Origin of the sequence: Tenacibaculum sp. Bg11-29 (assembly GCF_002836595.1) — a bacterium.
In the GTDB taxonomy this organism is placed as follows: Bacteria; Bacteroidota; Bacteroidia; order Flavobacteriales; family Flavobacteriaceae; genus Polaribacter.
The window spans coordinates 3,132,088-3,189,758 of record NZ_PJBB01000003.1 but is presented as its reverse complement, the minus strand read 5'-3'; the positions used below and the strand labels follow the sequence as shown (position 1 = coordinate 3,189,758).

General features: G+C 29.1%; 58 protein-coding genes (2 of these 58 only partly in view). 33 read left to right on the top strand and 25 right to left on the bottom strand.

What is annotated here, in order from left to right; all coding sequences use genetic code 11:
- Positions 1-668, top strand: the 3' portion of a protein-coding gene (locus tag CXF68_RS14565) for an NAD-dependent epimerase/dehydratase family protein (protein ID WP_101045859.1). 265 nt of this gene lie to the left of the window's left edge; the window shows 668 of its 933 coding nt (coding positions 266-933); its start codon lies beyond the left edge, outside the window; its stop codon occupies positions 666-668.
- A 34-nt stretch (positions 669-702) separates the two neighbouring features.
- A complete protein-coding gene (locus CXF68_RS14560; RefSeq protein WP_101045858.1) occupies positions 703-1,545 on the top strand; it encodes a YitT family protein in 843 nt (280 codons plus the stop codon).
- 88 nt (positions 1,546-1,633) lie between these two features.
- Here the strand turns inward: CXF68_RS14560 and CXF68_RS14555 are convergent, their stop codons facing one another.
- The 9 genes from CXF68_RS14555 to CXF68_RS14515 form a co-directional block, all read right to left on the bottom strand.
- A complete protein-coding gene (locus CXF68_RS14555; protein WP_101045857.1) occupies positions 1,634-2,245 on the bottom strand; it encodes a DEAD/DEAH box helicase in 612 nt (203 codons plus the stop codon).
- A 116-nt stretch (positions 2,246-2,361) separates the two neighbouring features.
- Positions 2,362-3,483, bottom strand: coding sequence for an ABC transporter permease (locus CXF68_RS14550; protein WP_101045856.1), 1,122 nt, complete (start codon positions 3,481-3,483; stop codon positions 2,362-2,364).
- Positions 3,483-4,589, bottom strand: coding sequence for an ABC transporter permease (locus tag CXF68_RS14545; protein WP_101045855.1), 1,107 nt, complete (start codon positions 4,587-4,589; stop codon positions 3,483-3,485). Before CXF68_RS14545 ends, CXF68_RS14550 begins: the two co-directional genes overlap by 1 nt.
- Positions 4,586-5,314: an ABC transporter ATP-binding protein gene (locus tag CXF68_RS14540; protein WP_101045854.1), complete on the bottom strand. Its 729-nt coding sequence runs from the start codon at positions 5,312-5,314 to the stop codon at positions 4,586-4,588. The genes CXF68_RS14545 and CXF68_RS14540 overlap by 4 nt, the downstream gene beginning before the upstream one ends.
- Positions 5,314-6,216 carry an ABC transporter ATP-binding protein gene (locus CXF68_RS14535; protein WP_101045853.1) on the bottom strand — a complete coding sequence of 301 codons (903 nt, stop codon included), beginning with the start codon at positions 6,214-6,216 and terminating at the stop codon, positions 5,314-5,316. The genes CXF68_RS14540 and CXF68_RS14535 overlap by 1 nt, the downstream gene beginning before the upstream one ends.
- Positions 6,217-6,651: a hypothetical protein gene (locus CXF68_RS14530; RefSeq protein ID WP_157821944.1), complete on the bottom strand. Its 435-nt coding sequence runs from the start codon at positions 6,649-6,651 to the stop codon at positions 6,217-6,219.
- A gap of 25 nt (positions 6,652-6,676) precedes the next feature.
- Positions 6,677-7,573 (bottom strand): HlyD family secretion protein, encoded by an 897-nt coding sequence (locus CXF68_RS14525; protein ID WP_101045851.1) that lies wholly within the window; start codon positions 7,571-7,573, stop codon positions 6,677-6,679.
- Between the two features lie 16 nt (positions 7,574-7,589).
- On the bottom strand, positions 7,590-8,840 hold the full coding sequence (locus CXF68_RS14520; protein ID WP_101045850.1) for a TolC family protein: 1,251 nt from the start codon (positions 8,838-8,840) through the stop codon (positions 7,590-7,592).
- A 1-nt stretch (position 8,841) separates the two neighbouring features.
- Positions 8,842-9,450 carry a TetR/AcrR family transcriptional regulator gene (locus tag CXF68_RS14515; RefSeq protein ID WP_101045849.1) on the bottom strand — a complete coding sequence of 203 codons (609 nt, stop codon included), beginning with the start codon at positions 9,448-9,450 and terminating at the stop codon, positions 8,842-8,844.
- A 305-nt stretch (positions 9,451-9,755) separates the two neighbouring features.
- Here CXF68_RS14515 and CXF68_RS14510 point away from each other — a divergent pair, with 305 nt between their 5' ends.
- The 9 genes from CXF68_RS14510 (at position 9,756) to CXF68_RS14470 (ending at position 17,802) form a co-directional block, all read left to right on the top strand.
- Positions 9,756-10,061, top strand: coding sequence for a helix-turn-helix transcriptional regulator (locus CXF68_RS14510; protein ID WP_101045848.1), 306 nt, complete (start codon positions 9,756-9,758; stop codon positions 10,059-10,061).
- 105 nt (positions 10,062-10,166) lie between these two features.
- The gene (locus CXF68_RS14505; RefSeq protein ID WP_101045847.1) at positions 10,167-10,403 is read left to right on the top strand and encodes a thioredoxin family protein; all 237 of its coding nucleotides are present in this window, start codon (positions 10,167-10,169) and stop codon (positions 10,401-10,403) included.
- A gap of 11 nt (positions 10,404-10,414) precedes the next feature.
- A complete protein-coding gene (locus CXF68_RS14500) occupies positions 10,415-10,822 on the top strand; it encodes an OsmC family protein (RefSeq protein ID WP_101045846.1) in 408 nt (135 codons plus the stop codon).
- The gene (locus CXF68_RS14495) at positions 10,815-11,792 is read left to right on the top strand and encodes a permease (RefSeq protein ID WP_101045845.1); all 978 of its coding nucleotides are present in this window, start codon (positions 10,815-10,817) and stop codon (positions 11,790-11,792) included. Before CXF68_RS14500 ends, CXF68_RS14495 begins: the two co-directional genes overlap by 8 nt.
- Before the next feature lie 11 nt (positions 11,793-11,803).
- Positions 11,804-12,286, top strand: coding sequence for a nitrophenyl compound nitroreductase subunit ArsF family protein (locus tag CXF68_RS14490; RefSeq protein WP_198553827.1), 483 nt, complete (start codon positions 11,804-11,806; stop codon positions 12,284-12,286).
- Complete coding sequence (locus CXF68_RS14485; RefSeq protein ID WP_101045844.1) at positions 12,287-12,997, top strand: aromatic aminobenezylarsenical efflux permease ArsG family transporter; 711 nt, start codon at positions 12,287-12,289, stop codon at positions 12,995-12,997.
- A gap of 196 nt (positions 12,998-13,193) precedes the next feature.
- Entirely contained in the window at positions 13,194-15,221 is a 2,028-nt protein-coding gene (locus CXF68_RS14480; RefSeq protein WP_101045843.1) for an ATP-dependent endonuclease, read from the top strand.
- A complete protein-coding gene (locus tag CXF68_RS14475; RefSeq protein ID WP_101045842.1) occupies positions 15,211-16,956 on the top strand; it encodes a UvrD-helicase domain-containing protein in 1,746 nt (581 codons plus the stop codon). Before CXF68_RS14480 ends, CXF68_RS14475 begins: the two co-directional genes overlap by 11 nt.
- A 207-nt stretch (positions 16,957-17,163) precedes the next feature.
- The gene (locus tag CXF68_RS14470; protein ID WP_101045841.1) at positions 17,164-17,802 is read left to right on the top strand and encodes a hypothetical protein; all 639 of its coding nucleotides are present in this window, start codon (positions 17,164-17,166) and stop codon (positions 17,800-17,802) included.
- A gap of 583 nt (positions 17,803-18,385) precedes the next feature.
- Here CXF68_RS14470 and CXF68_RS14460 read toward each other — a convergent pair.
- From CXF68_RS14460 to CXF68_RS14430, 8 genes are read right to left on the bottom strand one after another with little or no spacing between them, the layout of a single operon-like run.
- The gene (locus CXF68_RS14460; RefSeq protein ID WP_101045840.1) at positions 18,386-18,856 is read right to left on the bottom strand and encodes an OsmC family protein; all 471 of its coding nucleotides are present in this window, start codon (positions 18,854-18,856) and stop codon (positions 18,386-18,388) included.
- Between the two features lie 58 nt (positions 18,857-18,914).
- Positions 18,915-19,817, bottom strand: a complete 903-nt coding sequence (locus CXF68_RS14455) for a PhzF family isomerase (protein WP_101045839.1) — start codon at positions 19,815-19,817, stop codon at positions 18,915-18,917.
- A 2-nt stretch (positions 19,818-19,819) separates the two neighbouring features.
- A complete protein-coding gene (locus tag CXF68_RS14450; RefSeq protein WP_101045838.1) occupies positions 19,820-20,782 on the bottom strand; it encodes a quinone oxidoreductase in 963 nt (320 codons plus the stop codon).
- Positions 20,783-20,818: 36 nt separating this feature from the next.
- Complete coding sequence (locus CXF68_RS14445; RefSeq protein ID WP_232771667.1) at positions 20,819-21,199, bottom strand: nuclear transport factor 2 family protein; 381 nt, start codon at positions 21,197-21,199, stop codon at positions 20,819-20,821.
- 58 nt (positions 21,200-21,257) lie between these two features.
- Positions 21,258-21,734 carry a GNAT family N-acetyltransferase gene (locus tag CXF68_RS14440; RefSeq protein WP_101045837.1) on the bottom strand — a complete coding sequence of 159 codons (477 nt, stop codon included), beginning with the start codon at positions 21,732-21,734 and terminating at the stop codon, positions 21,258-21,260.
- An 8-nt stretch (positions 21,735-21,742) separates the two neighbouring features.
- On the bottom strand, positions 21,743-21,886 hold the full coding sequence (locus CXF68_RS20630; protein ID WP_157821943.1) for a hypothetical protein: 144 nt from the start codon (positions 21,884-21,886) through the stop codon (positions 21,743-21,745).
- A 17-nt stretch (positions 21,887-21,903) separates the two neighbouring features.
- A complete protein-coding gene (locus tag CXF68_RS14435; RefSeq protein ID WP_101045836.1) occupies positions 21,904-22,293 on the bottom strand; it encodes a RidA family protein in 390 nt (129 codons plus the stop codon).
- Positions 22,290-22,892 (bottom strand): CGNR zinc finger domain-containing protein, encoded by a 603-nt coding sequence (locus CXF68_RS14430; protein ID WP_101045835.1) that lies wholly within the window; start codon positions 22,890-22,892, stop codon positions 22,290-22,292. Before CXF68_RS14430 ends, CXF68_RS14435 begins: the two co-directional genes overlap by 4 nt.
- Positions 22,893-22,984: 92 nt before the next feature.
- Between CXF68_RS14430 and CXF68_RS14425 the strand changes: the two genes are divergently transcribed.
- Both CXF68_RS14425 and CXF68_RS14420 read left to right on the top strand, forming a co-directional pair.
- A complete protein-coding gene (locus CXF68_RS14425; RefSeq protein ID WP_101045834.1) occupies positions 22,985-23,212 on the top strand; it encodes a hypothetical protein in 228 nt (75 codons plus the stop codon).
- Between the two features lie 132 nt (positions 23,213-23,344).
- Entirely contained in the window at positions 23,345-24,235 is an 891-nt protein-coding gene (locus CXF68_RS14420; protein WP_101045833.1) for a DMT family transporter, read from the top strand.
- 151 nt (positions 24,236-24,386) lie between these two features.
- On the opposite strand, the gene CXF68_RS14415 is transcribed toward CXF68_RS14420, so the two are convergent.
- Both CXF68_RS14415 and CXF68_RS14410 read right to left on the bottom strand, forming a co-directional pair.
- Positions 24,387-25,091 (bottom strand): LytTR family DNA-binding domain-containing protein, encoded by a 705-nt coding sequence (locus CXF68_RS14415; RefSeq protein ID WP_101045832.1) that lies wholly within the window; start codon positions 25,089-25,091, stop codon positions 24,387-24,389.
- Positions 25,091-25,882: a sensor histidine kinase gene (locus CXF68_RS14410; RefSeq protein ID WP_101045830.1), complete on the bottom strand. Its 792-nt coding sequence runs from the start codon at positions 25,880-25,882 to the stop codon at positions 25,091-25,093. Before CXF68_RS14410 ends, CXF68_RS14415 begins: the two co-directional genes overlap by 1 nt.
- A gap of 204 nt (positions 25,883-26,086) precedes the next feature.
- On the opposite strand from CXF68_RS14410, the gene CXF68_RS14405 reads away from it, so the two are divergent.
- Both CXF68_RS14405 and CXF68_RS14400 read left to right on the top strand, forming a co-directional pair.
- Positions 26,087-26,980: an ABC transporter ATP-binding protein gene (locus CXF68_RS14405; protein WP_101045828.1), complete on the top strand. Its 894-nt coding sequence runs from the start codon at positions 26,087-26,089 to the stop codon at positions 26,978-26,980.
- The gene (locus CXF68_RS14400; RefSeq protein WP_101045826.1) at positions 26,980-30,282 is read left to right on the top strand and encodes a M1 family aminopeptidase; all 3,303 of its coding nucleotides are present in this window, start codon (positions 26,980-26,982) and stop codon (positions 30,280-30,282) included. The genes CXF68_RS14405 and CXF68_RS14400 overlap by 1 nt, the downstream gene beginning before the upstream one ends.
- A gap of 113 nt (positions 30,283-30,395) precedes the next feature.
- Here the strand turns inward: CXF68_RS14400 and CXF68_RS14395 are convergent, their stop codons facing one another.
- Together CXF68_RS14395 and CXF68_RS14390 are read right to left on the bottom strand one after the other, a co-directional pair.
- Positions 30,396-31,097, bottom strand: a complete 702-nt coding sequence (locus tag CXF68_RS14395; protein ID WP_101045824.1) for a LytTR family DNA-binding domain-containing protein — start codon at positions 31,095-31,097, stop codon at positions 30,396-30,398.
- Entirely contained in the window at positions 31,090-32,220 is a 1,131-nt protein-coding gene (locus CXF68_RS14390) for a sensor histidine kinase (protein WP_101045822.1), read from the bottom strand. Before CXF68_RS14390 ends, CXF68_RS14395 begins: the two co-directional genes overlap by 8 nt.
- Positions 32,221-32,435: 215 nt before the next feature.
- Between CXF68_RS14390 and CXF68_RS14385 the strand changes: the two genes are divergently transcribed.
- The 12 genes from CXF68_RS14385 to CXF68_RS14335 all read left to right on the top strand — a co-directional run bounded on the left by CXF68_RS14385 (position 32,436) and on the right by CXF68_RS14335 (position 45,628).
- A complete protein-coding gene (locus tag CXF68_RS14385) occupies positions 32,436-33,323 on the top strand; it encodes an ABC transporter ATP-binding protein (protein ID WP_101045820.1) in 888 nt (295 codons plus the stop codon).
- A 3-nt stretch (positions 33,324-33,326) separates the two neighbouring features.
- Entirely contained in the window at positions 33,327-36,887 is a 3,561-nt protein-coding gene (locus tag CXF68_RS14380) for a M1 family aminopeptidase (RefSeq protein ID WP_101045818.1), read from the top strand.
- A 203-nt stretch (positions 36,888-37,090) separates the two neighbouring features.
- The gene (locus CXF68_RS14375) at positions 37,091-38,218 is read left to right on the top strand and encodes a methionine aminotransferase (RefSeq protein ID WP_101045816.1); all 1,128 of its coding nucleotides are present in this window, start codon (positions 37,091-37,093) and stop codon (positions 38,216-38,218) included.
- Between the two features lie 131 nt (positions 38,219-38,349).
- Entirely contained in the window at positions 38,350-38,490 is a 141-nt protein-coding gene (locus CXF68_RS20880) for a hypothetical protein (protein ID WP_198553826.1), read from the top strand.
- A 195-nt stretch (positions 38,491-38,685) separates the two neighbouring features.
- Positions 38,686-39,090: a MerC domain-containing protein gene (locus tag CXF68_RS14370; protein ID WP_101045814.1), complete on the top strand. Its 405-nt coding sequence runs from the start codon at positions 38,686-38,688 to the stop codon at positions 39,088-39,090.
- Positions 39,080-39,745 (top strand): GTP cyclohydrolase I FolE, encoded by a 666-nt coding sequence (folE, locus tag CXF68_RS14365; RefSeq protein ID WP_101045813.1) that lies wholly within the window; start codon positions 39,080-39,082, stop codon positions 39,743-39,745. The genes CXF68_RS14370 and folE overlap by 11 nt, the downstream gene beginning before the upstream one ends.
- A 2-nt stretch (positions 39,746-39,747) precedes the next feature.
- On the top strand, positions 39,748-40,221 hold the full coding sequence (locus CXF68_RS14360) for a hypothetical protein (RefSeq protein WP_101045811.1): 474 nt from the start codon (positions 39,748-39,750) through the stop codon (positions 40,219-40,221).
- Positions 40,221-40,718 carry a hypothetical protein gene (locus tag CXF68_RS14355; RefSeq protein WP_101045809.1) on the top strand — a complete coding sequence of 166 codons (498 nt, stop codon included), beginning with the start codon at positions 40,221-40,223 and terminating at the stop codon, positions 40,716-40,718. The genes CXF68_RS14360 and CXF68_RS14355 overlap by 1 nt, the downstream gene beginning before the upstream one ends.
- A gap of 27 nt (positions 40,719-40,745) precedes the next feature.
- A complete protein-coding gene (locus CXF68_RS14350) occupies positions 40,746-41,945 on the top strand; it encodes a GTP-binding protein (RefSeq protein WP_101045807.1) in 1,200 nt (399 codons plus the stop codon).
- A 329-nt stretch (positions 41,946-42,274) separates the two neighbouring features.
- Complete coding sequence (locus tag CXF68_RS14345; RefSeq protein ID WP_101045805.1) at positions 42,275-43,375, top strand: hypothetical protein; 1,101 nt, start codon at positions 42,275-42,277, stop codon at positions 43,373-43,375.
- Positions 43,376-43,387: 12 nt separating this feature from the next.
- Entirely contained in the window at positions 43,388-44,518 is a 1,131-nt protein-coding gene (locus tag CXF68_RS14340) for a hypothetical protein (RefSeq protein WP_157821942.1), read from the top strand.
- Between the two features lie 9 nt (positions 44,519-44,527).
- Positions 44,528-45,628, top strand: coding sequence for a hypothetical protein (locus CXF68_RS14335; RefSeq protein WP_101045801.1), 1,101 nt, complete (start codon positions 44,528-44,530; stop codon positions 45,626-45,628).
- 954 nt (positions 45,629-46,582) lie between these two features.
- Here CXF68_RS14335 and CXF68_RS14330 read toward each other — a convergent pair.
- On the bottom strand, positions 46,583-47,062 hold the full coding sequence (locus CXF68_RS14330; RefSeq protein ID WP_101045799.1) for a MarR family winged helix-turn-helix transcriptional regulator: 480 nt from the start codon (positions 47,060-47,062) through the stop codon (positions 46,583-46,585).
- Between the two features lie 110 nt (positions 47,063-47,172).
- Between CXF68_RS14330 and CXF68_RS14325 the strand changes: the two genes are divergently transcribed.
- From CXF68_RS14325 to CXF68_RS14305, 5 genes are read left to right on the top strand one after another with little or no spacing between them, the layout of a single operon-like run.
- On the top strand, positions 47,173-47,805 hold the full coding sequence (locus tag CXF68_RS14325) for a hypothetical protein (RefSeq protein ID WP_101045797.1): 633 nt from the start codon (positions 47,173-47,175) through the stop codon (positions 47,803-47,805).
- 36 nt (positions 47,806-47,841) lie between these two features.
- A complete protein-coding gene (locus CXF68_RS14320) occupies positions 47,842-48,231 on the top strand; it encodes a DoxX protein (protein ID WP_101045795.1) in 390 nt (129 codons plus the stop codon).
- Positions 48,232-48,243: 12 nt separating this feature from the next.
- Positions 48,244-48,987 carry a DUF481 domain-containing protein gene (locus CXF68_RS14315; protein ID WP_101045793.1) on the top strand — a complete coding sequence of 248 codons (744 nt, stop codon included), beginning with the start codon at positions 48,244-48,246 and terminating at the stop codon, positions 48,985-48,987.
- 14 nt (positions 48,988-49,001) lie between these two features.
- Complete coding sequence (locus CXF68_RS14310; protein ID WP_101045791.1) at positions 49,002-49,511, top strand: hypothetical protein; 510 nt, start codon at positions 49,002-49,004, stop codon at positions 49,509-49,511.
- Between the two features lie 2 nt (positions 49,512-49,513).
- Positions 49,514-49,975, top strand: a complete 462-nt coding sequence (locus CXF68_RS14305) for a cupin domain-containing protein (protein WP_101045789.1) — start codon at positions 49,514-49,516, stop codon at positions 49,973-49,975.
- 1,093 nt (positions 49,976-51,068) lie between these two features.
- Here the strand turns inward: CXF68_RS14305 and CXF68_RS14300 are convergent.
- Both CXF68_RS14300 and CXF68_RS14295 read right to left on the bottom strand, forming a co-directional pair.
- Positions 51,069-51,782, bottom strand: coding sequence for a LytTR family DNA-binding domain-containing protein (locus CXF68_RS14300; protein WP_101045787.1), 714 nt, complete (start codon positions 51,780-51,782; stop codon positions 51,069-51,071).
- On the bottom strand, positions 51,779-52,795 hold the full coding sequence (locus CXF68_RS14295; RefSeq protein ID WP_232771666.1) for a sensor histidine kinase: 1,017 nt from the start codon (positions 52,793-52,795) through the stop codon (positions 51,779-51,781). The genes CXF68_RS14300 and CXF68_RS14295 overlap by 4 nt, the downstream gene beginning before the upstream one ends.
- Before the next feature lie 201 nt (positions 52,796-52,996).
- Here CXF68_RS14295 and CXF68_RS14290 point away from each other — a divergent pair, with 201 nt between their 5' ends.
- Positions 52,997-55,336: an outer membrane beta-barrel family protein gene (locus CXF68_RS14290; RefSeq protein ID WP_101045785.1), complete on the top strand. Its 2,340-nt coding sequence runs from the start codon at positions 52,997-52,999 to the stop codon at positions 55,334-55,336.
- A gap of 339 nt (positions 55,337-55,675) precedes the next feature.
- On the opposite strand, the gene CXF68_RS14285 is transcribed toward CXF68_RS14290, so the two are convergent.
- A protein-coding gene (locus CXF68_RS14285) for a TonB-dependent receptor (RefSeq protein ID WP_101045783.1) crosses the window boundary here: on the bottom strand, positions 55,676-57,671 show its 3' portion. Its footprint extends 2 nt past the window's final position; 1,996 of the gene's 1,998 nt are visible here — the last part of the coding sequence; only part of the start codon is in view: it crosses the right edge, with 1 base visible at position 57,671; it ends in the stop codon at positions 55,676-55,678.

The following is a 57,671-nucleotide window of genomic DNA, read 5'->3' as shown; positions in this document are numbered from 1 at the left end:
ATTTAAAATCGCTGTTTAATGTTTTACAGGTTTCTGTAAATCAAAAAATAGAAAAAGTGTTTTTCCCTAGCTCAATAGCTGTTTACGGACCAACAGCTCCAAAAATAGATACAAAACAAGATGCTTATTTAGATCCAACAACTGTTTATGGTATTAGTAAAGCTGCCGGAGAACATTGGGCACAGTATTACTTTTTAAGATATGGATTAGATGTACGTTCTATAAGATACCCAGGGGTTGTTGGATACCAATCTTTACCTGGTGGCGGAACTACTGATTATGCTGTAGATATTTATCATAAAGCAATTAATAATGAAGATTTTACTTGTTATTTAAGAGAAGATGCATGCTTACCAATGATTTATATTGAGGATGCAATTAGAGCAACTCTTGAAATTATGGAAGCACCTAAATCGCAAATAAAAGTTAGAACTTCATATAATCTTGCTGGTGTTAGTTTTACACCAAAAGAAATAACAGCTTCTATATTAAAATGGTATCCTGATTTTAAAGTTGTGTATACTCCTGATTTTAGACAAAATATTGCCGATTCATGGCCAGCATCAATAAACGATAATCCTGCTAGAAAAGATTGGAACTGGAAGCCTAATTACGATTTAGAGGCAATGACCAAAGAAATGATCACACAATTACAAAAACAAGAGTAAGTTTTTTAAATACTTATAAAAAAAGCTAATTATAATGGAAAACAAAAGGATAAGTGCTGAGCTTAAAAATTATGGACTAGTGTTTATTGGTGCTATTGTAGTTGCTTTAGCCTTTGGGTTATTTATAGTACCCTATAAGATTGTACCTGGAGGGGTTTTTGGTTTAGGAATTGTTATTAGTGAGCTCTTAGGTTTTTCATCTATAGGTATTATAGCACTATGCATTAATATTCCTTTATTGTTATTGGGAACTTGTTTCTTAGGAAAAAAAACTGGACTTAAAACAGCTTTTTTCATGATTTCATCTTCTTTTTTATTAGATTTTTTGTTAATAATAACTAAAAGTAGAATTATAGTTAATGACGTATTATTATCATCAATTTTTGGCGGTATTTTAGTAGGTGTTACAATTTTTTTAGTTAAAAAAGCAGGCGCAACAACAGGTGGACAAGATATTATTGCTAGAATTTTATCTCCAAAAATAAATGTTGATTTTAATCAATTGATACTTATTATTGATGCAATAATTATAATCTTTGGAATTTTTACTTTTGGAGATTATACAATGGCTACCTATTGTTTAATTACAATTATAGCCACAAGTAAAACAATTGAACATTTTATGAAACAAGATGTTCAGAATAAAACAGTGTTAGTTTTTTCTAAAAAGAATCATATAGTTCAAAGAAACATCACAAATAATAAAACTATTTCTAAAAATTTAATTAAAATAATTCATAAAGATTCTGATGAAAAAATGATTCTAATTACAAAAAACAATAAAAACTTATCTGTAATTGAAGCTGTTATTTATAATTCAGATCCTGAAGCTCAAATAATAACACTCGAATCTAATTTCAGCTTAGGAAATATATAATTAAACTATTTACAAACTTAAAAAAAGGTACTGTATAATAACTATACGGTACCTTTTTTTATGTTTTAATTGATCAGTATATTTTTAATTAAACAGCAACTGTTTTAGCATATTTCATAAAATAGTCTTCAAAACGTTTTAAAGCTGGGTACATTTTATCAGAATAAAGTACAAACTGACACTTATTAAGACTTTGTGTTGCAGCCATTAATGCAGTGTAAGAAGCGTTGTTTGTTAAAAACTGAGCATCATCAATACTAAATATCTTTAATTGTGAGGTACTTATACCTTCTAACAAAAGTAATTTATTTAATATTTTAGGTGTAGCAATAAGCACATCAACTCCTTCAAATATTTCTGATTTAAGTACATCAATATGAAGTTTTTCATCGGCTAAATAAACACGTAACTCATGATATCTAGTATACTTAAAAAAAGCATCGTTTAATGCTATTGCCTTATCATTATCTCCTGCTAAAACAATGGCTCTTGGTGCATTACCAACAACCTCAAATTTTAATTTATGCAAGGTAGTAAGTATAAGCGCCGTTGTTTTTCCGCTACCTTCAGGTGCTGTACAATAGGTATTGGCACCACTCTTTATTACAGGAATGCTTGCTTTCTGAAAAGGAGTAGGTATTGTTATTTCTAGAGATTCTAATTTCTCTTTAATATCGGCATGTAATTTTTTAAAAGGCATAGATAGGGTACTAAACAAATGATTATTTACAGAAATGTAAGGCGGCAAATATACAATTAAATTGATGTAATTATTTTTTTATAGTTTTTTTTGAAAGTAATAAGATAGCTGTATAACTACGATGTTTTTTTATAGCTCCAAACAGCTAAACCATTCATGAAAACAGCAAATAAGAGTGTTTTTAGTAACTGTGGATAAACGTCTACAATGCCAGCACCTTTTAGCATAACCATACGCATAACTTCTACAAAATACTTTATTGGGTTAAAAGCGGTGAGTACTTGTGCCCACTCAGGCATGCTTTCAATAGGAGTGAACAAACCACTCATTAAAATAAAAATAACAGTAAAAAACCAAGCAATAAACATAGCTTGCTGTTGTGTGTCTGTAAAATTAGAAATAAACAAACCGATTCCTAAAATAACCAGAATATAAATAGATGTGTAAAAATACAATAGCGATAAACTACCAATCATTGGAACCTTAAATATCACTTTAGCTAAGATTAATCCAACAGTTAGTAAGCCCATTCCGATTACCCAAAACGGAAATAATTTACCAATAATAAACTGACTTTTCTTTATTGGAGTTACATTAATTTGCTCTAGTGTTCCAATTTCTTTTTCACGAACAATGTTCATTCCTGAAAGAAATAATGTAATCATCGTAACCAGTAATACTAAAATACCAGGTACCATAAAGGTTTTATAATTTAGGGTTTTATTATACCAAAAAAGCGGAATGGTTTCAATATTTATTGGTTGCATTTGTTTGTTTGAAGGTTGTAATACATCAACTTTTAAATTTTGATTAAAGCGTTGAATTACCTGTGTTACATATACATTTTCAACCCCAGCTGCTGCACCATCAATGGCATTAATGGTAACACCCAAACTATTGTTTTTATCTTTTTGTAAATCGCGTTCAAAATATTGCGGAATTTCTAATACAACATCTACGTTTCCTTTTAACATGGCTGAACTTGCTACTGCTTCCGAAGGAAAACTTGTTAATACATTAAAATACGTTGACGCATTAAATTTTTCTAGTAATGCTCTTGATGTTGATGTACGGTCGTTATCGATATAACCAAACTTAATATTTTTAATTTCAAAAGTAGCTGCGTTAGATAAAATGACAAGTTGGAGTAGTGGCAGCACAAAAATAATAGGCAACATTCCTTTGTTCCTGAAAATTTGCTTGAACTCTTTTTGTATGATGTATAAAATTGTTTTCATTATTCGAGTCTGATTTTATATTTCTTTACACTTAAAGCCATAAAAAAGAGTGTCATTCCTATTAAAATTAAGGTCTCCTTCCATATAAACTGTAACCCAACTCCTTTAAGCATAATTCCTTTAATGATAATAATAAACCATTTTGCAGGAATTATATTACTAATAAGCTGTAATGGTAAAGGCATGCTTGATATTGGAAAAATGAATCCAGATAATAATATTACAGGTAGCATTAATCCCATTAAAGAAATCATCATTGCTGTTTGTTGTGTTTTAGATATAGTTGATATTAAAATACCTAAAGCCAATGCTGTTATTATAAAAAGAACACTTTCAAAGCCTAATAAGAATAAACTTCCTTGAACGGGCATTTTAAAAATAAACATACTTAATGCAACAATAACTACAGCATTAATAATAGACAGAAATATATAAGGAAATACCTTACCTATAATTACTTGAATAGGTTTAATTGGTGATACTAAAAGTATTTCCATGGTTCCTAATTCTTTTTCTCTAGTGATAGAAATAGAAGTCATCATTGCCGAAACCAACATTAATATTATAGTCATAACACCAGGAACAAACATGTACACACTTTTTAGCTCAGGGTTATAAACCATTCTTGTTTGCGGTGTAATTTGATATGAAACCTTGTTACCTTTATTTAACTCCTTTTGATATTGTTTAAGAATAGCATTTACATAATTACTTATCGCATTTGCGGTATTTGGGTCTGTCGCATCAGTAATAATTTGAATCGTTGCTTTGTGCTCTTTAATTAGATTTTCACCAAAACCTTTTTCAAAATTTAAAACAGCTTTTACTTTTCCTTTTTTAAAAATGGATTCAATAGCTGACTCTTTTTCAATAATTTGTTTAATGCTAAAATATTTTGAGGCTCCTATTTTAGTAATAATCTCTTTGGTATTAACATCTTTAGAATGGTCTAAAACAGCAATGTTTACATTATTAATTTCATTAGTTATGGCAAAACCAAATAATAAAATTTGAGCAATTGGCATTCCGAAGAGTATAAACAACGAGCGTTTATCTCTAAAAATATGGTAGAATTCTTTTTTTACAAAACCTATAAAACGCTTCATCCTCTTGCTAGTTTTAAGAATACATCATTCATATTTGTTACTTTAAACTGTTCTTTAAGTTTTTTGGGTGTATTTAAAGCTTCTATTTTACCATTTACCATTATAGAAACACGATCACAATATTCTGCTTCATCCATGTAGTGTGTGGTTACGAAGACGGTAGTTCCTCGGTTTGCAGCCTTATAAATGAGTTCCCAAAACTGTCGTCTGGTAATCGGATCTACGCCTCCGGTTGGTTCATCTAAAAACACAATTTTAGGATCGTGAATTAAAGACACCGAGAATGACAATTTTTGTTTCCATCCCAATGGTAAAGTCCCTACTAATTTGTTGGCTACTTTTTCTAATCCTAATTCTTCAATTAAAGCATTCGATTTTTCTTTGATTCGTTTTCTTGACAAGCCATAAATACCACCAAAAAAAGTAATATTTTCTTTCACTGTTAAATCGTCGTACAAGGCAAATTTTTGGCTCATATATCCGATATTTTTTTTAATAGCTTCAGCTTGTGTAAAAACATCAAACCCTGCTACTTTAGCTTTCCCAGAAGTAGGAGTAGAGATGCCAATCAGCATTTTCATTGCCGTTGTTTTCCCTGCGCCATTTGCTCCTAAAAAACCAAATATTTCGCCTTTTTCAACTTCAAAAGTAATTGCGTTTACAGCTGTGAAATCACCAAATACTTTGGTTAATTCTGCTACTTGTATAACTTTGTTATTGTCCATTATTTTGCTAGTTCCATAAAAGTATCTTCAATAGTAGCTGTAGTTATTTCAATTTTTATATTGAATAAATTTTTGCTTTCTAAATAGGTTTTCAATTCTTTCGGATTAAAGTCCGTTCTGCTATCGGTGTAATGTACAAACTCACCAAAAGGATATACACTGTGGTTATGCACATACTCTTTTAAACTATTAATTAAATGATACATGTTATTAGCCGACACATTGTAAATTGGTTTTGGATAATGCTTTACAATAGCGTTGGGAGTATCAATCTCTAAAATTTTTCCATTTTGAATAAGTGCAATTCTATCACACAAAGCAGCTTCATCCATATAAGGTGTTGATACTAATATGGTAATTCCTTTTTGTTGCAAGCGCTTTAACATGTCCCAAAACTCTTTTCTCGAAACAGGATCTACACCAGTAGTAGGCTCATCTAAAAATAAGACCTTTGGTTTGTGAATTAACGCACAACACAATGCCAATTTCTGTTTCATACCACCAGAAAGTTTTCCTGCTCTACGGTCTTTAAATGGTTCAATTTGAACATAAATATCTTTAATTAAATCGTAATTAGCCTCAATGGTTGTTCCAAAAATAGTGGCAAAGAAATTTAGGTTTTCTTCAATCGTTAAATCTTGATATAACGAGAATTTACCAGGCATATAACCAACGTTATTTCTAATGCTTTTATATTCATTAACCACTTCAAAACCTGCAACAGTCGCAGTACCTTCGTTAGCTATTAAAAGTGTGGTTAAAATTCTAAAAAGCGTGGTTTTACCAGCGCCATCTGGCCCAATTAACCCAAAGAGTTCACCTTCATTTACATTAAATGAAATGTTCTCTAAGGCTTTTACGTTTTTAAAAGATTTTGATATGTTACTAACAGCAATACTCATTTATTTAAAATAGTTAGCATACCCAGCTAAATGTTTTTCCATGGTCTTAAAATTAGCTTTACAGATTTCTAAATTTCCAGATTCTAAACCTTCAAAAATCGGCATCATTGGTTTTAGGTAATTGTGTAATTGATTGTGTGCTTCGCCTTTCATAGTACATTTTTGAAAGATGGTTGTAAATTCGGTTTCTAATTCATTTTTTAGGGTAGCATAGGCTGCAACATTTTTTCTATCTGAAAAAGAGTGCATTATCTGTTGCATTTTCTTAATACCTTGAGTCGTTTCTATATTGGTTTGCCACAGTTTTGTATTATCTAAACGAACACCTTCAATTTTTATAGATTTTACGTCAATCTCTTTTTTATTTTCTGAATTACAAGCAGTTAATAATGTAACTACCGTAATTAATAATAGTATATTTTGTTTTATCATCATTTGTTTATATTTATTAGTATAAGGTTTATTTATCAGTAGAAATCCACATTTCAGCAGGCATTCCAATTTTTAAGCTTCCGTCATTTGGTACCTTTATTTTTACAGCATATACCAAGGCAACACGTTCTTCTTTTGTTTGAATAATTTTTGGCGTAAATTCAGCTTCAGCAGCAATCCAACTAACAGTTCCTTTATAAGATTTCATGGTGCTATTCGCATCAATTTTTACGGTAACTCCTTGCCCTATACTTAAATTTGCTAATTGTGTTTCACTTATATACACTCTTAGCTGCATCGTACTTAAATCGGCAATTTTATATAGCGGTTTTCCAAAAGCGGTAATTTCATTTAGTTCAGCATATTTGTTTAAAACAGTACCGTTTACAGGATTAATTATTTTGCTTTTTTGTATTTTATATGCTATTTGTTTTAATTGAATATCAATAGCTTCTAGTTCATTTACAGCAGGAGCATTGTTAATTTCTACGCTTCTAATCTGACTTTTCACAACCGCTATTTCACCTTTAATAGCATCTAATTGTTTTTGTGTACCAGCATTGTCTTTAATTAAATTCTCAATTCTACGTTCGTTTTTGTTGGCTGTTTTTAATTGGGCATTCAACACATTAATTTGAGATAACACGCCTTTAGATTTAGAATTAATTACAGACTTCGCTATTATAAGTTGTTCCCGTTGTAGGGCTAGTGGAATGGTATCTACATAACCTATAAATTTATTCACTTCCAACTTATCGCCTTCATTAAGATCAAATTGCATTAATTTTCCGTTATTTTCAGCTGAAATAGTTATTTCTGTGGCTTCAAAATTGCCATAACCATCCGCTTTTTCATTAGTATCACTACAAGAAAAAAAGTTGGCTGTGATAATACTTATTCCTATTATATAATTATTGTTTTTCATTTTCTGTATAAATTATTTATTGCCCTTTAATTACGTTGTAATTAGCTTTAGCAAGTTGTAATTGTATTTTGTTTTTTACCAATATATTTTCATCTTCATATAAATTAGTAAGTTCAGTAATATAGGCTGAAGATGTAATAACACCGTTCTTAAGCTGTGAAGCGGCAGTTTGTAAAACTTCTTTTCTAAGATTTATAATTACTTGATTTGCTGCTATTGTAATTGCTGTTTTTTCAATTTCCTTTTGCTGCTTGTTTAATTTAATCGTAGTATTTAACTTAAAAATTGCTGACTCATTAGCAACAATACTTTTATTAATAGCTAATGATTGGCGTTGCTTTTTATTCGAATTCCAATCAAAAACATTCCAATTTAGTTTAACACCAACGGTATAAAATGGCTGAAAATAATTATCAAGCATATTCAAACCAGGGTTTCCGTATCCACCAGTAGCAAAACCATGTAATTTTGGTGCTTTTTGTTTTAATAGTAGGTTTTCAAAACTTTCAATTTCATTTTTTTTGAGTTCAAACAACTTCAACTCAGGCCTATTTAAAGCTCCTTGTAATTGAGTCGTTATAATTGGGTTTTGAAACAAGGTCAACTTATTTAAAGGTTTACTTATTAAGCTTGAAAGTGACTCTATTAAAGAAGCCTTATTGTTTTCGACCTCATTAATTTGTAGTTGTACTTTTAGTAATTCAACTTCTAATACTTTGTCAGAAGCGGGTAGGAGTACGCCATATTTTACAGCAGATTTTACTTCTTTAAACTTTGCTTGTAATTGTGTTTTTTTAGCTGCTAACAACAACGTAGTTTCTTGTACTAATAAAACAGAAAAATAGAGTTGGTTTATTTGTTGCTTTAATTGATATAAAGTAACCGCTACCTGTTGTTGTTTGGTTTTTAATTGAATAGCTTTTGCATTTAACGTTGCGTTTATAATCCCTCCGTTATAAATTAATTGGTTTACAGAAACCGTTGCACGATATTGCTCTTTATTTAAGGGCTCTATATTCGCATTCGGAATAGGTATTTTAATAACATCAGATTGATATGTTGCTTGTGCGTTTAAATTAATTTGCGGCAATTTTGATGTTGCTATTACAGCAGCATCTAATTTATTCTGCGCTTCCAACAAATTTAATTGTTCAACTAAAGGATAATTGTTCGTTACTAACTGGTAACATTCCTTTAATGTAATACGCTCTTGTGCCGCAGTAGGCAGCGCGATTAATATTGTTAAAATGAGTATGAAACGTTTCATTTTATACGTTTTTTATTGAATTGATAATGAAATTAGAAACCTCTATTTTACGATCTTCCATCAGTTGTTTGTAGGTAGTGTCATCAGTATCTGTAAATGCCATGATTAATGGTTTAGCAACAAACGGAAAAATATTTAATGCCATTATATTTATAAATAGTTGCGCTGCACTTATAGGTTTTATGATGCCTTTTTCAATTTCTTGCGCTACCTGAATTTTAAATTTATCTAAATTAGGAAACCCTTTGTTTTCTTTTAATTTTAAAATAAAATCAGGATTTCTATTCAGTTCCTGAATGATAAAACTGGGTAAATAAGGATGCTTAATAATAAAGGTTATATAGTTTGATGTAAACTTTTTTATTTTCTCTTCAATACTAGAATCGTCATTTAAAATAACATTTAATTGAGGAGCCAATAGTGAAAAAGCATTTTTAAAAACTGCTTCAAAAAGTAATTGTTTACTTCTATAATAATAATGTAGCATTGCTTTGTTAATACCTGCTTTATCTGCTATTTCTTGCATGCGAGCACCATTCATCCCTTTAGATTGAAAAATGTTTTTAGCAGCACTTAATATTTGTTCTTCGGTGTTTTTATCTTTTGTCATATCTAACTATATAGTTTAACCATTTGGTTAACAAATGTACAAATAATTATTTAATGTGGATAAATGGGAAAAGTATTCATAGTTTAAAACTATCTTAAAAGATAGTAAAACCAAGTAGTAGAGATTGTTTTGCTGGGTTCACTTAAGGTGAAAATTAGTAGTAAACTTCCATATTTTAAAACAATGAAATGCAAAAAAAAAGCAACTGATATGTTTTAGTTAAACTGGTAAATGAAAAATATGAGTGCACGTGATAAAAGTCATATTTCAATATAAATACCTATCGTACATTTACGATAAGAGATATGAAAAGAACTTTAGAACATATAGCATACAATGAAAATACGGAAGCTTTATCTAAATACGCTAAAGCATTAGGACATCCTACACGTATTGCCATTTTAAAACATCTTGAAAAACAATCGTGTTGTTTTACTGGAGATTTGGTTGATGTATTACCAATTTCTCAATCAACAGTATCACAACATTTAAAGGAGTTAAAAAATGCAGGTTTAATTCAAGGAGAATTAAAACCGCCAAAAATAAAATATTGCATCAATAAAGAAAACTGGAAAATTGCAAAAATGTTATTTCAACAGTTTTTTGATTGAAATTTTTAATCGCAGGGCGATAGCCAAGGGGTAAATTCCCCGAGGCTTGCATCGAGGTAATTCATTAAGTACATCGTCTATTGGCGATAAACAAATATAAATACTATGACCAAAATTATTAAAATATTAGGAACAGGTTGTCCAAAATGCCAATCAATGACAGGTGTTGTTAAAGAAGTAGTTGCTACAAATAACATTGATGCTACTATTGAAAAAGTGGAAGATATAATGAAAATTATGGAGTTCAACGTAATGATTACACCTGCTTTGGTAATAGATAATGTAATTACAATTAAAGGTAGAGTACCTTCAAAAGAGGAGGTATTGGCACTGTTAAACTAATAAAACCGACTATGAATTATCAAATCAAGGCTTCAGCTGTTTCAAAACAAGATGCAGTTGTTCATATAAAGCAATCAAATATAGCTTTTGGCACAACATCAAAGACTGCTGAAACCTTGCCAAATCCTGCCGAATTATTCTTAGGTTCTTTTGCTTCCTGCATATTAAAAAATGTGGAGCGCTTTTCTGGTATGATGAAATTTAAGTATACCAAAGCTACCATTGAAGTAAATGCGATACGTCTTGAAAATCCGCCAAGAATGGAAAATATTAGTTACAGTTTAACAATTTACAGCAACGATAAAAAATTGAATCCAGACTTGCTTAAAAAGAACATTGAAAAGTTTGGTACTATTTACAATACGGTAAAATTGTCTTGTTCAATCTCTGGTACTATTAACACGATTAAAAATGTTTGATTGGATACAAAATATAGCAGATTGGTTTGTTTATGATACCTTAAATTTAAGTAAAGAGGAGCATTTAGCGGAAGCTTTAAACTTCTTTATTTATGATAGCACAAAGATTTTAATCTTACTTTTTGTAGTCATCTTTTTTATGGGAATCGTTAATAGTTACTTTCCTATAGACAAGGTTAAAAACTACCTGTCAAGAAATAAATTATTCGGATTGGAATATCTTATGGCAAGTCTTTTTGGTGTGGTAACACCTTTTTGTTCTTGTTCATCAGTTCCTTTATTTATTGGTTTTGTAAGAGGAGGAATCCCGTTAGGTGTCACCTTTTCTTTTTTAATTACTTCGCCATTGGTTAATGAAGTAGCCATTGGTCTTTTTATTGGCTTGTTTGGTTTAAAAACAACAATACTCTATGTAATTAGTGGTGTGTTATTGGGCACAATATCTGGTATCATACTTCAAAACCTAAAACTAGAAGGCTATTTAACACCTTGGGTAAAAGAAATATTAGCAAACGCTCAAAGAGACCAAGACATATTTAAAGTAGAAAAACAAACCTTTAAACAACGCTTACCAATTATTTGGGCAGAAGTAGCAAAAATAGTTAAAGGTATTATTCCTTATGTTTTAGTTGGTATTGCAATTGGTGGATTAATGCACGGTTATATTCCAGAAGGTTTTTTTGAAAAGTATATGAATAAAGACAACCTTCTTGCGGTTCCTATTGCTACAGTTTTGGCTATTCCTATGTACTCGAATGCTTCAGGTATACTTCCGGTAGTTCAGGTATTGGTGGCTAAAGGGATTCCCATAGGAACTGCAATTGCTTTTATGATGGGAGTCGTAGGATTATCATTACCAGAAGCAATGCTCTTAAAAAAAGTAATGACCTTAAAACTAATTGCCATCTTTTTTAGTGTCGTTACACTTTGTATCATCATATCAGGCTATTTATTTAACATCATATTATAAAATCTATAAAAATGAAATCGAAAATTCACGAAAACAAAACAAAAATTAAAGACATGAGTAAAGCAATCAAATTTTTAACAATTGTAGTAATTACGCTACTATTCACATCTTGTAAAAACCAAGATAAGAGTCAAGCAACTATTTTAGATACATCTGTTTCAAAAATTGAGGTTCTAGATTTTCATTCAACACGTCGATGTATGACCTGTAATGCTATTGAAAAAAACACGAAATACACATTGAATACTTATTTTGCTGAAGAATTGAAAGACCATAAAATTACATTTCAGATTATTAATGTTGATGAAAAGGAAAACGAAAAAATTGCTGAAAAATTCGAGGCTTTAGGAACAGCATTAATCTTAAACGTGATAAAAAAAGGAAAAGAAACTCACATAAATTTAACCGATTTTGCTTTTATGAACGGAAATGACCAAGATGCCTTTTCTAAAGAACTGAAAGCTAAAATAGCTACTGAATTAAAATCGCTCTAAATGGATTTTTTAAAATCACTCTTAGAGCATTACAATATTCCAATAGTATCGGCATTGATACTCGGGTTAATGACCGCCATTAGCCCATGTCCTTTAGCTACCAATATCACTGCAACTGCATTTATATCTAAAAACATTTCGAGTAAAAGGAAAGTGTTTTTAAGCGGATTATTGTACTCTTTAGGTAGAGGGTTTAGTTATACTGCAATTGGCTTGCTATTATATTTTGGTGCAAGCAAGTTTCATATTGCTCGATTTTTCAATCAGAATGGAGAGAAATATTTAGGGCTTTTATTAATAATCATTGGCTTGATTATGCTAAACATAATAAAACTCCATTTTTTAGGGAAATCGAATTTTCAAGAAAAACTATCTGAAAAATTTAAAAACAAAGGGCTTTTAGGCTCTTTTTTAATAGGTGTCGTTTTTGCTTTGGCATTTTGCCCCTACAGTGGTGCTTTATTTTTCGGAATGTTAATTCCTATGTCAATTGTATCAGCAGACGGACTTTATTTGCCCATCATATTTGCGTTAGGAACAGGGTTACCAGTAATTATTTTTACGTATTTACTGGCTTTTACAGCAGGAAAAATAGGTGTTTTTTATAACAGCATTACGAGAATTGAAAAAGTGATGCGCACAGTTGCTGGTGTTGTTTTTATATTGACAGGATTGTATTATGTTTTCATTTTTATGGGAATATTGGAATAGATAAGTATATATAAATTATTGATTATTTCCTTCTTAAATGTTTCTTTATAAATGTAATACCCCTTTCATAAATGAAGATAGGAGCGAAGTGCTAATGTATATGGGATAGGGCCATTTTAATTAGTTACGGATTTCCGTTAATATTACAGATTAAAATTATTTACCTTTAATTTAAAATTATGAAAAATTAAGTAAAATGAAAATAAAAAATGCAAGAATAAATAATTTTAGATTATTAAAAAATATAGATTTATCTTTTAATGATAAATCTACAGTAATTGTTGGACGAAACAACTCAGGTAAAACTTCGCTTACAGAAATATTTAGGCGTTTTTTTTCAGAATCAAATTCTCAAAAATTCAAATTAGAGGATTTCAGTATTTCAGCTATTGAGAAGTTTCGTAAAGCATTAACTAATAAATCAGCTGATGAAGGTGAAGATACAATTAGAGATTTATTTCCAAAAATTGAATTACAATTACTTGTTGATTATGATGATAATAAATTTGATTACGGTGTTTTAAGTGAATTTATTATTGACCTTGAAGAAGAAAACACAGAAGCAATAATTAACATTAGCTATCAATTAAAAGACGGAAAAATTAAAGCATTTTTTTATGATTTGGATGACCCCAAAAATCCCGAATTTTTAAATATTATTAGAGAAAGAATTGTTAAGTTATACACTACGGAAATTACTGCTATTGATCCAACTGATAATACCAATATTATAAAAGTAGACCATAGCAAATTATTGGAACTTATCGGTGTAGATTTTATTAATGCTCAAAGAGGACTCGATGATGTTACCCAAAGTGAGAGAGATGTTTTGGGAAAAGTCTTGAGTAGTATTTTTAAAAATGCTTCTAATGAAAATGCATCAGAAGATATGAAGCAAAAATCAAAATCATTAAATGAAGAAGTTGATAAAATTCAGAATTTTATAGATACAGACTTAAAAGAAAAATTAGATGAATTCTTACCAACACTAAGTATGTTTGGTTATCCTGGTTTATCTGACCCAAATCTTACTACAAAAACAACTTTCAACGCAGAGACAATAGTAGAGAGTAATACTAAAATCTTATATAAAAAATCTGAAGGGATTACCTTACCAGAAACGTATAATGGTCTTGGTTCTAGAAATTTGATATTTATCCTCTTTAAGCTTTTTGAATATTTCAGAAAATACCAATCTAATCCAATACTTGTAAAAAATCATCTTATTTTTATTGAAGAACCTGAAGCTCATTTACATCCACAAATGCAAGAAGTTTTTATCTCTAAACTTTATAGTATAGCAGAAACTTTTTCTAACGATTTAAACAAAGGTGTAAAATGGCCTGTACAGTTTGTAGTAAGTACACATTCTACTCATATAGCTAACGAGGCTGATTTTGATACTATTCGTTACTTTTTAACAAAAAATGATGGCATTTTAGCTGAAACCGAAATCAAAGATTTAAAAGAAGCTTTTAAGACAGAAGAAGATAACGATGATAAAGATTTTATATACAAGTATCTAACACTTACTAAATCTGATTTATTTTTCTCTGATAAAGCAATTTTGATTGAAGGAGCAACAGAAAGAATCTTAATGCCAAGCTTTATAAAAAAAATAGATAGTGAACTAGAAAAAAAACTTAGTAGTCAGTATTTAACGATTTTAGAAGTTGGAGGGGCTTATGCTCACCATTTCTACAAATTTTTAGATTTTTTGAATTTAAAAACATTGATTATAACTGACCTCGATGCAATCGATACAAATAATAACCGAACAGCTTGTCTTGTTTCAAAGGGTAATGAAACAAGCAATACAGGATTAAAAAAATGGTTTAGTGATTTACAAGAGCCAGTATCTGATGGTGATGATTCAATTTTGAGTCAAATTCAACTGAAAACTTTTGAAGAAAAAGAATTAGAAGCCAGAAGAATTTCCTATCAAATACCCGAAGGAGAACATGGCCCTTGTGGAAGAAGTTTTGAAGATGCTTTTATGATTACAAATAAAGCTCTTTTTGGAATTACTCAAAATGAAAAAAGTGCTATTGAAAAGGAAGCTTATGAGCAAGCCGAAAAACTGAAAAATAAAAAAGCAAATTTTGCTTTGGAATATGCTTTAGAAAAAACGGATTGGAATATCCCTTTATACATAAAAGAAGGTCTCACTTGGTTGTCGAAAAATGTTCTTACTAATCAAACAACTGAAGAAAATGACAACTAATAGTAAAAGTCCAGCTGAAATAGCATCAGAAGCAGCATTAGCAAAACTCTACAAAGCGATTGATGATAATCAATGTTTTAGATTAGAAGCAGGGGCAGGAGCGGGAAAAACTTACTCATTAATTAAGGTGTTGCAATACTTAATTGATAAAAAAGAAACTTCTTTCCTTAGAAAAAATCAAAAGATAGCCTGCATAACATATACAAACACAGCAAAGGAAGAAATAGAAGATAGGGTTGATAACAATCCTATTATCTATGCAGATACGATACATGCATTTAGTTGGAGTTTTTTAAGTGGGTTTCAAAAAAGTATTCGAGAATTTATCCCTTCTATTAGTAAAAAATGGGAAAGTCGAATTAAAGAAGCTGGTGGATTAAACAATCAAGTAGTTAAATATGATTTAGGCTATCCTAAAGCTACAGACAGTGAAATTTTATTGCACCACGATGATGTAATAAAAATTATGGTTCATCTTTTATCAAAAGAAAAATTTAAAAGCTTATTAACCGATCGGTTTCCTATAATCTTAATTGATGAATATCAAGATACTAATACAGACTTAGCAGACTCTATTATAAGCCAATTAATAGATTCAAATTATGATATTATGATTGGATTATTTGGAGACCATTGGCAAAAAATATATGGTTCTAATGCCTGTGGTCTAATCGAAAATGAAAGAATTAGTGAAATCGGTAAAAACGCCAATTTTAGATCTGAAAAAAATATAGTTCACGCATTAAACAGGATGAGACCAGATCTTTCTCAAAATGAGAAAGATCCAGATTCGGAAGGGGAAATAACTATATTTCATACTAATAATTTTACAGGAACTAGGAGGGCTGGAGGTCATTGGAATGGTGATTTGCCAATTGAATCATCAAAAACAAGTATTCAACAAGTAAAACAATTACTAACCGAAAATGATTGGGAATTTGATTTTGAAAACACGAAAATATTAATGTTAACGAATAATGTTTTAGCCGAAGAGCAAGGATATATAAATCTAGCTTCAGTTTTTAGAGATTCAGATGATTATTTAAAAATGAACGATCATTATATTAAGTTTTTCATTGATGTCTTAGAGCCAGTTTGTAGGGCCTTTGAAAATAAAAAATATGGAGAAATGTTTTCGGCATTAAATTCCAATACACCTAAATTGACTAATCAAAATGATAAATCAATTTGGAATTCAAATTTAAACCAACTAATAGAAGTTAGAAAATCTGGAACAATTGGAGAAGTACTTGCGTTGCTAAAAACATCAGCACAACCAAGGTTATCACCAAAAGTTGAAGAAAGAGAATCCAAATTCGCTAGAATTAAGCTTTTAGAGGAAGTTCCAGAAGAAGAAAAATCTTTTATTTCTAAAATTGAAAAGTTAAAAGATATAAACTATCAAGATGTAATAAATTTATTTGAATATATAAATAAGAACACACCTTTTTCTACTAAACATGGAATAAAGGGGAAAGAATTCAACAATGTTCTTATCATTGCAGGTAGAGGATGGAATCATTATAATTGGGATCAATTTTTAACGTGGCATAATACAGCTATTCCCTCAGGAAAACAGAGTACTTACGAAAGGAATAGAAATTTATTTTACGTTTGTTGTTCTCGTCCCAAAAAGAGACTAGCTATTCTTTTTACACAAGAGTTATCTTTGAATGCTTTAAAAACACTTTCTAATTGGTTTGGAAGTGACAATTTATATTCATTAAGTTATTAGTAAATATTGTTAGATCGAAACTAAAATTAAAGAAAATGGATTTAGAATATTTAAGGTAAAAATGAACATCTACATTTTAGATATTCAGTACTAAATATTATTGATTTTCTAAGCTTGATTTTAGTTAAAAAGAAAGCAGATAAATTAGAATTTATTACTTTTCTTATAAAGAAAAAAGATAAAGTACTTTAGCTAAAAACTAGCAACATGAAAAAATGTCTTTTTCTTTTATTTATAATTATTTCCTTTCATTCGTATTCACAAACCTTTGTTAATGATGTTAGCAAGGTAGCTGTAGTGGTAATTGATTATTGTGTAGATGAGAATGGTAAACGTTATGATATAAAAATTAACCAAGATAAAAGCACTTATAAGCATGAAGGGTGGAGACAAGGCAGTTTAGAACACTTTAAAAAGGGAAAGTTATTTTACCTAATGAAAATGACGAATGAGTGTTGGCAAGCTGTATATTATTTTGTGAATTCAAAGTATAAAACTTATGAATTACCAGAAGAAGATCGTTTAAAATGTAAAGCATTTCATCGTGGTAAGTTTAAATATGAAAACCCTGCTTACAGTAAAACAATAATGAAACGACGAAAAAATCGTCAAATTGAAAAAGGAGGTTTAGCAGGTAAACAAGTTTATAAAATAAAGTGGACTGATGATCACAAATATCAGTTAGAGACTCTTAAAATGTCTTTAGAAAAAGACAAACATAAAGAAGGGAATTTAATAGAGGTTGAAATTATTGAAATTTTAAACCCTCAAACATATTTATATAAAGCTCAAATTACAAATGATGAAGATAAAAATATTGTATTTGGATTAATAACTAAAATATAATTCTATTTGGCATAATGTTGAATCATAGCAGGATTTAACAAGTGTATAGAAGTTATCTCGTCAGAGTAATTATTTAAATCATAAACCCAAAAATTACTATAGAGAACTATACTAACTTTTGGGTTTATTAATTGGTTCATTATTATAATTTAAAGCTATTTTAAAAACTCAAAACCTTTTAGTTTAGGCGTGTTTAAATCAACTTCATGCGTATTCAATTATTCGAGCACTTTTAAAGCAGCACAGCAGTTGTTACACAAAACATTCTTCACATTTACCTTGTATTAATAATTGTGAAACTTCTATTTTCCTATTTGGTATTTTAGGAATAGCAACATTAAAGGCATCCAAACAATCTACCTTTCCACAATCAGAGCATTGAAAATGAGGATGAACATCACTATGTTTATGCGCAGAACAATCATTACAGCAGTTGTGATTATTTCAATAATACTAGAGACTTCATTTTTTAATTGATTAAACGAAATTTAGTCACATAAAATACAATGTGCCGTTATGAACGATGCGCGTTTAATAATGCTCAGGTTTTTTGATATTAAATTATTTTCATGAAATAAGTGAATTATATAGTTTCAATTTTTAATTCTGAAGTGATATCTATTGCTTTATAAACAGATTTATATACAGCACAATATTCTTTATGAATTTTATGTACACGCTCTATAGTTTTCCTGTCTTTTTCTTCGGCTAAAAGAGTGTACTTAACAAGTATTCTTTTAATAACTAATACATTGTCCTCAAGCTCCACTTCACCGATAACATCAGACGTAAGTTTATCATTATCAGCATCAATTTTACGAACTTTTAAAGCCCCTCCAAACGTGCCCGTTAAACAGCCTCCTACAGCAGAAATTAAGTAATCAATAGTTGTTGCATGCGGATCATCAATAGTATCGCTAACGCCATAGTGTTTTGCAATAGCGCCATGAAGGCCAAATTGTACAGGTTCTTTTTCTGCTGGTAAATAGGCATGGCGTAATGAACCTTTTTTTCGTTTTATTTTTATATTCGATGTATAAACAAGATTTGACATACTACTTTTTTAATTAAATTAATTATTCCTTTTTTAATTTGATAATCTCTAGTGATTTTTAAAGGCTTATTTCAGTTTCAAATACCACTACAGCATTGCCTGTAACTTGCACTTTTTTTGGTTGGTTGTTCTCTATACTTACTTTAACATCCATATATCCTTTTCTTCCCATAGTTTGTCCTTGTTTAATTCTAAATTTTAAATGTTCTCCATTGTGAGGAGTTAAACCATGATATACCAAATATGCTCCTAAAGGACCATTGGCATTACCAGTAACAGGATCTTCATTTATTCCAATAGCAGGGGCGAACATGCGACCGTTAATCAAACAATCTTTTTCATCAGAATCGAACGTAAACACATAATATCCATTGCATTGAATGGCATAACTTAATGCTGCTAGTTTAGCAAAATCTGGTTGTAAATTATTAAGCACCTTATTTTTATGGATTCCAATCATTATTTTAGAATGTCCTGTAGAAACAACTTGAATCGGACAATCTTTATTTATATCATCTTCTGATAACCCTAAAGCAGAAATAATATCTTGTCTAATTTCGGCGTTAAAAGGTTCGTTAATCGTTATTTTACCTTGAGTCATTTTTATTTTATAATCATCTTTATTTCTAATGATTTCAAAAGGTAGTATCCCTACTTTAGTTTTCATTCTCAATACACAAGAATCCATATTTTCTGATATGGCCATAGCGTACATTGCCGAAATAGTAGCATGCCCACAAATAGGAACTTCTACTGTAGGTGTAAAATAACGAATGACTCCATCATTTAAATGATGATCTGAGGGGAAAATAAATGCAGTTTCAGAATTGTTTAACTCACGAGCAATCTGTTTCATTTGAGTATCGTTTAAGCCTTTAGCATTAAGTACAACACCTGCAGGATTCCCTTTAAACCTATTTTTAGTGAAAGCGTCTATTTGATAGATATCATATTTTTTCATTATCAATCAGGAATTAATAAAATCTTACTAGAACTTTTACCACTTTCTAAAAATTGATGTGCTTTTTTTCCTTCAGAAAGCTTAAATTTTACGGGCTCTTTAATAGATAGGTCTCCGTTTGTAATCATGCTAAATAATTTTTCGGCTCTTTGTTTTCGTTCGTCTGCGTTAATTAAATAACTCCAAAGATCTCCGCCAATTAACGTTTTACTGGTGTCCATTAACATTCTAGGATCTATTGGTTGTGGATCTCCACCACTCATACCATAAAAAACTACACTACCACAGTTTTTTGTTACCTCAAAACTATCTAACAAAGTAATTCCAACACTATCAAAAACCACAGCTACCCCTTTGCCGTTTGTTAAATTCTTAACCTCTTGTTTCCAGTTTTTATTTAATTGGATGGCATAATCTGCTTTGTTAGCTATGATAGTTTCCATTTTTTTAAGACTTCTTGTTAGTCCAATAACTTTAGCACCTTTTGCTTTGCATAATTGTGTGAGAATTTGACCTACACCGCCTGAAGCTGCATGTATAAGTACCCAATCTCCTTTTTTTACAGTATAGCTGTCGTTAGATAAATAATGAGCAGTGAGCCCTTGTAATAAAACAGAAGCTACCAAGTTAGAATTAATATTCTTTGGAATTGGTATAGCATGAGCTTCTGGAATAACGACATATTCTGCATTTGCATAAGGAACATCTGCGTATCCTAATCTGTCTCCAATTTTATATTTATCTGATTTTGAATTTACAACAATACCAGCACCTTCATATCCTGCTATATACGGAGCCTTTCCTTTTAAATGATAATTCCCTTTTCTTCTATAAATATCAGCATAGTTTAAACCTATGGCTTCATTTTTTAAAAGAATTTCACCTTCTTTAATTTCTGGAGTTGGTATATTAATATACTCAAGGACATCTGGATTCCCAAACTTAGAAAAAGTTAATGCTTTCATACTCTTTTTATTAATTTTATAGAGGGGTTAAATATTTTATAATTTACCTAATAATTCCCTAGAAATCACAGTATCATATATAATCTTTAACTTGCTAATTTTATTATGTTCGTCAAAATCTATAATGTCAACAACATCAAATTCAACTTTTTCATTATTCTTTAAAGTCCATTTATAGGTAAAATATAGTGCGATACTGCTGGTGTCTTTTTCTTCAAAAATTCCTAATAGGTGAAGTTTAGAATTTGTCGTATCATTACTCAATTCGTGATAAAATTCCTTTGCTTTTTTAGTTCCATAAAGTGGTGAGTCAACAATACCTTTTTTATTAAACAAATTAATTACATTTTCGATGTCACCATTTTCAAGATAATTGATGTATTTATTTGCAACTTCTTTCTTTGTTATCATTTTCATTTACTGTCTTAAATTATGAATAGTTTGTTTTTTTGGTACGCATACAACTGGTATTATTCTATTTTTTTGACATCATATTAATCTCTTTTTCGTTTAAACGAAAGACTACTATTTCATCTACTTCTCTTGCGGCAACGCTTTTATAAAATCGTATTGCAGAAACATTGGTCTTTAAAGCCCACCATTCAAATCTCGCGCAATTGTTTTCTATTGCAATTTTAGATAAATAGGTTAACGCTATTTTTCCATAGCCTTTTCCTTGATGTGATGGCTCAATATATAAATCATCAAGATGCAACCCTTTTTTTCCTGTAGCTGTAGAAAAGGTAAAGTAATAAACAGCAAAGCCACATGGTATTTGTTTATTATAAAAAATTAATGCGCTAGTTGATGAGTTTTTATCAAATATATTTTGCTCAATATCTTCTTTAGTTGCTGATACTTTATAAGGGAGGTCTTCTGCAATAGCAAGATCATTAATATATTTAAGTATAAGTTCAGAATCGTTTCTATGTGCTCTTTTTATTTCAAACATATTTTAAATTATTTAAATCTTGAAGCATCTTCAGCTCCACAAATTCTATACGAAAGAAACCATTTTGCTATTTTTTTTAGTGACACTATTTGTGTTTTCTTTTTTTCTTCTACTAAACAACCTACTGGTAGGCAAGGTGCATTACAATTCATGCTATTTTATTTTAAAGTTATTCTGTTATTGCTGTAAATTCTATTTCTACTAGCATATCTGGATTTACCAACCGGCTAATTTCTACCATAGCAGTTGCAGGTTTTATAGTACTGAAAAATTCGCCGTGTGCTTTTCCTATTTCTTCCCAACGTGAAATATCAGTAGTATAAATACGTGTTCTAACCACATGCTTGAGGCTCGAACCCATATCTTCTAATACATTTTTCACAGTTTCTATAATGGTTTTTGTTTGTAAATATAGATCGTTAACCCCTACGATGTTACCCTCTTTATCTGTAGCTGTAGTACCAGAAACCTCAATGATATTACCAACTTGTACCGCCCTAGAGTAGCCTACTTTATCTTCCCATGGGCTACCCGTTGTAATATTTATTCTTTTACTCATACGATCTTATCTTTTAGTTTTTTTTTGCTTTCATAATATTTTCTAGCCTTTACTTCGTTACCACAAGTATCCATATTACACCATTTTCTACATTTGTTTTTACTAGAATCATAGTAAAGCCAACCACAATTTCCACACTCTTTTATTCTATCTGTTTTTTCAGACATCAAAAGTTCATGGGCAGCTTTTCCAATTTTTAAAATATAGCTATTTAGATCATTTGCATCTATCTCTAAATATTCTTGTGGGATATTATCTACCACAAATATTTTAGTTGCTCTTCTGATTTTTTGCAAGAGTGAATCAAAACATTTAAGATCTTTTTCTTTTATTTCCCTATGAAAAGCAAGTCCTTGAAATACACGATGTAAAAATTCTCTTTTCTTTTTTACTTCCTTTAAATTGAAATCGACGTCATCAAAGTTTGTTATTTCATTTTCTAGAATACCAACTTTTTTTAACCATGCAATCCATTCTTCTTTTCCAGTAAGATAATCGATAGGGCTTGCAACCAATCGATCCTTATAAGTATTGATGAAATTGAGAGATAGATTTCCCCCGTCTAAGGGCATATTTTTTATAATTTCTACATTATCCATGGTGCAAAGTAATAGAATTATAACTAGTAAAACAAGTTTTGGTAGTTTAAATATTATGTTATATTTGCACCAGTGTAAATAATTATGGTAGTATGATTAATAAATCAAGTATAATTACAAGAAAATGGCATGGCATAGTAAACGCTATAGATGCTGATGTATATCTAGAATATTTAATTGAAAGTGGTGTCGCTGATTATAAATCGGTCTCTGGGATTTTAAATATCGAAATTTTGAGAAGAATAGAAGGAAAGGTGTGTCATTTTCATACCGTAACACAGTGGAAATCTTACGAAGATATCAGCGCCTTTTCTGGTTAGGATTACACCAAATCAAAATACTATCCAAAAGACAAAGTCTTTTTATTAGAATTAGAAGAAGAAGTTCAGCATTTTGAAACTTTTATATTTTAACTTAAAATTTAAATGATTTCTATAATTAAAAAATAGCAAATGAATAAACTCATCCCTTTTTTATTTTTAACACTAACAATGTTACTTTGGGCAGCCAATTTTTATGCTGTTAAAATAGCATTAGCGTATTATACTCCCTTAGGAGTGGCAACCTGGCGATTTTTATTTGGTGCATTAACACTTTTCGTCATATTATTTATCAAGAATAGGAAACAAATGTTTCAATTTAAATTCACAAAAAAAGAATGGTGGCATATATTTTTAACTGCTTTTTTTGGGATATTTCTTACTATTTATTTTTTTAATGTAGGTTTAAAAACTACGAGTGTTATTAACGGATCATTAATCATAGCTACAGCTCCTGCCATAACAGGAATATTTTCATTTTTCTTTTTAAAACAAAAATTAAAATTGAAGCAATGGCTGGCTATCATTATCAGTTTTATTGGCGTTTTAATTATTTTAGCTAAAGGAGATATAACACAATTTTTTGATCTTAAATTTGAAATAGGCGATATTTATATATTGCTAATGGCTTTGGTATTTTCATTCTCACAAATTATTGTTAGTAAGTACCTATCGCATATAGATGCTATAACAATGACAGGTATTGCTTCCTTTTTCGCATTAGTGTTATTTGCCATATTTTCAGTTCCACATTTATTAACTATTTCTGTCCCAACTGCACCTTCATTTTGGTGGAGTATTTTATTTATGGGTGTTTTAGGTTCTGGAATTGCATATTCAATTTTCTATTATAGTGTTGTAAAATTAGGAACTACTATTTCTGCATTGAGTATGAATCTTATTCCGTTTTTTGCAGTATTATTAGCATTTGTTTTTGATGAAAAAGTATATCCTGTGCAAATTTTAGGTGGTCTTATAATCATTGCTGGATTGATATTATTTAGTATTTCTAAACGAAATTAAACGTATAATTTTTTGATTAAAACAACATCCTTTAATATCTATTTCTTTTCAAATGTTTATCAAAACTTGTTAATGGATTACGCTTTACCAAAACGGCGGTAGGAGAGAAGTGAAAATAAGTATAGAATAGGTCCTTTTTACACTTTCATACCTACTTTAAAAGCTCATTAACATTGGTTTTATACAATTTACCAATAGGAACAACAGTATTAGCAATATGAATTCTATTCCCTTCAATACGTTGAATATGTTTTGTACCAATGGCAAATGATTTATGAACTTGCAAAAATTCATTTTTAGGTAACAAAACTAAGATATCTGAAATTTTTCCTCGTACTGTAATCGTATCAGTAGTGGTAAAAACCTTTGTGTAATTACCTGAAGCTTCCATATATAAAATAGTTTTAACGGCCACTTGTATGTGACTATTCTGTTGTTTTAAGAATATTTGATTATTCGTAGAGTCTTCGTTTTCTTGTTTAGGAATAGCTGTTTCCTTATTGGTATTTAATATGTCATTAACTTTATTTACCGCCTTTAAAAAACGCTCAAAACTATAAGGTTTTAACAAATAGTCGGTAATATTAAGCTCATAACCATCAATAGCAAACTCACTATAAGCAGTAGTTACAATAACTTTAGGAGGTAAGATTAAGGTTTTTAAAAACTCAAAACCTTTTAATTTGGGCATATTTAAATCTAAGAAAATTAAATCTACTTCGTGTGTATTTAAATACTCTAAAGCTTCTAAAGCGCTGTAACAGTTTTTTTGTAGTTGCATAGCAGGAAGCATTTCACAATACTCCATAATAATTTTATGCGCTATATGTTCATCATCTATAATTAAGTATCGCATTAGTATAACTTTAAAATTAGTTTCGCTTTATAAATAGTGTTATTTATAGTAAAGGAAAGTGAATGTTTTTTTGGATATACAAGGGCCAATCTTCGTTTTAAATTATGTAAGCCAATACCACCTTCTAATGACGTTTGATGCAGGTCAAAATTATTTTCAATATTAAAAATAACCTCCTTTTTATTGGCAATTAAATTGATATGAATATATGCTTCTTTTTCTAAATTTTCGAGTCCGTGTTTAAAAGCATTTTCTAACAGAATAATAAAAAGTAACGGCATTATTTTACTATCCAAATGCTCAATTTGGTGGTTAAATTGGATATCTGATTTTTTATGATAGCGTATTTCTTGAAGCTCAATATAATTTTGTAAATACGCTAACTCATCTTTAAGAGTTACCCAATCTTTTTGACCTTCATAAATACTATAACGCATCATATCAGAAAGTTTAAGCACCATTTGTCTTTCTTTTGAATCTTTTTCCATCATTCCATACAGGTTATTAAGCGTGTTGAAAAAAAAGTGCGGATTTACCTGACTTTTTAAATGCAATAATTCTGTTTTCGCTTTTTCATGTTTTAATCGAATAATTGCTCTTATTTGTTTAAATAACCAATAGGCAATTGTAATAAAAACAACTATAAAATAAAACGCAATAAACTCTACAAACCCTTCTAATTTACCAAAAGTGTCATTAAATAGAACAATAATTAGCCCTATAAGAACAAGACTTATTTTATAAAAACGTTTTATAATTTTCTTTTTTTTATCTGATACTCTTAACTTCATAAGCCAATATTAATTAAATAAACGGCTTCCTACAAATAAGTTGATAAACGATTAGATAGTGTATACAAAAACACCTTTATATGGTATAAAGAGATTTATAGTTACGCTGCGTATTTGTATCCCATTTATAGGCTCGTATATCCCATTCTCTTTTGTTTTAGAGGCCTTGTAAATATGTTTGTGTGAATCAATTAAAACAAAAACATGGAACTTATAATTAACAATCTCTCTAAAACGTATGCCAATGGTGTTAAGGCGTTACAAAATATTTCTTTAGAAATACCAAAAGGTATGTTTGGTTTATTGGGGCCAAACGGTGCCGGAAAATCTACTTTAATGCGCACCATTGCTACTTTACAAGAAGCAGATAAAGGAACTATTACATTAGGTAATTTAGATGTTTTAAAGCAACAAAATGAGATTCGAAAAGTATTAGGGTATTTGCCACAACAATTTGGATTGTACCCTAAAATATCTGCCGAAGTGTTGTTAAATCATTTTGCCGCTTTAAAAGGAATTACAAACAAACCTACCCGCAAAGAACTGGTAAAATCATTGTTACATAAAACCAATTTATACGATGTAAGAAAACAAAATTTAAATGGTTATTCTGGCGGAATGAAACAACGTTTTGGTATTGCGCAAGCATTATTAAACAATCCAAAATTATTGATTGTTGATGAGCCTACTGCCGGTTTAGACCCTGTAGAAAGAAATCGGTTTTATAATTTATTAAGTGAACTAGGTGAAAACACCATTGTTATTTTATCTACACATATTGTAGAAGATGTAAAAGAATTATGCACCAATATGGCGATTATAAACCAAGGACAAGTATTATTAAAAGGTAATCCACTAAAAATAATAGAAAACCTCGAAGGGAGAGTATATGAAAAAACGATTACAAAGCCTGAATTAGAAAGCTATAAAAACAACTATCAAGTAATTAGTGAGCGGTTGTTTTTAGGAAAACCTATTATTCATATTCTTAGTGATACAAACCCAGGAAATGGATTCTCACCAATTAATGCCGATTTAGAGGATGTGTATTTCTCTCAAATATTTGGTAATACTACGAACCTTAAATCAATTATATAATGATGTGGTATACTATATTTAAGTTTGAAATTCAGTATCGAATTAAACGAGCAGACACCTACGTATTTTTCTTATTTCTATTTTTATTTTCGATAGTTGGTGTTGATTTTATTTTTCAAGGAGTTGAAATAGGAGCTATCAAAAAAAACTCACCATTTGTAATTGCTAAAACAATGGCAGCAATTACCGCTATTTTTATGGTATTAGCGTCTATGATTATGGGAGTTTCGGTATTAAGAGATTTTCAGTATCAAATAGAATCGCTCATATTTATAAACCCAATTAAAAAGAGGGATTATTTATTGGGGAGGTTTTTAGGATCTTTTGTGGTATTATTATTTGTGTTTAGTGGGCTTTTTTTAGGTATGATTGTAGGCGAATTTATGCCTTGGCAAGATGCTGAATCTTATTTAAGTTTTAATCCATTTACATACCTGTATACATTTATAACGATAACGATACCTACCTTATTTTTTGGCGCTTGTTTGTTTTTTGTAAGTGGTGCATTAACTAAAAAACTGGTGGTTGTATACACGCAAGGTGTATTTATATTTGTTATTTTTTTATTGACTAAATCGATCGAAAATCAATTTTGGAAAGGAATTTTTGATCCTTTTTCATTAACAACACTAACTACTGTAACAGAATCTTGGTCAATCGTTGAAAAAAGTACACAAATGATTCCTTTTTCTAGTGCTTTAGCTTATAGTAAGTTGTTTTGGTTTGTATTAAGTGTGCTTATTTTATTTTTTGGGTATAAAAAATTCAATTTTAGTGTTGTTTCAAACAAACGATTTAAAGGGAAGGGGCAAAAAAACATTAATTTAGAAACGAACAATGCTACTAAAATTGAAATTCCTAAAGTAAAAATACAAGAAGGATTCTTTTTTAAATTGTCGCAGCTAAAACAGTTTTCATGGTTTTACTTTGTAAATATATGTAAACAGCCTTCGTTTTTAGCAATTGTAATTTGTGGTGCGTTTATTATACTAATAAATTCGGTGAGTTTAGGTACTGTTTATGATGTTGATAGTTACCCAATAACTTACTTTATTGTAGAAGAACTACAAGAAACATCTATCTTTTTCTTTATTATAATTATTCTTTTTTATTCAGGAGAACTTGTTTGGAGAGAGCGTACTGCTAAATTGAACCTTATTTATGATGCAACCGCCATGTCAAGCTTTGTAAACTTGCTAAGCAAGTACGTTGCTCTTATTTTAATTTGTATTGTTTTAATGCTATCTTTAATTATTTCGGGTATTATTTTTCAAACAGTAAGTGGCTATTACAATTATGAGCTTCAAGTATATTTTTATGGCTTCTTTTTAGAAATATTACCTTTTCTTGCCTTGTATGCACTCGTAACTTTTTTCATTCAATCGCTTGTTAATAATAAATTTATTGGAATTTTATTCAGCTTAGTATTCTTTATCGTTTCCATTACATTGGGCGCATTGGGGTTTAACCATCCGTTGAGTAATTTTGGAGGAAACTCTTTGGGAATTTATTCTGATATGAATGGTTACGGACACTTTTTAAAACCATATTTACTAATTAAAACCTATTGGTTGCTCTTCGGAATATTCTTAATCATACTAGCATCACTTTTTATAGTACGAGGAACGGAAACATCTTTTATAAAAAGAGTAAAAGCTAGTAAAAATCGCATGAGTAAATCGCTCTTAAAATTTACGGTTTTCATTATAATATCTTTTACGGTTGTAGGGAGTTATATTTTTTACAACACCAATGTTTTAAATAAGTATTGGACAGCCTCTGAAACAACAAATTTTAGAGTTGGTTATGAAAAAAAATTAAAGAAGTTTGAATATTTGCCACAGCCTAAAATTGTAAGTATTAATTTAAATGTGGAATTGTATCCTTCTAAAAGAAATTACACAGCCGAAGGTTTTTATATACTTAAAAACACCACTAATACTCCGATTAACGAAGTACATATTCAAAAATTAATAGAAGACAATGTAATTATTGACTATCTTAATTTTGAAGGAGGCGCAACTACAAACACGCAATACAGTACCTATAATTATGTAATTCATAAGTTAAAGAGTCCTTTACAACCGGGAGCAGTAGTTAAAATGAATTTTAAGCAGTCGTTTACATCTACAGGTTTTACAGGAACAAACTCAAATTCTAATATTGTTGAAAACGGAACTTTTTTCAATAACGAAAATCTTCCAACATTGGGATATACTAAAAAGTATGAACTTCAAGATAAAAAAGAACGTATCGTATACCAATTACCTAAAAGAGCAAACAAAGCATTAATAAATGATGCAAACGAGCTATTAAACTCAAGAACAGGAGGCGATTCTGACGGGATTAATTTTGAAATGATCATTGGAACCGAAATAGACCAAACGGCTATTGCTCCAGGTAAAATTTTAAAGGAATGGAAAGCAAATAACCGTAACTATTTTCATTATAAAGTAAATGAGAAAATAATGAATTTTTACGCAATTGTTTCTGCAAGATATGAGGTTAAAAAAGACATTTGGATAGCTAAATATGAGACAACAAAGCAACCGGTTGAATTAGAAATATATCACCATAAAACACATCAGTATAACTTAGATAGAATGATGCAAGCGATGAAAGTTTCTTTTGATTATTATAGTACTAATTTTAGTGAATATCAATACGAACAAATGCGTATTATGGAGTTTCCTCGTTATGCCGAGTTTGCACAATCGTTTCCTGGTACTGTTCCTTTTTCTGAAGCTATCGGGTTTGTGTTAGATATTGACGATAAAAAAGATGTAGACATGGCTTTTTATGTTACCGCTCACGAATTAGCGCATCAATGGTTTGGTATGCAAGTAGCAGCTGCAAATGTTAAAGGAAAAAATTTAATTCTAGAAACACTGTCGCAATACGCAGCATTAATGGTGTTAAAACAAAAATATTCTGATGAAAAAGTACAACAATTTTTAAAAATTCAGCAAGATAAATATAGTAAAGGGAAACAAAGAGAAATAGGGCAGGAGCCATCTTTAGCCTTGGTAGAGAATCAAGATTATATTTATTATGCGAAAGGTGCTATTGCTATGTATAAATTGCAACAAACAATTGGAGAAAACAACGTAAATTTAGCCTTAAAACAATTTCTTAAAGATTGGAACAGTATAAATGGCTCGTTAAAATTAAGTACGAATAGATACGCAACAAGTAAAGATTTACTTACTTATTTTAGAGCGATTACTCCAAGTAATTTACAACATGTAATCACAGAACTTTTTGAATCTGTAAATGAAATTAGCATAGACGAAGCGAAATAGACAAAAAAGTGCATTAAAAAAGGTATTGTAGTTCACAATACCTTTTTTTACACTTAAAACGAATAGTATTTTGAATATTGATGCCATTTTATAAACTAAAATTGGAATCGCTATTAATTTCCGTACAGCTTATTAATACTACTTTTATATGTTTGCCCAATAGGAATTTTATGTATATCTATTAAAATTCTATTTCCTTCAATAAATTTAATTTTATCAATAGCAACTATAAACGATTTATGGACTCTTAAAAAATTTGAAGCGTTTAATATTTCTTCATAATGAGATATTTTTTCATGACTTACAATCATTTCATCTTTTAAAAATAACTTGGTGTAATTACCATAAGCTTCAATATATAGCAAGTCTTTTAAATTAATTTGATGGTGCTTTTTATCTCCTTTAACAAAAAAACGAGTACTATCTACAATATTTGCAACTTCTTTTATAATTGTTTTTGTGTTTTGACTTTCCGATACTTTATTTACTGCTTTTACCAATCTATCAAAACTAAAAGGCTTTAAAATATAATCAGTTACATTAAGTTCAAATCCTTCTAAAGCATGTTCTTTATATGCCGTAGTAATAATAGTTTTTGGTGGTTTTGATAATGTTTTTAAAAAATCTAATCCTTTTAATTTAGGCATATTAATATCTAAAAACATAAAATCTACCGTATTCTCATTCAAAAACTGCATCGCTTCTATCGCATTATAACAGTTTTTTTGTAATTGTACATATGGCAACATACTGCAAAACTCTTCAATAATTTCATGCGCTAAAGGCTCATCATCAATAATTATATACTTAAGCATATTTTAAAATTTTTAGCGTTGTTTTATAAGTTGTATTGGTTTTGTTAATAGTAAATATATGTTTCTCTTTATATAGTAAAGAAAGCCTTCTTTTTAGGTTTGTAAGTCCAATACCATTAGTTTCTTGTATTTCATTTGGATCGAAATTATTTTCAATATCAAAACAAATAAAATCAGCGTTTTCTGATAAATTAATATGAATATAAGCATCCGTTGTTAGTGTTTCAATACCATGTTTAAAAGCATTTTCTAAAAGAATAATATACAATAACGGCGCTACAGATAAATCACTATTAATGTTATGATTAAAAGTAATATCTACTGATTTTTTATACCTTATTTTATGTAATTCAATGTAATTTTTTAGGTACGTTATTTCATCATCAAGTTTTACCGTTTCCTTTTCACCTTCATAAATAGTGTACCGCATCATATCTGATAATTTTAAAATAACTTCTGGTGCTTGTTCAGAGTTTTTAATAGTTAAGGCATATAAATTATTTAGTGTATTAAAGAAAAAATGAGGGTTTATTTGAGTTCGTAATAAAGATAATTCTGCTTGTGCTTTTTCAGCTTTTAAATTCTCTAACCATTTCCATTGCTCGAACACCCACAGCGCGAAAAAGATAGGAATAGGTACAAAAAAGATCGCAAAAGGTATTTCGTCTTTAATTTTTAAATATGCCTCTAAATCACCTGAAAACAAGCGTAGATATAGAAAGTATATAAAGAGAGGTGCATAAAATAATACAATTAACTTCCAGTATCTTTTAACAAATAATGGCATTAGTAAATATGCAAATCCTACCCAAAACCCCATTAATAAAATAAATGTAATCGGATTATCAGGCATTTTCATTCTAGAATCTATAATTAGCGTACCAATAAAAAGAATAATCAGTATTATAAGTTTATATATAATCTTTCTTTTTTTCTTTATATACGAAAACTTATAAATAGGAAGTGAAATAAGAAGCCACCAGAAAGTAAAAACAAAAAATATTTCTATTGGTGCATCATCAGGTATAAGAAGAAACTTATAATAATGCATTAACACAATTGCTGTTAAAACAATTATAAATCCTAGTCCGAAGGCTTTATATTTTTTTAAAAAGTGTACCATAATTCAAAAATACTCATGTTATAGAGTACTAACAAGTAAATTGATAGACACTACTATAATTAACACCAACAGCTACATTTTATTGATAAACTCAATTAATAACAACTTTACCCCTGTATAACTCTAAAACATTGCGCTAAGTCATATTTATTAGTCCTTCTTTTTATTCGAGTATAAGTTTGCTGTACTTACAAATAATTAAAAGCCGAATAATTATGAACACATTACTAATTAATGATTTAACAAAAACCTACTCGAACGGTGTAAAAGCTTTAGATGGAATTAATTTAAAAATCACAAACGGAATGTTTGGATTGTTAGGTGCTAATGGCGCAGGAAAATCTTCTTTAATGCGTACCATTTCTTCATTGCAAGAACCATCTTCTGGAAGTATTACTTTTAATGATATAGATGTTATTAAACAACCACATGAAATAAGAAAAGAGTTAGGGTATTTACCGCAAGAGTTTGGAGTATATCCTAAAATATCTGCTGAAAAATTATTAAATCACTTGGCTGTGTTAAAAGGAATAGTAGATAATAAAAAACGAAAAGAACAAGTAACCGCCTTATTACAACAGGTTAATTTATATCAGCACAGAAAAAAAGCAGTGTACACATTCTCTGGAGGTATGCGCCAACGATTCGGAATTGCACAAGCATTATTAGCGAATCCTAAATTAATAATTGTTGATGAACCAACCGCTGGATTGGATCCGGAAGAAAGCAATCGTTTTTTAAATTTATTAAGTGAAATAGGGGAAAACGTAATTGTTATTTTATCTACCCATATTGTTGAAGATGTTCGTGATTTATGCCCTAAGATGGCAATTTTATCTAATGGGAAAATTATTTCAGAAGGAAGTCCAAAAGAGTTAGTCGCTACTATTGAAGGGAAAATTTGGACAAAAATTATTCCTAAAAAAGACATTGCTATTTATAAGAAATCTTTTGATGTTATTTCTACAAAATTAGTCGCTGGAGAAACTCAAATTAGAGTGTTGTCTGCCATAAAACCAGAAATTGGTTTTGAATTAATTGTTCCTAATTTAGAAGATTTTTATTTCGCAACATTGTTTAATCAAGCTACTAAAACTGTATAAATTATGTTTAAAAAATTATTACAATTCGAAGTTTTTTATCAATTTAAGCAACGAGCCTTTCCAATATTTGCAATCTTATTTTTGGCTTTAGGAGTATTTGTAGGAAGGCAAGGTTTTGCGCCAAAAGGCATTAATTTTAATGCTATATATCAAGTATATTTTCATACAAGTATATTTACCTTAGGTAGCGTGTTTATTATTATGTTTTTTGCTATTAGCGCAGTACTTAGAGATAAACAACACAATATGGAAAGTTTAATTTATAGCTCATCTATTAAAAAAAGTCACTTTTTTTGGAGTCGTTTTTTAGGTACATTTATATTTAGTGTTTTAGCATTTTCTCCTTTTTTAGTTGGATATATTTTTGGGAATTATTTTTCTGATTTAGATCCAGAAAGGTTAGCCGACTTTCAATTAATAACTTACCTACAACCGTGGTTATATATCGTATTGCCAAATGTATTTATTTGCGCTACCATTGTATTTTCTGTAAGTATTTTAACAAAAAACAGTATTGCAACCTATGCAAGTGCTGTATTTATTTACATGTTATACTTTATAAGTGCTATTTTTTTAAACTCACCATTATTAGCACAATCTGTTCCTGCTTCACCAGAAAGCATGGCAATAGCAGCAGTGGCAGATTCTTTTGGTGTTGCTGCTTTTTTTGAGCAAACTCAATATTGGACACCTTTTCAAAAAAACACTCAATTACTCTCTTTTTCAGGCTTGTTTTTATTGAACAGACTTGTATGGATTTTGATTTCTATAGGAATTTTATTTGCTACCTATCGAGTATTCTCATTTCGTAAAACTATCAAAAAAATAAAGAAAGTACCAAAACAAAAAATAGCTAAAATTAAAACACGAATATATAAACCAGTAGTTGCCTTACATAACTTTAAAGCACAACAATTGGCATTTTATGCACTGCTAAAGTTAGAATTGAAAAATATTTTTAAGAGTTTACCTTTTATTGTAGTGTTAATTATGTGGTTGCTTATTGTATTTTCTGAATTGTTTTCGACTGTAATTGGTGGTGGTGAATATGGTGTTAGCACTTATCCTTTTACCAATCAATTAATTGATTTATTCTTAGATCAGTTAACTCTCTTTAGTCTGATACTCATCATTTTTTATAGTGCTGAGATTGTTTGGAGAGAACGCGATTTAAATTTCAATATTATTATAGATGCAACACCTGTAAAAAATAGTGTCTTCTTTCTATCAAAATTTACAGCATTATTAGCATTGCCTATAATTTTAATTACAACAGGTATTATAATGTGCATGGTATTTCAAGTAAGTTTAAACTACACGAATTTTGAATTTAGCTTATATGCTTCTTTATATTATCATTATGGTATGCAATTGCTTGTATTTTGTATGATTTCCTTTTTTATAAACAGTTTAGCAAAAAGTAAATATATAGGAATGGGTGTTTTTGGATTCATTGTATTATTAAGCTTAAAATCGGGCATGCTTGGTTTAGAACATCCATTAACAAGCCTTGGTTTTTTACCAAGAATAAAATTTAATAATATGGATGGTTTTAATGGTGTTTCAAACCTATTTAATCATTTAGTAATATATTGGTTAGCCTTAGGTTTACTACTAACTGTTTTATCCTTTAAAATTTGGAATAGGGGGCTAGTTGCTAGTTTTTCTATTAAACTTAAGCAATTGGTTTTAAACTTTACTAGCGCCCAAAAATATACTACATTAATACTAGTTGTATTGCTTTTAAGCGCAGGTAGTTTTGTTTATTACAATACAAACATTATTTCTAAGTATGAAACAACGAATGATCAATTAGATTTTAGTGAAAACTATGAACGAAAATTTAAAAAATTTGATAGCATAGATCGATTATATCCAATTTCTAAAAAGACAAGAGTAGATTTTTATCCATCAAAACGAATGTATACTGTGTCTGCTGATTATGTATTAAAAAATAAAAGCAAACAACCATTATCTGAATTATTTATAACAGAAAGAGTTTCATTACAAAATATTACGATAGAAAATGCACAATTAGTAATGCACGACACCGTATACGGAACATATTTATTTAAGTATAATACACCATTACAACCAAATGATTCATTAAAATATACCTTTAAATTAAAGAAAGAAGTAAAAGGTTATGAAACAGATAGATCAATTGTAAATAATGGTACGTACATAAATCGTTTTGGAAATTTTGCCCCAATTTTAGGATATACTATGGGTTTAGAAATTACCAATAGGTCTGAACGAAAAAGAAGAAATTTACCGAAACGAATTGAAGAAGATAATTCTGAAGCTCATATTTTATTGGAAGATGTAAAACATGAAAAAATAAAGTTTGAAACTGTTATATCAACATCTAATGATCAAATAGCTATTAGTTCAGGTGAACTATTAAAAGAATGGTCTAAAAATAACCGGAATTATTATCACTATAAATCTAAGAATAAAATTTTACCAGAAGTCGGTTATTTTTCAGCAAAATACAGCACAAAAAAAATAAATTATAAAGGAATTTCAATTGAACAATATTACGATGCTAATCACAATTTTAATATTAAAGACATCGAAAACAGTGTAAAACAAACATTAGATTATTGCCAAGAAAATTTTGGTAAATATAATTTTAACCATGTAAGAATTGCAGAGGTGCCTGCACATTGGCCATTTGGAGGCTTTGCACATCCCGGTGTTATAAGTATGGTAGAAGATCGATTGTATTTAACAAATGTAAGTGATGATGAAACGTTTAATGTGGTTGCAAAAAGAGTGGTTCATGAAGTAGCGCATCAATGGTGGGGACATACTTTATCTGCCAAACCTGTTGCGGGAGGTTCTTTATTAGTTGAAGGTTTTGCAAAATATACAGAAGCTGTTATACTAGAAAAAATGTACGGAAAAAGAGTGCTGTATACCTTAACTGAAAATGCAAGAAATAGATATTTTAGAGGTAGATCTTTTGCAAGCTCTGTTGAACAACCGGTTTATAAAGTAGACGGACAAAGTTACATTGCTTATGGTAAAGCGCTTACTGTTATGTTGGGATTAAGAGATTTAATTGGGGAGAATCAGGTAAATAAGGTAATGAAAACAATAACTACTAAATACAGATCAATTAATAAGTTAGCTGTAACTTCTGTTGAGTTATTAGACGAATTTTATAAAATAACACCAGTAAAACAACATACATTAATTAATGATTGGTTTAAAAAATTAATTACGTACGATTTAGGAATAACGGAAAGTTCTTTTAAGAAATTAGCAAACGGAACCTATGAAATTACAGCAAAAGTAAAAGCAAAACGTTTTGAAACATTGGCGAACGGAGAAATAAAAGAAATATCAATACATGAATCTATTAAAATAGGCGTTTTCACAAAACATCCATCTACTGTAAAAGCTACGGATTCAATTTTATATTATAACTCAAATAAGCTTACGAAGGAGCTTACAGAGCTAAAGATAATTGTAAAGGAGAAACCTAGCTATATTGCTATTGATCCTTACGGAACAAGATTGGATGAAAATTTAGTTGATAATTTGATGGAATTATAAAAGGTACTTTAGTAAATTAAATCTATAAAAAAGACTTAGATAGTAACTATAGCGAGCATCAAATATCTTTAGATGCTCGCTATTTTTTATGCTTATAAATAAAGCGTTTCTAGATAAATGAAGCGTTGATACTAAATATAATAAGTATACACATTTGTTTATTACAACCAATATAGTATTTTCGTACAAACTGATTTTTAACAATGTCAAAGTTACCAAACACAACTGCTAGTATATTTTCTGTAATGTCGCAATTAGCACAAAAACACAATGCGATTAATTTATCACAAGGATTTCCTAATTTCCCTGTAGATGAGCGATTACTTCAAATTTCAAATCGTTTATTAACAACAAATGTTCATCAATATACACCCATGGCAGGGTTGCCTTCATTATTAGAAAAAATAGCCTCATTAACTCAAAAAAACTACCAACGAAAAGTAAATACTTCATCTGAAATATTAATTACAGCGGGTGCAACACAAGGTATTTATACTACGATTAACACTTTTATTACTTATAACGATGAAGTAATAATTTTAGACCCAAGCTACGATAGCTATGAGCCTTCTGTTTTAGTAGCAGGAGGAAAGCCAGTACGTGTTTCTTTAAATGATGATTATTCACCCAATTTTAACCGAATAGAAGCAGTAATAACATCAAAAACCAAACTTATAATTATTAATAATCCGCATAACCCTACTGGTAAAATTTGGAAAGAAGAAGAGTTTCAAGCTTTAGAAACGATCTTAGATAAGCACTCAAATATCTTATTATTAAGTGATGAAGTTTATGAATATATATCGTTTAAACATCCTCATATTTCTATAAATAGCCGACCTAAATTAATTGATAAAACAATTATAGCTTCTTCTTTTGGTAAATCATTGCATGTTACTGGTTGGAAAGTTGGTTATTTAATTGCTCCAGAAAGATTAATGAATGAAATTAAAAAGGTGCATCAATTTTTAGTTTTTAGTATTAATAGTTTTTCACAACATGCTATTTCTGAGTATTTAGATATTGTTGATTTTAGTAAAATAGCAACAATGTACGAACGTAAAAGAGCTTTGTTTCAAGATATTCTTAAAAACAGTCGATTTGAGTTATTACAGTCTGAAGGAACCTATTTTCAAATTGCAAGTTATAAAGAAATTAGTGCTAAAAGCGATACTGAATTTGCTAAAGATTTAATTACAAAACACAATGTTGCTGCAATTCCTATATCCGTTTTTTATAAAGATGCAACCGATAAACAAATGCTTCGTTTTTGTTTTGCCAAAACTGATGAAACTTTAATTGCTGCGGCTGAAAAATTAACTAAAATATAAAATGTTCTTGTAGCATAACATTCCGTATAAAATTGAGGTATTCACTTTAATTCTCTGTCAATTACGGAATACCATAACTATTTATTTGCTAAACAAAATATATTTATCGTACTATTTAAAATCAAATAATTATGATAGAAATTGAAGCAATTAAACCAGGGCCAAAGCCTAAGAAAAAAGATGGTACTCTTGATAAAAGAAGAAGAGATAACAAGGATACTCCAGGTAATAAACCTTCGTTAAAACCTAGTAAATCAACTACTAATGAGTAATCTACTCTAAAGCCTTCTTAAATTTATTATTTAGGAATGTATGGTAAACATTCCTAAATAATAAATGCTTTACGTTTTATTATAATTTCATGAAACGTTATGTTTCATACCAGTCTTATTAAATAAATTGCAACAAAGTTGCATTAGTGAATATTTTAATTAATTTTGCAACTTAGTTGTATTAATAAAGTTATAATGATATTCACAAACCAAAAATCAGATAATTTAGGAGTTCTAACAAGCACACTATGTTTAATACATTGTATTGCTACTCCTTTTATATTTATAGTACAAAGCTGCTCAATAACTTGTTGCGATAGCGCACCTACTTGGTGGAGATTTATAGACTATTTTTTTTTAGTAATCTCAGTAATAGCCATTTATTATTCAACACAAACAACTACTATTAAGTGGATGAAACCATCGTTGTGGCTAAGTTGGTCTCTTTTATTTTTAATCATAGTAAACGAAAAAGTTGCATGGGTATCTTTACATGAAAGCTTTATCTATTTTCCTGCGCTCTCATTGATAATCTTACATCAATACAATAAAAAATATTGTAAATGTAACGTAACAAAATGCTGTACAAATGAACAATAAAGAAGAAATTGAAATAATAGGGGATGATCATTATTCAAAAAGTATTAAAACCCCATTACGTCCAGACGCGTTTGATAAATCTAATGATGAAAAGATTAAAAATATACAACATCATTTTAAGATGATAATGCATGAAATGGGCTTAGATCTAACAGATGATAGCTTATCAGGTACTCCATATCGAGTAGCAAAAATGTATGTTAAAGAATTGTTTTATGGATTAAACCCTGCTAACAAGCCTAAACTGTCAACATTTCAAAATAAATATGGGTACAAAAAAATGTTAGTTGAACAGAATATTACCATTGATTCTGCTTGCGAACATCATTTTTTACCAATAACAGGATTTGCTCATGTAGCATACGTTCCTAAAGACAAAGTTATTGGACTATCAAAAATTAATCGATTGGTCGATTATTATGCACGTCGCCCACAGGTACAGGAAAGGTTAGTGCTACAAATTTTAAACGATTTACAGGATGTTTTAGATACAAAAGATGTTATCGTCTCTGTAACAGCCAAACATCTTTGTGTTTCTTCTAGAGGCATAAAAGATCAAAGCAGCTTTACGACAACTTTAGAATATGGAGGATGCTTCTCAGAAACAGCAACTCGTAATGAATTTTTAAAAATAATAACGCAACAAAAATTATAAAAATGATATTAAAAAAAGAAGTATTAAACGCACAAGAAAAATGGGGAGGAGGAGTTGTAAAAATTGGTTCTTTAAAGGATAAAACAACAGAATGTGAATCTTTTACGAATGAGTTTCTTAAAAATTTATATTCTTTTGATTATGGACCAGTTCTATTTAAGCCTACTAAGTGTGAAATAGAACAATTTAGACCTACCCAACCAAAAGCTTTGTCATATTTTATTGCAGGCGAAAATAGGGCTTGTGATGAAGATAAAGGATTTGCGCTTCAACCTTGGACAAAAGTAAGGTTTGAAAATTCAAATCTCATCTTAGAAGAAAACCGAGCAATCGCTATGGGTAATTACTATTTTACCGATTTAAGTGGTAATGAAGCAAAAGTTGAATATACATTTGGCTATAAACTAATTGCTGGAGAATTAAAAATAGATTTACATCATTCTTCATTTCCTTACACTATAAATAACGTTGTCTAATGCAAAAACACCTTTATTTTTTGTGTCCTACCGATTGTTTAGAATCTGTTATTAACAATACTTTTAAGCATGAAAATTATTTTTATACCTCGCTTGGAAATTCTTTTGCGGCTGAAAATAAAACAATTGAGTCGCTAAGCGAAGTAATTACAGCGCATAATATTAAAGAAATATCTTTTGTGTTATCTAATAACAATCATATTATTAATGATGCATTGGGCGCGCAAGATTTTTTAAGGATAAAAGGACTAACTAGATTATACCGTCAAATTAAAAAACAAAAAGAACATTCAGATATGTTATGGAAAACAGACTATAATCAGTTTATTATTCTTTCTTATTATTTAAATAAAAAAATAAATGAGTTACAATTACAGTTAACAAATTTATCAAAAAGGCATATTAAAATAGGAGGGAAGATATACAATCAGCATACCAATTCATTTACGAATATATATGCTGATTTAATTTGTTTACAAAAACATCATTTAAATTAAATACGACCATTTTTACCTATTAATAGAATGAAAAAATTACCTGTAACTGTATTAAGTGGCTTTTTAGGAGCTGGAAAAACAACATTACTAAATCACATATTGCATAATAAAGAAGGCTTAAAAGTAGCTGTGATTGTAAATGATATGAGTGAAGTGAATATTGATGCTCAATTCATTAAAAATGAAAATGCACTCTCTAGAACTGAAGAAAAATTAGTAGAAATGTCTAATGGATGTATTTGCTGTACACTTCGTGAAGATCTTATGGTAGAGGTAGAAAAACTAGCATTACAGAACAAATTTGATTACCTTTTAATAGAAAGTACTGGTATAAGTGAGCCAGTACCGGTGGCACAAACATTTACTTTTGAAAGTGAAGATGGTAAGATAGATTTAAGCCGATTTAGTTATATAGATAATATGATAACAGTAGTTGATGCTTTTAATTTCTTAAAAGATTTTTCGAGTTCAGATTATTTAGCGACAAGAGAACTTACTAATATTGATGGTGATGATAGAACTATTGTAAACTTATTAACCGATCAAATTGAGTTTGCAAACGTTATTATAATTAATAAAATTGATTTAGTAACTAAAGAACAGGTAGCAGAACTTCGCGCTATTATTAAAAAGTTAAACCCTGAAGCTAGAATTATTTCAACTAAAAATTCTAAAATCAAACTAGAAAATGTATTAAACACAGGCTTATTTAATTATGAAAAAGCAGAGGCTTCTGCTGGTTGGATAAAAGAATTAGAAAATGAACACGTGCCTGAAACCGATGAATTTGGTATAAGTTCTTTTGTTTTTAAAAGTAAAAAACCATTTCACCCTGAACGTTTTTTTAACTATCTAAATCAAAGTTTTCCTCAAAATGTTATTAGAAGTAAAGGATTGTTTTGGTTAGCTTCAAGATCTAATCAAGCATTATCATGGAGTTCAGCAGGCGGTTCTTGTAAAGCAGATCCGGCTGGGGTTTGGTGGGCATCTATGCCATTTCAAGAAAGAATTAATTATGCTTCTTTTAATGATAACAAAGATGGTATTGAGTCTGATTGGGATGTTCTTTTTGGAGATCGAAAAATAGAGTTAGTATTTATTGGTCAACTATTAAATAAAGAGGAAATGATCATTCAATTAAATGAATGTTTACTTACCAATAAAGAGATTCAATTATGGAAAGATAAATCATTTTCACAAGCTGATAAATGGCCAATTGCTATATAAAAATAAGTTGCTAGTAATAAAATATTAATAAACCATATGGTTTTAAGGAAGCTAGTTTTGTCGTGTTATTTATTTCGAGCATAGTTAAAAACTATTAGTATGTAAAGATAGGTTTCAACTACGCTCAAATAAACCTTTTTAAGGTATTAAAATATAATTAATTCCAAACTGGAGTATATAGCTTAAATTAATAATTATCATATCTGTGTAATTAAATTTTACAGATATAAAGTACTTTATACTATTGAGTCTTATATTTAATATAATTTTATTGAATATAGATATACTAAATTAATTAACTATTTTCGTGCTTAAAATCTTTAAACCTAATGATAAAGAAAACATACTATTATTTACTTATTTTATTTTTTATAAGTTGTCAAGTAGAAGAAGGTAATACAGGGGTAAATACTTTGACAAATACTTATAAAGAAGCTATAGGTACAAATTGTGAAAATGGAGGTGTAAAAATAGAATTAGGGCTAGATAAAAACTCAAATAATGTTTTAGACATAGATGAAATAGAGACTGTTAATTATATATGTAATGGTTTAAATGGTTATATTAATTTAACATCAGTAAGTAACGATTTTATTGATACTAATGTTTGTGAAAATGGTGGACATAAAATAAATTCTGGTTTAGACTATAATAATAATAATGTATTGGATATTGAAGAAATAATGATCTCTGCAATAGTATGTGATGGTATTGAAGGGTATAAACCTCTAACTAAGTTTGTAAATGAGCCCATAGGTGTTAATTGTGATAAAGGAGGCATAAAAATTAGTATAGGTTTAGATAATAATAGTAATGGTATTTTAGATAATGATGAAATTATTTCTACATCATATGCATGTAATGCAGAAGACGGTGATTTAAGTTTAACAAAAATTTCTGACATTGAATCGGGTAGTACATGCGAAAATGGTGGAATGAAAATAGAAGTAGGTATCGATTTAAATAGTAATGCAATCCTTGATGAAGAAGAGATAAAAACAACTAAAACTGTCTGTAATGGAGTAGATGGAATTGGTGGACTTGAAGAAATTAGACTTTTAATTTTATCCTCAGGAGCTGGTGCATCAGGAACTGATAAAGAAAGTGGTGTTATAGTTGGAAGTATTGAAAAGTTTAATAAAAAAAACTGGTCAGAAGCAAAATCTATAATATATAATTCTTACATATACACTAGTAATTATAATAATACTTGTTATATAGAACTATATAATGCAACCGATGGTTATGTTATTTCAGAATCAACCATATCATCTAACAGTACAATGTATCCTGGTTCATTAGTTATATCAAAAAATATCATTGACAACCTTCCTAATAAAGAGATCAAACTAGACTTAAGGTTGCGTTCAGAAAATGAAGGAACATCTGTGTTTATAGGTAGAAAATCTGAATTAATTATCAATAATTAAAAAATTTAGTTTATGAATTTCACATATATAAAAAAAACTTATCTGTATTGTATAACTTCATTCTTATTGTTTGTAGCTTGTCAAGTAGAAAATGGAATTTTAGGATTAAATAGTTTAACTATTTTAACAAAAGAACCTTCTAGTGCCAATTGTAAAAATGGAGGTATTAAATTAGAAGTAGGTTTAGATAAAAATTCTAATGGTTCATTAGAAGTAGAAGAAATCAATGTAACGAACTATTATTGTCATGGTTTAAATGGTAGTAATAGTTTGACAGCATTAGAAGAAGAGCCTTCTGGGCTAAATTGTGAAAATGGAGGCTATAAAATAAATTCAGGAATTGATTTTAATAATAATAATGTGCTAGATATAGATGAAATTACAGCTTTGTCTTTTATTTGTAATGGAATTAATGGGAAAGAAACATTGACCAAAATCACTAATGAACCAAAAGGAATGAATTGTGAGAGTGGTGGTATGAAAATAGAAGCAGGTAAGGACATAAATGAAAATGGAATATTAGACGGTGATGAAGTTATTTCAACGACTTATGGATGTAATGCTGATGATGGTAAGTCTAGTTTAGTAATTTTCTCAGATATTGAAGCAAATTCTAATTGTAGTAACGGTGGTATCATAATTAAATCTGGTATTGATAATAATAACAATGCTATCTTGGAGGAAAGTGAAATTAAAGCTATTAAAACTATTTGTAATATGTCTGATGGTCGTTTTAATGAAGAAATAAGATTAGTTTTATTTTCATCTAATGCTAGTGCTAATGCTACTAACAAAATAGATGGAAAAATAGTAGATAATGGAAAGATAATAGGGTTTAATAAAAATAATTTAAATAGCAGTGAAGCGTCAATTATTTATACGGTTTATGCATCCACCAGTAATAAAGAAGCTTCTTGTTTTGTAGAATTATATAATTTAACGGATAATATGATTATACAAAACTCTACATTAAGCACAAGTATTGAAGGGTTTCCTGGAGAATTTTTAATTTCTGATAATATTATTGAAAATTTACCTAATAAGGAAATCGATTTAGCTCTCAGGTTTAGAACTGAAAAAGAAGGAGAAGATGTATATATAACTATGAAATCCGAAATTATTATTAATTATAGGAAAGATTAATTTTTTATTATGAAAAACATTAAATTAAATAATTTTCGTCATTTAACTTTGTTATTAATATTACTTAGTGCTTGTCAAGAAAACGGTTATGACGGGCTTGCTAACTTAACAAATATTATTTCAGAAGCCCCAGGAATAAATTGTGAAAGAGGTGGGCTAAAAATAGAAACAGGGTTAGATATAAACTCTAATGGTATCTTAGATAAGGATGAAGTAGATTCAAATGAGTTTGTCTGTAATGGATTAAATGGCTTATCATATTTAAGTAGTTACATTACTGAACCAAAAGGTATAAATTGTGAAAAAGGAGGGATTAAAGTTTCTTTTGGATTAGATTCTAATAATAATGGAACTCTTGATGATATCGAAATTACTTCTTCTACCTTTTTATGTAATGGAGTAGATGCTAATGACTTATTAACTGAAATAAGTAGCATATTACCAGGGAATAATTGTGACACTGGAGGAACTAAAATTGAGTATGGATTAGACGTAAATGGAAACGGAAGTTTAGAAAAATCAGAAGTTAGTTCAACAGCTTATTTTTGTAATGGTGAAGAAGGAAAAACCAGTCTAATCAGAATAATAGAAGATAAAGAAGGTGTTTGTGAAAAAGGAGGTTTAATTATCGTTTCTGGTAGAGATTCTAATAGTGATGGTAACTTATCTGAGGAAGAAATTATTGAAACTAGAAGCATATGTAATGGTGTTGATGGAAAGATAAATGAAGAAATTAGATTAGTTCTTCATACTAATTTTTCAGGAGCAACAGGTGTTTCAGGAACTGGTGTTAACAGTTATCCAGCTTTAATAAATTTTGATAAAAGAAACTGGAGTAAAGCATATTCAATTTATTTTTCCACTTATTTAAAAACAGATGATTCTTTAAATAATGCCATATTAGATTTATACAACATGACTTTCTATCAAACAATAGGCTCTGTGAGTACAAATAGTACTGAGTTTACAAATGTAGTTTCAGATAACATTATAGATCATTTACCCGAAGCTAATATTAATTTATATTTATACTTACGCTCTTCAAACGTAACTGATAGTGTAGTTTGGATTCGTGGAAAAAGTGAGCTCATTATCAAACAAGAATATTAATTTTGAATTAATGCCATGAGAGTATTATTATTATTATAAGTAATACAAATGAATTTGGTAAGAAACATACAAATATTAATCTTTATATAAGATGACAAAAGGCCATCTTATATAAAGATTAATTTACTTTACAAAAACTCTATTTAACATAATATTAATTATAGTACAAATGTATTTCATCCATTAGATAGCTATAATTCTATATTATGTAAAATATCCCAGAAAGTCTTGTACACACCAATAACCTGTAGTACTTGGGTCATTAAACATTATCATTTTTGCTTTTCGTTTAAATTTAATATTCTGTACAATCGTTCAAGTTATTTTAAATACGCGATTCTCAAGAAACTTCAGAACTATAAATTTGTAACTATAATTAGACATTATGTAAAATTGCCGCTCGCAAACGCTCGATTGCTTTTTAAAAATAATTATGCTGTCGCAGTAATTTTTTTAAACACAATTATCCATCGCTTGCCAACGCCAAAAAAAGCTAACCTTTTAGATTTGTTTAAAATTCGCGTATTGGATAATAATCCTGCAATATTTTTTTCTACGACATTCTAGTAAAGGTTTTCGCAAGAGTATAAAATTTAAGAAAAATAAATTTCTATACACTTGCTCTAATTGTGCTATAATTCAACCTTTTTTGATTTGAGTTGTTTAACAACATTTAGAACTGAAATTTAAAATCGTGACTATTAATAGTTTATTATTATCTTTTTTTCTTGATAAAAAAAGAAACAAAAAATCAAGACTGCATATAATTTTGGAAACAATTACGTTTCGTTACACTATATTTTAGGAAACATTGTAATTTACTAAGACTGATCAGAAATTCATTGCATAATTGAAACTCTTAAGAATATGTTTTGATAAAGCCCTAAAATATTACGTTCCTCTCTCCTATTGTTTTATCCAAAATTTTATGAGGTCGAGTTTAACATTCTATATTTATTGAACATTATGTTCCTTTTCGTCTAATGAATCCTGAACTTTAGTAAGAACTCTTGATATTTCATTAGCCTCATCATCACTTAAATTTTCTTTAATTTCAGCCATCATTAATTTAACTGGGTGTTCCGTTTTCTTTAACAAATCTAAACCTTTCTTAGTAATCATAATATCCAACTTACTCTTGTTTTCTTTACTAGGGGAAGTTTGTAGCAACTCTTTTAATCTTAGTTTCTCTACCAACCGCGTAGCATTAGATGTTTGATTTAATAATTGCATCTGAATTTCTTTCAAACTAAAAGGCTTACTAGGGAACTCTTCCAATATTTTCAAAACTTCAAACTGCTGATGAGAAATCCCCATCGGTGTAAGAAGTTCTTTAATTCGTTTTTCGTATCTAAAACCTGTATATACTACATTAAGAATTGCTTTCAACTGTAAGTTTTTTATGTCTTTTATATATAATTCGCTCCATTTCATATCGCAAATCTAAAAAAAAGTGTTGAGTATTCAATACTTTTTTCTAGATTTGTAGTGTTGAATAGTCAACTCTTTAATTATTAATATATATTATTAGACTGCAAAACAGCATGAAACACTTGATTATCATACCGTTTATACTTCTAAATATTTTCGCAAATGCGCAAGACTTAGAGAAAAAACCACCTATACCATTAGAATTAATGGTAGGAAATGAAGCATACAGATTTCAGTTTTCAATTAACCGCCCACTTTTTGAAGGAAGTAGGTTTGGTTTCTTTTCACAATTGGCATACAAAGTTAATCACGAAAAAACCGCACCAAATTCTATAAATACAGAAGCAATGATTACGTACAAGCTTACTAATCATTTTAATATAGGAGCAGGTACAAGATTAAATACAGCATCAGGTTTTAGAACATTATTGGCTACTTCCTATGGCTTATTTAATAAAAAGATAAGTCTATTCATTCAGCCTAGTATTGAAATACATAAGGATGGGTTTTTTGAATTGTTCTCCTTTTTTGAATGGCACCCTAATAATGGCAAAAAAATTCAACCCTTTTTTCGAGTACAAGCACTAACAGACTTTAATAAGCAACATGTGTATAGTTATCATAATTGGAGAGTTGGTGCAAAGCATAAAAATTTCAGTATCGGTCCAGCTATTAACTTCGAGTATATAGGCCCTCAAGGTATCGTAAATACCAATTATGGTGGTTTTATCATGCTTTGGCTTTAAAAATTAATAAATCTAATAACAAGTAAATATTTAAAAATGAAAACAAGCAAAACAAAAACAGTAATCAGAATTATTTATGGAGCATTTTTGGCTTTTTTTGGTCTAAATGGAATTTTTCAATTTATGCCGCTGCCAGCACCAACACCTGAAGGTGGTGAATTTTTAGGAGCATTGCTAAAAGCAGGATATATTATGCCAATTGTAGGAATTTTAGAAGTAGGCGTAGGAGTTTTACTATTAATCAACCGTTATACCTCATTAGCTTTAATACTTATTTTCCCTATAATATTAAATGCCTTTCTATTTCACTTAGCCTTAGACTTACCAGGTATTGGAGGCTCTTTATTAGCATTAATACTTAACGTAACTTTATTTGTTTTATATAAAGATTCTTATAAGCAAATTTTTCAATTAAAATCAAACTAAAATCTCTGTACTATGCATCTAAGAATATTAGTCATTATTTTTTTATTTTTATCAGGCTACACTTTTAGTCAAAAAACCGAAGGATTAACTACTGTAAAAGATTCTTTGAAAGTGGATGGTTCATTATCACTAATGGCTAATTTTCAAACAGGTACTATAGATGAAACATTATTAACAGGAAGAGGAGAAATAAATTTCAAGAAAAATAACAATCGATTAAACTTAGGATTAAATTATAAATTCTTATCTGTTGAAGATTTTGAATTAGATAGTGATTACTATGTTCATGCTAGTTACAACTTAAAAGAACATAATAAACTTTACTTTACCTATTCGGTAAATATATCAAAAGCAAACTCTTATTCACTCGATTACGCTTTTCTAACTGGTCCTGGTGTCGCTTGGAACATTCATCAAAAATCAGAGCAAAACTATGTCGATTTAGGGATTTATGTTGGCTATATGGCTGTGAAATTTGCTCCATTTAATAAGCATGAATCTGCCAGTACAGGTCTTAGGTTGCGTTCACATTTTCCTGTAACAAAAACTATGGGTATTAGATATTCAATTGACACATATTTATCATTCTCGGATAGTGATTATAGTGGTATTGAAAGTCGTTTAGATGTATTCTTTGATATAAGTAAATCATTAAAATTTAACATATCATATAGCGTCTGGCATAATAGCAAAGAAGTCCCTATGGCAGAAAAAACCAACTCCGTTTTAACTCCAGGTTTAACGCTTAATTTTTAATATAGACACAAATTATGATCTCATTATCTAAAAAGCAGAAAAAATATATCTTTTTACAGCAAACAACTATGGGAGTGCTCATGAATATTATTATGAATTCTCTTATGGGATGGGTCGTTTTTAAATCTGCTGATAAACTTAATTTATGGGGTGAAAATAGTTTTGCTTTTGATTTAATAATGACCACTTTCATGTTAGTCTTTATGACTTCTTTGTTAGTTTCTAAAATGACGCATAAAGCAGTAAAGTCAGGGAAACTACAACCGTTAGAAATTGAATGGTTCAATTCAATCTTAAAAAAATCGATGCAGCGTCCTTTTTTAGGAAGCTTATTAGTTGCTATTGTAATAACTCTTGTCTTTATACCATTATTATTCTTGCTTCTTGAAGTGACAAATGCTACCCTTTTATCTTTAAAATATTACATCATCATAAAAGGAAGTTATGCAGGGTTTTTAGCATTAATATTTACTCCAATAGTAGTAATAATAGCGATGTGTGAAACTAAATACTTAAAAAAGTAAAAATGGAAAATTTGATTAAGACCAATAAAAAAACAGTAATAAAAAAAGCTAGTGATGCTAAAAAGTATTGGATGACTGAAAATGAATTTATAGGTATCATAGCTGGTAAAGAGGCTACAAATTCTGAATATGTTATTAGTGATGGTATTATTGAGCCTGATGGATTTGTACCTAACCATTATCATAAATGGGAAGATCAAACTTTCCATATTGTAGAAGGGGATTTAGAAGTTAAAATTGGTAATGAAACAGTCTTGGTTAGCGCAGGAGACTCTATTCATTGTCCAAAAGGAGTATCACACTATATGAAAAATACAGGAGATAAAGATGCAAAATTAATTAGCTACATATTTCCAGGGGATTGGGCTGAAGATTTTTTTGCAGAAACTAGTAAACAAGTAAAGTCTGGAAAATTTGACTTTGCATTAATTGAAGAAAAATTTGGAGTAGTTTATATAGAATAATTAGTAAAGAATATAACTTAAAACAAATAACAAATGGAACGAAAAATTATTAATCCATGGAAATGGCAAGACAAATTAGCATATGTTCAAGCTAACTACATTTCCGATTTTCAACATATCTTCTACTTTAATACATAGTTTAATAAATCTGGATTCATGTGAATTCAGATTTATTTTTATAAGGAGTAACATTCCATTCCACACACATTCCACTACTCTCCTATCGTCGTTTCATGAAAAGAGTGTTCCATTAACATTGCAGAGAAACATTTGACTAGAAAAAAATAAAGGAAAAGAAGTAATTAAAACTTCGCTTTTACCAAAGCAAAGTTACATAACGCAGAACATTATAATACAAATGTTATCATCCATTAGATAGCTATAATTAGACATTATGTAAAATTGCCGCTCGCAAACGCTCGATTGCTTTTTAAAAATAATTATGCTGTCGCAGTATTTTTTTTTAACACAATTATCCAACGCTTGCCAACGCCAAAATAAAAGCTAACTTTTAAATTCAATTAAACTTTATGTTAGCTAGGAAATTCTCGTTATATTTTTTTTACAGAAGCATTTCGTCAGTAAGCCACAAGAGTATAAAATTTAAGAAAAATAAATTTCTATACACTTGTTATATTTAGAATTCGAACTGAAGTTTTTTTAATTATATTCTGCATATTATTAGAAGATGTATGTAAAAAAAATAGTTACTTAACTACAACAGTTTCTATACCATCAATTACCACAACTGAAATTCTAGCATCTTTAAAATCCAGGTATTTCCCAGAGTCTGTGATTTCTTTTGACGAATCATTTTGTATATTCTTTTTTAAGAAATAGATAACCTCCACACCTCCATCAAGATGACCTGTATTATGGCCTATATCATATCTGTTTTGAATTTGACTGAATAGAATAAAGCTTGTTATTGCTCCTCCTAATAAAAAAGCTAAAAGAATTTTAATATTATTTTATATAAATATTTAATCTGTCAAAATACAAATACTGTACCGAAAAATAGTTGATAGATTAATAATTTACTCTCATCGTTTTTTTTATTCTTAAGAGACAGCATACAATAATTCATTCAAAATTAATTAATAGGTTTTATTTTTTCAAATAAAACGTCTTTAAAAGTTCTTCCTACTGGGATTTTTTGTTTATTAATATAAACAAGGTTACCTGTCACTTTTTCAACATAATTTAGATTAATAATATATGATTTATGAATCTGTAAAAATTGTTCATCTATTAAATAGTCATTCCATTTTTTTAAACTATCAATAAATGAAAGGCTAATGTTTTCGGTAACTACAGTTACATAATTCCTGTCTGACTGTACATAAAGAATAGTATTAAGGTTGATTTTATGCAAGGTTTTATCAACATTAATAAACACAGAGTCTTCATTTTTTGTAATCTGAATAGTGTCTGATTTTATAGGTTTTATAGTTGATTGCCTATTTTCGACTTTGTTTATAGCTTTTAAAAAACGTTCGAAACTAAAGGGTTTTGTTAGGTAATCTACGATAGTATCAAATTCAAAACTTTCAGCTGCATAATTAGAGTATGCAGTAGTCATTATTACATAAGGAGGGTTTTGTAGTGTTTTTAAATAATTCATTCCAGAAATATTTGGTAAATTAATATCTAAAAATAAAATATCTATTTGCTCTTCTTTTAATATTTTGTTTGCCATAAGCGCAGAATTAAAAACGCCCTTAATTTCCAAATCTGGTATTTTACCGATATATGTAATTAAGATTTCTTGTGCAGGAATCTCATCTTCTATTATTATACAATTCATGTTAAGGTTATCTTTAAATCTGCTATAAAATTGTTTTCATTTTCTATTTTTTCTAATGAATAATTGCCCTTATACATTAAATCAAGACGTTGCTTAAGATTCTTTAAACCAATTTGTAATCCTTCAGTATTGGTTTTATTTTGAGAATTATCAACTTCATTTTTACAAATAAAATGAAGTTTTCCGTTTTGTACATTAATTATTATTTCAATATCACTTAATAAATTTTCTTTATAGCTACTGTGTTTAAATGCGTTTTCTATAAGACCAATTAACAATAACGGAGCAATAGAATGGTTTAATGAATCGATATTTTTTGTATAGATGATATTGTTTATTCCTTGTGTTCTCATTTTTTGAAATTCAAGATAATTATCAATAAAATCAATATCTTTTTCTAAAGGCACTATATTAGTTTCACTCTGATAAAGAATATACTTTAAATTTTCAGATAACATTAAAATCATTTCAGGAACATTATCTGCACCTTTTACTGCTTGTGAATAAATAGTATTAAGGTTGTTAAAGAGTACGTGTGGATTAATTTGAGATTTCAAAAACTTAAGTTCTATTTCTAATCGTTCTTTATTGATTTTCTCTAACTCCTTTTGTTTTTCAAATAAGGACATTAATATCCATATTAAAGATAGAAAAATGATTGGTAAAACAAATTTCCATAAATTTTGTGATAAACAAGCACCATAACTACAAGAGCAATCAATAATGTAATAACAGTAGATTGTAGTAATTAAAAATAATAGTGTTACTATTAAAAGACTGTAGGTGATGTATTTTTTATTTTTAAAGAAATAAGGAAGAAATAACTGATCATTTATGTACGTTAATCCCACTACAATAAGCAATAGTTTTACATCAATCTTATCAATCCAACTCATGGTAGCATTGCCATAGTAAGGTTCTAAAAAAAAGACAACCACAAAATAGAATACCCAAAAGAACAGATGAATTATTAGTTTCATTGATAAGTTATATTTCATGTCATTATATTTCATACAACAAAAGTATTTTAAAGCTCTCATTTCTAAAAAGTAAATGTACGAAAGTGTATTTGTAATGTACAAACGTAAATATACCAAGTACTTTTGAAAAACAGTATGTTAACAATCTGTTATACCCTAATTATTGTTGTTAATACACTTAACTTCTTTAAGCTTTTTATTCAAAATATGTTTGCATCATAAAACATAAATAAAATGAAAGCAATAGTTAAATTAATTCTATTATTATGTGTAATCAATACATACTCACAAAATAGTATTTCAGGAAAAATTACAGATGGTACAACAAATGATATAATCTCTTGGGCAGATGTTATATTATACCAAGGTGAAACAATAGTAACAGCTGTGATTACAAATGATAAAGGAGAGTTTTCATTAGAGAACATAAAAGATGGAGCTTATAAATTAAAAACTCATTATTTAGGATATAAAGAATATAGTGCTGATTTTGAATTAAAAAACAATGAGAAAAAACAGTTTTCAATTCAATTAGAGAGTGATGCAAGTGAACTTGATGAAGTGGTTATCATTGCCGAAAAAACAACGATACAACATAGAAGTGACAGAAAAATAGTGAATTTGGGCAAAGATTTATTGTCATCAGGTGCTGCAGCTACAGATATTTTCAACAAACTACCATCTGTTAAAGTAAGTGTTGATGGAAACGTAAGTTTACGAGGTGACCAGAATGTAAAAATATTGGTTAATGGAAAAAGTCAATCGTTACCAAATGATAGATTACTCCAGCAAATACCTTCCAGTGCTATTTCAAAAATTGAGATTATAACAAACCCTTCTGCCAAATATGAAGCTGCAGGAGTATCAGGGATAATTAATATAATTACTAAAAGAAAATATAATATTGGTGGTAAAATAAATCTATCCACAGCTATAGGTACAGGTAAAGAGCTAAGAGCCAACTCAAATATTGATATAAGTTATGCCACAAAAAAAATAAAAACGTATGTAAATTATAGTTATAATAAATCAATTTGGGACACCAAAGAAATAAGTAATAACGAACGTGAATCTATAAAATTTGAAAATCAACAAAATCAATTATCATTTAATAAAACACCATATTTAAAAGGTGGTTTAGATTTTTTTATTGACAGTACCAGTGCACTTTCAGTTTCAGCAAGCTTATCTAAATATAGCTTTGCAAGTAGTGGAAAAAATAACATTATAGAAACATCTTTACTTGATAATACTATTACCAATTCAATCTTTAAATTAGAATCTAAAAGTACTGGTAATAATAATGATTTTAATATTAATTATAGAAAAGAGCTTAATGGTTCTGACCATTATATTGAAGCCGATGCAAATTATTCATTTTCTCCTTTTAAGTTTAACTCTGACAGAAAAACAGATAGAGATAACTCTACTACTACAGAATTACAAGGTGACAATTTAATCGACTCAAGTAATATAACTACCTTAAATTTAGATTATTATAAAAACACTGAAAAAAGCACTTTAGAATTAGGGTTACGGTCTGAATTAAGGAATTTAGAAAAATCTCAGAATTTCTATATGATTACCCAAACCGAAACTCAAACAAATACAAACTATAAATACAACGATGGGATATACGCTGCTTATGGAGTATATGATAGACAATTTGGGGATTTAAGTATAAAAGGAGGTTTACGATTAGAACACACCGCTTTTAATCTAAAAAATAATGATAATACGATAAAAAGTGACTACACAGATTTGTTTCCTTCGTTAAGTGCGTCATTTAATAAAAATGGACATAAATTATCATTAAACTATAGTAGAAGAATTTCGCGACCAAGTGTATGGCATATAAGCAATACAATATTCACTTTTTCTCAATATTCTCAGTTTTCTGGAAACCCAGACCTGAAACCTGAATATGCAAACAAAATGGAATTTAATTATTATAAAAAATTCGAGAAATTTAATTTAAACAGTTCTATTTTTTATACAGGAGTTAGTGATGTTATTACTTTTGTAACAACTATTAATGGTAATAATGCCATAAATTATTTTGACAATGTTGGAAAATCACAAAATTATGGTCTTGAACTTTATTCTCGAATAAACCTTTTTAATTGGTGGGATGCTACAGTTGACGCAACATATTACTTTAAGAAATTTAAAAATCAGTCTTTTTTAAATACAAAAACATTTAATCATGAATACAATATTAACAACACTTTTAAGCCCTTTAATGGCGTAAGTGTTCAAGCAAATTTTGGGATTCGCCCTAAAAATGTAGGGTTACAAAACACTACAAAAGGCTTTTCTTATACAGACTTGGCTATTAGTAAAGACCTTTTTAATAAAAAAGGACAAATAATACTACGTGTTAATGATATATTTGATTCTAAAAAAAGAACAAATTATGGGGAAGTGAATGGATTTTCATTTAATAGTGTTTCTCAGTCACCTTCATCAAGACATCTGTATGTAACTTTTAAATATAATTTATCCTTTGGTAATAAAAATATTACAGATAAAAACCGAAATAGAAAAGATAGGGATTACACCAAGCGTCAATAAATTATTTGAATCTAATTAAAAGGTAAGTAGTAAATTTGCTACTTACCTTTTTTAGTACTCATTCCATACACATTGCCACGTCACTCCTATCGTCGTTTCGGGCAAAGCGTATTCCATTACATTTTTAAAGAAAGTTTAGAGAAGAAAAAAATAAAAGAAAAATTGAGGTAAAAACTTCGCTTTTACCAAAGCAAAGTTACATAACGCAGAACATTATGATACATAAAAAGATAATCATAATTAGACATTATGTAAAATTGCTTTGTGAACTCTTTTATATGCTAGTTTATTGTATATTAAATACTTCAAAAGCAATATTTTTAATGTCAAATAAATTCATTAGAAGCTGTATTGAATTGAAGTAAGAAAATTAATTGGAGCTTGCACAAAATATTTTTTGCTCCCATCAAAATCAATATAACCTTGATTGAAATATTTTGTATTGATAATGTTGTTCATAAATATTGAAATTTGAATTTTATTGATGTCATAGCTAGCTCTGCAATTTACAAGAAAGTAGTCGTTTACAACTTCTTCATTGGAAAAATCAATAAATGAACTATGTTGATATTTAGCAGTTAAAGCTAAAGTGAAATTATTTTTATTAAATACAGCTTCTTGATTAATAATTAATGGAGGTGTTAGTATTGGCTTGAATCTTTCGGACTGTTCTTTTATACTACTATAATTGAAAGAAGAATTATTTATGAACGAAAAATAGTTATTCACTTTATATGAAATAGTCAGTTCTGCTCCTGTTCTCAAACTTTGCTCTACATTATTGGTCAAAGCTAATCCGTTAGGTCCAAATTTTCCATCTAAGACAATTTCATTTTGGAAATCCATATAGTAAAAGTTGAAGTTCAGATTTAGTTTCTTTTTTTGATATCTAAACCCTAATTCATGATTAGTCACATATTCTGGTTTTGTGTTAAATAAAACTGGATTACCTAAACTATCAGCTAACAAATCATCTTCGCCACCAAACATATCATTTCTTGTTGGTTCTCTTCCTGTACTTCCAATACTATAATATAAGGTGGAATGTGAATTTAATGAAGCACTCAACCCAGCTTTGGGGTTGATAAAATTCCAATCCAATTTTTGAAAAGAAACAGACCCTTCGTAATCAAAATTCACATAACGATATTGAAAATCGGCAAAAAAAGTTATCCATTTGTAGCTATAATTTGCTTTTGTGAAAAAACTTACTTCATTTTTAAAACCCGTATTTTGGTATAAATTACCTATTTCTTTTTCACTTCCGGTATGTTTTCTGTTATATATATTACCGTGAAATCCAGTTGTCCAATTAATATTCTTCTTTGAAAAACGGTAATTACTGAAAAAACCAATAAGATTTGATTGGAAAGCATAATTATACAATTCTTCTGTAGATGGTAAGCCTATAAAATTATTAAAGTCAAAATCATAGTTTCCTTTCAGGAAGGTATGATATATACTTGACTGTAAAAAAGAAGACTGACTTATTTGCCAAGAGTTTTGAATCTGAGCCAGGCTTTGAAAGAAAATATCTTTTTCTTGATTAGAATTAGCATTAGTTCTTCTATCCATATTTATTAGCGTATCTGACACGCCTAGCCAAGCCATATCATTTCTTTGTTGTCCAACTAATAAATTTATTTTCCAAGTTGATTTATCATAGAACAAGCCGCTACTCACAAAAACTGATTGAGAGTTGTTAGATGAATTATATTTATAACCGTCAGAGTAGATTTGTGATGCTCTAACATATATAGCTTTATTGTTTTTAACTCCACTATTGTATTCCCCAAAAGCTCTTAAGCTATTAAATGAAGCGTAACTCAATCCAAAAGTTGTTTTTGTAGAATCTTTAAGGTTTGGTGAAAAAAGCTGAATACTTCCTCCATAACTGGCAGTACCATTTTGTGTAACTCCAACACCCCTTTGGATTTGAATTTTACTTATTGAATTTAATAAATCAGGAAAATTTGAAAAATATGCTCCTTGGTCTTCGGGTTCATTAAGTGGCACTCCATCAAGTGTCATATTTATTCTTGTTTGGTCAATACCCCTAAGTCGAAAATAGGAATAACCTTGCGAATTTCCTGCATCAGAATAATTAGTAATTGAAGGAGTTTCAGAAAGTAAAAATGAAGGCTCTTGACCAACCGATTTTGATTTTATTTCTTTAGAATAAATATTTTGAAAAGTAATTGGTGTTAGCTTATCAGCTTGGTAAGTAATTATTATTTCTTCAAGTTGTTTAATTGTATCAAGCTTTGTAGTGTTTTGTGCTTCAAGTTGACTGCTGATTATTATCGTTAAGAGAACTAGAATGAAATGTTTATTC

Coding starts and splice junctions, on each gene's coding strand:
- CXF68_RS14435 (WP_101045836.1), bottom strand. CDS start 22,293: ATGAGTAAAAGAATAAATATTACAACGGGTAGCCCATGGGAAGATAAA.
- CXF68_RS14360 (WP_101045811.1), top strand. CDS start 39,748: ATGATATTAAAAAAAGAAGTATTAAACGCACAAGAAAAATGGGGAGGA.
- CXF68_RS14345 (WP_101045805.1), top strand. CDS start 42,275: ATGATAAAGAAAACATACTATTATTTACTTATTTTATTTTTTATAAGT.
- CXF68_RS14425 (WP_101045834.1), top strand. CDS start 22,985: ATGATTAATAAATCAAGTATAATTACAAGAAAATGGCATGGCATAGTA.
- CXF68_RS14495 (WP_101045845.1), top strand. CDS start 10,815: ATGTTTGATTGGATACAAAATATAGCAGATTGGTTTGTTTATGATACC.
- CXF68_RS14410 (WP_101045830.1), bottom strand. CDS start 25,882: ATGAAGTTAAGAGTATCAGATAAAAAAAAGAAAATTATAAAACGTTTT.
- CXF68_RS14350 (WP_101045807.1), top strand. CDS start 40,746: ATGAAAAAATTACCTGTAACTGTATTAAGTGGCTTTTTAGGAGCTGGA.
- CXF68_RS14450 (WP_101045838.1), bottom strand. CDS start 20,782: ATGAAAGCATTAACTTTTTCTAAGTTTGGGAATCCAGATGTCCTTGAG.
- CXF68_RS14330 (WP_101045799.1), bottom strand. CDS start 47,062: ATGAAATGGAGCGAATTATATATAAAAGACATAAAAAACTTACAGTTG.
- CXF68_RS14355 (WP_101045809.1), top strand. CDS start 40,221: ATGCAAAAACACCTTTATTTTTTGTGTCCTACCGATTGTTTAGAATCT.
- CXF68_RS14520 (WP_101045850.1), bottom strand. CDS start 8,840: ATGAAACGTTTCATACTCATTTTAACAATATTAATCGCGCTGCCTACT.
- CXF68_RS14420 (WP_101045833.1), top strand. CDS start 23,345: ATGAATAAACTCATCCCTTTTTTATTTTTAACACTAACAATGTTACTT.
- CXF68_RS14375 (WP_101045816.1), top strand. CDS start 37,091: ATGTCAAAGTTACCAAACACAACTGCTAGTATATTTTCTGTAATGTCG.
- CXF68_RS14290 (WP_101045785.1), top strand. CDS start 52,997: ATGAAAGCAATAGTTAAATTAATTCTATTATTATGTGTAATCAATACA.
- CXF68_RS14405 (WP_101045828.1), top strand. CDS start 26,087: ATGGAACTTATAATTAACAATCTCTCTAAAACGTATGCCAATGGTGTT.
- CXF68_RS14525 (WP_101045851.1), bottom strand. CDS start 7,573: ATGAAAAACAATAATTATATAATAGGAATAAGTATTATCACAGCCAAC.
- CXF68_RS14370 (WP_101045814.1), top strand. CDS start 38,686: ATGATATTCACAAACCAAAAATCAGATAATTTAGGAGTTCTAACAAGC.
- CXF68_RS14515 (WP_101045849.1), bottom strand. CDS start 9,450: ATGACAAAAGATAAAAACACCGAAGAACAAATATTAAGTGCTGCTAAA.
- CXF68_RS14460 (WP_101045840.1), bottom strand. CDS start 18,856: ATGTCAAATCTTGTTTATACATCGAATATAAAAATAAAACGAAAAAAA.
- CXF68_RS14545 (WP_101045855.1), bottom strand. CDS start 4,589: ATGAAGCGTTTTATAGGTTTTGTAAAAAAAGAATTCTACCATATTTTT.
- CXF68_RS14390 (WP_101045822.1), bottom strand. CDS start 32,220: ATGGTACACTTTTTAAAAAAATATAAAGCCTTCGGACTAGGATTTATA.
- CXF68_RS14485 (WP_101045844.1), top strand. CDS start 12,287: ATGGATTTTTTAAAATCACTCTTAGAGCATTACAATATTCCAATAGTA.
- CXF68_RS14505 (WP_101045847.1), top strand. CDS start 10,167: ATGACCAAAATTATTAAAATATTAGGAACAGGTTGTCCAAAATGCCAA.
- CXF68_RS14335 (WP_101045801.1), top strand. CDS start 44,528: ATGAAAAACATTAAATTAAATAATTTTCGTCATTTAACTTTGTTATTA.
- CXF68_RS14415 (WP_101045832.1), bottom strand. CDS start 25,091: ATGCGATACTTAATTATAGATGATGAACATATAGCGCATAAAATTATT.
- CXF68_RS14470 (WP_101045841.1), top strand. CDS start 17,164: ATGAAAAAATGTCTTTTTCTTTTATTTATAATTATTTCCTTTCATTCG.
- CXF68_RS14535 (WP_101045853.1), bottom strand. CDS start 6,216: ATGAGTATTGCTGTTAGTAACATATCAAAATCTTTTAAAAACGTAAAA.
- CXF68_RS14490 (WP_198553827.1), top strand. CDS start 11,804: ATGAAATCGAAAATTCACGAAAACAAAACAAAAATTAAAGACATGAGT.
- CXF68_RS14455 (WP_101045839.1), bottom strand. CDS start 19,817: ATGAAAAAATATGATATCTATCAAATAGACGCTTTCACTAAAAATAGG.
- CXF68_RS14480 (WP_101045843.1), top strand. CDS start 13,194: ATGAAAATAAAAAATGCAAGAATAAATAATTTTAGATTATTAAAAAAT.
- CXF68_RS14310 (WP_101045791.1), top strand. CDS start 49,002: ATGATCTCATTATCTAAAAAGCAGAAAAAATATATCTTTTTACAGCAA.
- CXF68_RS14325 (WP_101045797.1), top strand. CDS start 47,173: ATGAAACACTTGATTATCATACCGTTTATACTTCTAAATATTTTCGCA.
- CXF68_RS14550 (WP_101045856.1), bottom strand. CDS start 3,483: ATGAAAACAATTTTATACATCATACAAAAAGAGTTCAAGCAAATTTTC.
- CXF68_RS14475 (WP_101045842.1), top strand. CDS start 15,211: ATGACAACTAATAGTAAAAGTCCAGCTGAAATAGCATCAGAAGCAGCA.
- CXF68_RS14380 (WP_101045818.1), top strand. CDS start 33,327: ATGTTTAAAAAATTATTACAATTCGAAGTTTTTTATCAATTTAAGCAA.
- CXF68_RS14340 (WP_157821942.1), top strand. CDS start 43,388: ATGAATTTCACATATATAAAAAAAACTTATCTGTATTGTATAACTTCA.
- CXF68_RS20630 (WP_157821943.1), bottom strand. CDS start 21,886: ATGAATTGTAATGCACCTTGCCTACCAGTAGGTTGTTTAGTAGAAGAA.
- folE (WP_101045813.1), top strand. CDS start 39,080: ATGAACAATAAAGAAGAAATTGAAATAATAGGGGATGATCATTATTCA.
- CXF68_RS14445 (WP_232771667.1), bottom strand. CDS start 21,199: ATGAAAATGATAACAAAGAAAGAAGTTGCAAATAAATACATCAATTAT.
- CXF68_RS14315 (WP_101045793.1), top strand. CDS start 48,244: ATGCATCTAAGAATATTAGTCATTATTTTTTTATTTTTATCAGGCTAC.
- CXF68_RS14400 (WP_101045826.1), top strand. CDS start 26,980: ATGATGTGGTATACTATATTTAAGTTTGAAATTCAGTATCGAATTAAA.
- CXF68_RS14385 (WP_101045820.1), top strand. CDS start 32,436: ATGAACACATTACTAATTAATGATTTAACAAAAACCTACTCGAACGGT.
- CXF68_RS14540 (WP_101045854.1), bottom strand. CDS start 5,314: ATGGACAATAACAAAGTTATACAAGTAGCAGAATTAACCAAAGTATTT.
- CXF68_RS14530 (WP_157821944.1), bottom strand. CDS start 6,651: ATGATGATAAAACAAAATATACTATTATTAATTACGGTAGTTACATTA.
- CXF68_RS14300 (WP_101045787.1), bottom strand. CDS start 51,782: ATGAATTGTATAATAATAGAAGATGAGATTCCTGCACAAGAAATCTTA.
- CXF68_RS14555 (WP_101045857.1), bottom strand. CDS start 2,245: ATGCCTTTTAAAAAATTACATGCCGATATTAAAGAGAAATTAGAATCT.
- CXF68_RS14305 (WP_101045789.1), top strand. CDS start 49,514: ATGGAAAATTTGATTAAGACCAATAAAAAAACAGTAATAAAAAAAGCT.
- CXF68_RS14430 (WP_101045835.1), bottom strand. CDS start 22,892: ATGGATAATGTAGAAATTATAAAAAATATGCCCTTAGACGGGGGAAAT.
- CXF68_RS14395 (WP_101045824.1), bottom strand. CDS start 31,097: ATGCTTAAGTATATAATTATTGATGATGAGCCTTTAGCGCATGAAATT.
- CXF68_RS20880 (WP_198553826.1), top strand. CDS start 38,350: ATGATAGAAATTGAAGCAATTAAACCAGGGCCAAAGCCTAAGAAAAAA.
- CXF68_RS14500 (WP_101045846.1), top strand. CDS start 10,415: ATGAATTATCAAATCAAGGCTTCAGCTGTTTCAAAACAAGATGCAGTT.
- CXF68_RS14440 (WP_101045837.1), bottom strand. CDS start 21,734: ATGTTTGAAATAAAAAGAGCACATAGAAACGATTCTGAACTTATACTT.
- CXF68_RS14560 (WP_101045858.1), top strand. CDS start 703: ATGGAAAACAAAAGGATAAGTGCTGAGCTTAAAAATTATGGACTAGTG.
- CXF68_RS14510 (WP_101045848.1), top strand. CDS start 9,756: ATGAAAAGAACTTTAGAACATATAGCATACAATGAAAATACGGAAGCT.
- CXF68_RS14320 (WP_101045795.1), top strand. CDS start 47,842: ATGAAAACAAGCAAAACAAAAACAGTAATCAGAATTATTTATGGAGCA.
- CXF68_RS14295 (WP_232771666.1), bottom strand. CDS start 52,795: ATGAAATATAATGACATGAAATATAACTTATCAATGAAACTAATAATT.